The following is a 57,671-nucleotide window of genomic DNA, read 5'->3' as shown; positions in this document are numbered from 1 at the left end:
GATACGGTTTCATTTTCTGGTTATATAGACTGGGATCAGGATGGTGAAGCAGATGATCTTTATACAGGAACTCAAATTAAACACTAAATGAAAAAGGCGAAGTTATTTTTTCTATTGATACTGGCAGGAGGTCTTGTTTATGGCTTGAGTTACGTTTGGCAGGCGTTTCCTATCATCAGCGGCTATGGGGCCAAGAATTTATGTACCTGTGTTTTTGTAGCAGGTAGAACTCAAGAATCTGTGCTGGCAGATGAATTAGGCAGTATGCCATTAAGTCTTGGTACTTTCGAAGTCAATATGGCCGATAGTTCAGCTACGGGTAGTGTGTTTGGAACCGCAAGTAAGAAAGCTATATTTAGAAAAGGGCTGGGTTGTACGCTAATCTCTGAAATACCTGAAGAGGAGATCAGATCGCAAGAAATCAATCTGGCACCCATTGCAACTGCTCCGGACTCGCTTGTATGGCCATATGGCTTAACGGAATCAGATACCATTTTTGAGAATGTAGACTATGAGGCTTTAAATAGAGCCATTGACAATGCCTTTGCGGAAAACAAGCCTGATGTTAAAATCAATACACGTGCGGTAGTGGTATTATATAAAGGGTATCTTATTGGAGAAAAGTACGCTGAAGGTTTTGATCAAAATACTGCTCAAATAGGGTGGTCAATGACAAAAAGCATAACATCAACAATGATGGGTCTGATGGTCAAAGACGGTTTAATAAAAATAAGCGATAACAATCTAATTGAAGATTGGAAGAATGACCAACGTAGTGAGATTACGCTGGATCAATTACTCAGAATGTCGAGCGGACTGGAATGGGAAGAAAACTATGCTGGGCCCAGCTCAGCTACCAATATGCTTTTTAAAAGTGCTGATATGGGTGCTTTTGCTGCTCATCAGCCATTAGAACATCAGCCTGATGATTATTGGTACTATTCAAGCGGAACCACCAACATTATATCTCGAATTGCCAGAGAAAGGCTAGGAGAGAAATATCATAATTATTTGCGAGATCGCTTGTTCTCACCGCTTGGCATGACCACTACAGTATTGGAACCTGATGCATCAGGTACATATGTTGGCTCATCATATATGTATGCCTCTCCTAGAGATTGGGCTAAATTTGGTCAGTTTTATTTGAATGGAGGTTCATGGAATGGCGAGCAGTTGCTTCCTAAAAACTGGGCTAGCTATATTTCCACACCAACTGATAAGGCTCCATTAGGAGAGTATGGGGCTCATTTTTGGTTAAATGCCGGGCAACAGGATAACCCTGAGAATCGTCTGTATCCAGATGCTCCTGCTGACCTTTACAGTGCCAATGGCTTTGAAGGACAGCGCGTGTTTATAATACCTTCAAAGGATATGGTGATTGTGCGAATGGGGCAGACCAAAGTTCGTGGGTCTTTTGACTTTAATGAGTTCTTAAAATCAGTATTGGCTGCTGTTGATTAAACATTGCCGATGTCAATGGCATCGGCATAATACTTCACTGCAAAGTTGATAGATCGGGATTCTATAAAGTCAATGACATTCTCGTTTGCTAAATATGATATTTCGTAAAACTTGCCATTTAGGGAATAAAGAAGTTTTTTACATCCCAGGTAGTGCCTGTCACCTATAAATTCACCTTTTTGAAAAAGGTATTTCGCCTTTTCTGAAATGGTCATCTCTAATAATTTAATACTTTTCCATTGTTGGATCAATCTCATCGGCCCAGGCCAAAATGCCGCCTTTTAGATTATATAAATTATCAAGCCCCAACTTACCTTGCAGATAATTTACAGCCTGGCCACTTCTGGCACCGCTTCTGCAATGTATTACCACCTTCTTAGATTTTTCAATTTTATCTTCATTCTCAGGTATTTGTCCTAAAGGAATCAGCTCGCCATTAAGTGTACTTATTTCAGCTTCATTGGGTTCTCTAACATCAATAAGTTGAAAATCTTCCTTATTCTCCATCATTTGATGCAATTCCTTAACAGTTACTTCTTTGATCATTTTGTTTTTTATTTTACAGAATTCGTCATAATCAATTAATGATTTGACGGACGCTTTAGTGTTTTTTGATTTTAGCTTGATCTTTCTGGTATCAAGTGTTAATGAATCAAATATAAAAAGCTTTTCAATTAACGGCTCACCAATATTGGTTAATAATTTTATAGCTTCATTGGCCTGAATACTGCCAATAATGCCTGCAAGCGAACCAAGTACTCCACCTTCTTCACAATTAGGAACGGACTCAGGGTTTGGGGGCTCCGGAAAAAGATCTCTATAGTTAATGTCACTGTTTGCATTAAAAACGGAAACCTGACCTTCATATTGATGAATGGAGCCATAGACATATGGCTTATTAAGAAGAATGCAGGCATCATTAACCAGATATCTTGTTGGGAAGTTGTCGGTGCAATCTATAACAAGATCATAATCAGCCAATATTTCAAGAGCATTGTCACTGTTTAGAAAATAGGGGTGCGCATCTAAAATTACATTATGATTGAGCTGAGCAATATTGTCAACGGCTCTATCTAATTTCTTTGCATTGATATCCTGTTCCCTATAAAGGACTTGACGTTGTAGGTTGGTGATATTTATACTGTCAGCATCTACCAAACCAAGCCTCCCAATACCTGCTGCAGCTAAATAAAGGCTCACCGGACTGCCCAGGGCTCCGAGACCAACAATTAACACACTTGAGTTTTTTAATTTCTCCTGTGCTTCCTGGCCAAAATTGGGTAGCACAAAATGCCTTTGATATCTCTTTATTTCATCAGGTGATAACATTTAGAAATGTTTCATAATTAAATCCGACACATGATCACCAATGGATAGGGAAGAAGTAGCTGCCGGGGAAGGAGCGTTACAAACATTAATGGCAAATTCATTTTCCACAATTAAAAAGTCATCTATCAAACCTCCATTTCTGTCGCAGGCCTGAGCACGAACACCAGAACCACCAGGTGCAAGGTCTTTTTCTGTTACTTCAGGCAATAATTTTTGTAATGCTTTGGTAAATGCTGCCTTTGAAAAAGAGCGATACATCTCGCCAAAACCAGTCTTCCAATATTTCATGGCTACTTTTTGAAATCCTGGCCATAAAAGCGATTCTGATAACTCGGAAAGGTTAATATCTGATTTCTTATAGCCTTCTCTTTTAAAAGCCAATACGGCATTAGGCCCTGCTTCCACACCACCCTTGGCCATACGTGTAAAATGAACACCTAAAAATGGGAAGTTAGGATCGGGCACAGGGTATATCAGGTTCTTTACCAAACTCTCTTTTTCTTTTGTCAGCTTATAATACTCACCTCTAAAAGGAATTATTTTGACGTTAAGTTTCTGGTTGGTGAATTTGGCAACCTTATCAGAATATAGTCCAGCACAATTGACAATGAGCTTGGTGTCATAAGTTGACTTGTTTGTGACAACGGTGGAGGAGCCATTTCCTGTTTTAATGTCTAAAACCTTTTCTCCTAGCTGAAGGGTGCCACCACCAGCTTTTATCAATTCGGCATATTTTTTTGATACTAAGGTGTAATCCACAATTCCTGTTTGAGGTACAAAGAGCCCTTTTACACCTGCTACATGAGATTCATATTCTTTTAACTCTTCAGCCTCCAATGGTTTTAAGTTGTCAAGGCCATTTTGTTTTCCTCGTTCTGTTAGGTTATTCAGCAATGGGATTTCTTCCTTAGAAGTAGCGACTACAATTTTGCCACACAGCTCAAATGGGATGTCCTGCTTGGTACAGAATTCAATCATCTGATGATAGCCATTAATACAGTTGGTGGCTTTTAAACTGCCCGGTTTGTAATATAATCCAGAGTGAATAACACCACTGTTGTTCCCTGTCTGGTGTTTGGCAACATCATCTTCCTTATCAAGTATTAAGACTTTTAAATCAGGTCGTTTTTCTAACACTTTAAGAGCAGTAGCAAGTCCTACAATACCAGCTCCAATTATTATTATATCGTATTTCAAATCCCAGTCTTTTTAAAGCAGACAAATATAGTTAGAAAGGTCACATTATGCCTATTCATCACTCAATAGACGTTGGCTTTGAAGACTTGCATATCCTCCATAAAAAAAGCTGACCCTTTAGAAGCCAGCTTTCTTACTTAACAAACAAACTATTACTTTTCCTTTACGAAATCCATTGAAACGGAATTGATACAATATCTTAACCCTGTAGGTTCTGGGCCATCGTCAAACACATGTCCTAAATGGCCACCACATTTAGAGCAAACAACTTCTTGTCTTAATATTCCGAAAGTTGTATCACTTTCAATAAGAACATTTTCCTGGTTAATTGGTTCAAAAAAACTTGGCCATCCGCTTCCTGACTCAAATTTTGTTTTTGAACTAAATAACTTTTCCCCACAGGCAGCACAGGTATAAGTACCCTTTTCGTGATTGTCCCATAAGTCACCAGTAAAGGCCATTTCTGTACCTTTTTCTCTTAGCACGTGGTATTCTTCTGGCGTAAGCTGCGCTTTCCACTCTTCATCTGTCTTTTCGATCTTCGGTTCCATTTTCTTTACTATTGTCTTCTGGGTTTCCTGGCTTTTACTACAGGAAGAAAACATCAATAAAAGGACGAAAGATACTCCCGCTACTTTCTTATAATTCATATTTTTATCTTTGGGTACTTTAACTTAAGAAATCTTAAAAAGTTTAGATAATTTAATTGTTTGAGAGGTATTGTCAAAGGACGGACATTATCAAACATGCATTACTTGAAGGTTATTAGTATTTAAATTGTTATTTTGAACTTAATTTTTGAAATTAAATTAATTGCAGGTTAATTTACTGTTGGTATGAAAAGAGTTGGATTTTTAAAGGGGATAGTAGTTTTTATCATGTTGTTGTCGAGCTCAGTGGCTTTTGCACAAAATTACCAACTGCATACGGTGTATATCTATAGTTTTATCAGATATGTACAGTGGCCAACGATAGAAGGTGATTTTGTAATAGGAGTTGTTGGAGATTCTCCAATAATTGAACATTTAAAGAAAATGGCTTCAGCAAAAAAAGCAGGTTCAAGGGATATAATTATTAAAGAGTTTGCTAGTAGTGCCAATGTAACACCCACAGATATATTATTTGTTTCTAAGGGTGCTTCAGACAGTTTTGGAGATATAAAATCAAAGGTTAATACTACCAATACTTTATTAATTACAGAGACTGAGGGGCTAGGTATGGAAGGCAGTGCTATTAACTTTGTTGAAAGAAATAGTAAATTGGCCTTTGAATTAAATAGACATGCGGTAGAAGAAGCTGGTTTAAAAGTGTCTACAGAATTAACGAGATTAGCTATAATAATATAAATCTTTATTTAACGCTTATTAATTAGCAACTTATGCGAAAGATGAAATTGAAAATTGGAAACAAAATCTTTGGAGGTTTCCTAATCCTTATAGTATTGTTTGTTTTCAATGCTGCTGTAATATTTGTCACGAGCAATAGCATTGATACAGTAGTAAAGAAGTCTTCGGATATTATTAGGCCAAGTAAAGAAGCTATCAGTGATTTTAAATTGCTTGTTACGCAGTCTAAAATGCTAATTATTAACTGGGTATATGTTCAAAGTAATGTTGATGATAAAGATGCATTGAGGGTATTGCACGATCAGGACTATCCAGCATTGAAAGAAAGAATTCTTGACCTTGAAAGTTCTTGGGAGAATGACAGCCAGCGTTTCTTAATGGATACTGTTAGAACAGAGTTTGAGGCTTTGTTAGTAGTTGAGCAAGAGGTAATGAGCCAGTTAGTAACATTCGAAAACTATGAAGATCCTTTAACCAAACTTTTAGCTGAAGATGCTATAGAAAGCCAGGTTATTCCAATGACTGCTTCTATCATTAGAAAATTAGATGAAGTAGCCAGAATGCAACAGGAAACTACACAGGAGTCTGATGATGACCTGATTGCAGCAACTAACCAATTGATAAATATAACGCTCATACTCGGTGCTATTATTATATTGATTGGCTTATTAAGTGCTTATTTCATGGCCAAGTCTATCACTGTTCCTATTAATTATATTAAGGATATTGTAGTTAAACTTGGTAAAGGGGAACTGGTTGATGATCAGAGTAGGAAATTCAACAATGATGAGATTGGAGAAATGGCCAATGCCATGGACAACCTGATTAAAGGGTTAAGGTCCACCACCATTTTTGCAGAAAATATTGGTAACGGTAAGTACGATTCAGAGTATAAGCCATTAAGTGATCATGATGTTTTGGGTAATGCGCTTCTTGAAATGAGAAGCAACCTTTCAAGGGTTGCAGAAGAAGATCAGAAAAGAAACTGGTCAACTGAAGGCTTGGCTAAGTTTGGGGATATTTTAAGAAGAAATAATGATAACCTTGAGAAATTATCTGATGATATAATAAGAAGCCTTGTAACTTATATGGGCTGTAATCAGGGTGGTATTTATATTATTGACGATACCGAAGAAAGCGAGCCTTATATGTCTTTGTTGGCTTGTTATGCCTGGGACAAGAAGAAATACATTAATCAGAAAATACATAAAGGAGAGGGTCTCGCTGGTCAGGTGTGGCAAGAAATGGATACCATTTACCTCACTGAAGTTCCCGATAATTACATTAGAATAACTTCAGGTCTTGGGGATGCAAATCCTAAAAGTGTGTTAATTGTGCCTCTAAAGGTGAACGAAGAGATTTATGGAGTAGTGGAAATTGCTTCCTTCAAAGTGTTCGAAGATTACGAAGTAGAGTTTGTTCAGAAAATTGCTGAGAGTATTGCTTCAACAGTATCTTCTGTTAAGATCAATGCTAAAACCCAGAAATTGTTGGAAGAGTCTCAGGAAATGACCGAGCAGATGCGCTCTCAGGAAGAGGAGATGCGCCAGAATATGGAAGAGCTGCAAGCCACACAGGAAGAGATGCAAAGAGGGCAGGCGGAAGCAGAGAGCACAATGGAAGCTATCAATTCATCTGTTGCTATGATTGAGTTTGATGCCGATGGTTATGTGATCAATGCTAATCAAAACTTCCTTGATATTACTGGGTATTACAAAGATGAAGTACTAGGGGAAAGCCATAAGCTATTCGCAAGCAAGGATGATAAGACATCCGACACCTATAAGCAGTTTTGGAAAGATCTTGCGTTAGGCATTGCAAAATATGGTGAGTTCGAAAGAGTTGGAAAAGGAGGTAAGACCATCCAAATGGTTGAGAGTTATGCCCCAATAAAGAGCAGGGATGGGTCTGTAGGAAAAATTATGATGGTGGCAGTAGATGTATCAAAATACACTACCAAAGCCTGATCAGCTAGAAAACATCAACCTAAATAAATACTTACGAGTTAGAGAAATCTAACTCGTTTTTTGTTACTTTTTCTAATAAGCCTTCCAGTTCAATGGCCGAGTTTGCAATAAATGGAACCCCTATTTTAATAAGTTCATTTCTATGACTGGAAGTTATATGCTGGCCTCCACAAAAACCTATAACATTCATTCCTGCAGATAAAGCAGAAGTACAGCCACTCACGCTATCTTCAATGGCCAGACAGTTCGCAGGTGATTTACCAAGGGTTTCAGCTGCATGAAGGTAGATATCAGGACTTGGTTTTGGTTTAGATACCATTGAAGCACTAAACCTATGCTCAAAAACATCTAGCAATTTCGTTGCAGTCAAGGCCTTTTCAATCTGCCATATGTTGCTATTAGAAACTACGGCCTTAGGTAAATCTACTTTTCTGGCAAGATAACCCATGCCTTCAATAGCTCTTAAATCCTGATAAACACGCTCTTCCACATTCTTAATTAGCATATCAATATCAACACGAGGGTCAATGGTCATGTCTTCGAAAATTGCCCTAAATGTTTTGCCTGTATATTCAGAAAGGAAATATTTGATTTCTATTTTTTGGCCCAGGCTCTTAAGAAGTGCTACCATCACTTCTGCCGATACAATTTCAGTATCTACGAGCACACCATCGCAGTCGAATATTATTTGTTCAATGCGCATTTATAGTTCTAAATTGATTCTTACAATGATAATGTTTTCAACGCTGCTATTCTGCATATTTTGTCTAAATTGCATGTTTAGAGAAAGAAAAGAGCAAGTAAATAAGTGAAGTTTGTAGATTTCGGCCTTGATTCCAAATTATTGGAAGGTATACAGGCGATAGGATTTGAGGAAGCAACGCCCGTTCAGGAGCAAGCCATCCCGGTAATATTAGATAAAAAAGACATTATAGCCTCTGCACAAACAGGGACAGGTAAAACTGCAGCCTTTTTGTTGCCAGTAATCCATCATATATTGAATAATCCGCATGATGGCAGTATAAAGGCATTAGTGGTAGTGCCCACGCGCGAGCTCGCTGTTCAAATTGACCAGCAGATGGAAGGCTTATCTTATTTTACATCAGTAAGTTCACTGGCAGTGTATGGAGGGGGTGATGGGTCATCCTTTGCAAGGGAAAAGGTGGCACTATCAGAAGGAGCAGATATGATTATTGGTACACCGGGCAGGCTTATCGCCCATTTAAATATGGGGTATGTTAAGGTGGATAAACTTAAATATTTGGTCCTGGATGAAGCTGACAGGATGCTGGACATGGGCTTTAATGAGGATTTGATGAAGATTGTTTCTTATTTGCCCAAAGAGAGGCAGAACTTGATGTTTTCTGCAACTATGCCTCCTAAAATCAGGGAACTGGCAAAGACTATTTTAAAAGATCCCGAACAGATTAATATAGCCGTTTCTAAGCCTGCAGAAAGAATAGTTCAGGCTGCATTTATTGTTTATGACAGTCAGAAAATTGAACTGGCCAAATACATTCTTAGTGCTAAAAAACTTCAAAGTGTGATAGTGTTTTGTAGCACAAAGTCTGCAACAAAGCAGTTGAATAGGGAATTGAAAAAGATGAATTTCCTTTCAGAGGAAATACATTCTGATTTGGAACAGAAAGAAAGGGAGAAGGTTTTACAGGCTTTTAAGAATAAGAAACTGAACATTCTTGTGGCCACTGATATTCTATCCAGAGGTATAGATATTGAAGATATCGAGCTTGTTATCAATTATGACGTACCTAATGATGGCGAGGATTATATCCACAGAATAGGGCGTACAGCAAGAGCGGCATCCAAAGGCGCGGCTTTTACATTTGTTAATGAAAAAGAACAAAGAGATTTTCTTCAGATAGAAGAGCTATTAGGTGCGCCAGTGCCTAAGGCAAAAGTACCTGAATCATTAGGCGAGGCTCCTTCATATAATCCATCAAGGCCAAAATCGAAGGGAAAGAAAAGGTTTGTGAAAAGGAGGTAAATTAATACCTCCTATAAAAATCATTTACAGCTGGGACTAGCTGATCATATATCGGTCTGGTGAATTCTATAAATAATGTCTGAGGATCCGGGGGCAGTATCTCTTGCTGTTGGCATATCTTAAATTGATCCTCTGTTAGCGCTCTTTCATCACCATTGAAATTGCCCCATTGTGAAAACCATATAAATTCACCATTGAATTTCCGGTGTGTAAGTACTGCTTTTGTATCTGCATCGGTGACACGCATACTTAACAGACCACGTGAACGCACTTCTTTTCGGTTTATAACCAACGTGGCCGATACGGTACTGTATACATCTTTTTCCCCAGCCCTTGTGGATACCGTACCTGTTTTAACACTGTCCCTGCTTACTTTTTCAGTGCTTCTTTCAGTGTGGGTTTCCCCAACTACAAAATCATCAAATTGTAATCTCAGGTACTGATCAACAAAAGGCAGGTTGTTGGCCTTCACTTCTCTTGGGGTATAAAACTGGACAAATTCATTACTTCTAAACTGGGTATGAAGGTATTCTTCAATTTTATCCTGAAAGAAGTTACCGCTTAAATTGTATCTAGAGGGCACAGGTATTTGCTCAACCACCACTTTTAAAGTAGCCATAAACTTGGCTTCATCCATCTTATCACGAACGTCTTTATAGTTGGGAACAAATGAGTTAGCCTCTCTGAATAATAGGTAAGCACCTTTTGCATCTTCACGTGTGTCCCTTGCCAAAAGTATGAGCGCTTCTTCATAACTTTCTTCAGCGGCCTGCTGCTTTAATGTTGATACTTGTGCAAAATAATTTTTTGGATTACTAATCACGCTAAGGGCACCGGGGGAGGCACGTATTTCATTATACATAGTATTTATTTGCTGATAATGCCCCAGTGCGTTTTTGTATTTGAATTGAGCATTGCTCGATAATACGGTATTGGCATTTTGCTCAGCAGTTTGGAGGGCTAAAGGATAACTTCTTTTTAAAGCCTCCTTAGACTTTTTATGAGATGGGTTTTGTCGTAGCCGGTTTACTGCTTTTAGCACTGCACTGTAATAATCCCCTTTTTCATATGCTTTTTTACCGCTGGAGCAGTTAGATAAAACAATAGGAATGATTAGTGCAAAAACATAAATATATTGTCTCATTGATTTATAGATTGAATTCAACTGCATTCTACAGAATTAATGCCAAAATTAAAATGCAAGTAAATAATTTGAAGTTGAAAGGCCAACTATTGCTGGCTTTCAAACTTCTTTAAGGCTTTTAGAGCTTGTGAGCGAATTTTATTTTTCACCAATGGTGTAAAGCCAAGCAAGAATCCAGTTGTGCCCAATGCCATACGGCTCCATCGCCAAATGTCAAACGCATCTTTATGGTCAATGATTTTCCCATCTTTAATGGTCATATTGGCGGTAATAATATTGTGAACTTGTCGGCCAGTTTTGGAAAATTTGTAGTGTGCCTCCCAATTGGTAACAACCTTATCATTTTTAACAATAGGAGTAGTGTGCGTTATTTTTAAGCCTGCATCTCCTTGCTGAAGAAGCATGCGCCACATATTATGAGCCTTAGAACCTGTTAATTTTCCAAATGCAGGGTCTTCAAATGTTACATTGTCATGGTAACAGGAGAGCATGCCATCTATGTCTCGACTAGCGAAACTTTCATAAAATTTATCGGCAACAGCAATATCTGACAAAGTATCCATAGGGTTAAATTAATACAAAACCCTGAATTTAATGGTATGTTCTATACTTCTTAGTGCCTTTATCACATCCTTGTCGTATTCTTTGTCAATGTCGGTAATAACATACCCAATGACTTCATTGGTCTTCAAGTATTGACCTACAATATTGATCTGATGATCTGCTAATACCTGATTGATTTTAGCCAGAATGCCAGGCATGTTTAAGTGAATATGAATCAAACGGTGAGCATTCTGAAGCGTTGGCAACTGCAGGTTAGGGAAATTGACACTATTGGTGGTGCTACCAGTGTTTATATATTCCATAATCTTATTTGGGACAAAAGTGGCTATATTTTCCTGTGCTTCCAAGGTGCTTCCCCCAATATGCGGAGTTAAGAGTACATTGGGCAGGCCTCTTAAAGGAGAAACGAATTCATCATCATTACTTTTCGGCTCTTCTGGGAAAACGTCAATGCCAGCCCCTGCAATTTTACTGTTTAATATGTTGTTTTTCAGGGCGTCTATATCAACTACATGGCCTCGGCTTAAATTTAAAAAGATAACTCCATCTTTCATTTGTTTGAATTCTTTCTCACCAATGATGTTAGCATTTTCTTTTCGCCCATCAACATGAAGTGATATAATATCAGATTCGCCAAGCAGTTCTTCAAGGCTTTCACATTTAGTGGCATTACCTAATGCTAATTTTTCTTCTATATCAAAATATAAGACCTGAAGGCCGATGGATTCGGCCAGCACCGATAACTGAGCTCCTATATTGCCATAGCCTATAATTCCTAACTTTTTACCCCTGATTTCAAAACTTCCTTTGGCCGACTTATCCCAAATCCCTTCATGCATTTTAGCTGACCTGTCACTTAACTGACGAAGCAGCAATATAATCTCAGAAATGGCCATTTCTACGACTGATCGGGTATTGCTAAAAGGTGCATTGAAAACGGCAACACCTTTCTCAAGACAGGCTTCTAAATCAATTTGGTTTGTTCCAATACAAAAAGCACCTATTGAAATTAACCGGTTAGCATTGTCTAATACTCTTTTTGTGACCTGGGTTTTTGATCGGATACCAAGGATAGAGACATTCTTGATTTTCTTTACGAGCTCATCCTCATCCAGTCCGGCAGGGTAGACCTCTACATTGTATCCTTCCTTTTTTAAATTCTCAATGGCCTTGGAATGTACACTTTCTAAAAGAAGAACATTAATTCTATTCTTAGGATATGATATTGCGGTGTTCAATTTATTCAGGTATAAAAATTCATCAAAACTAGGAGTAATATGATCGGCATTTTCTGTTACGTTGGCCCTTTCCACATTTTCTGTGAAAGCGTAAAACTTATTGGCAAGACCAGCGGCTTTTATTTCATAGTCGGTGTACCCGTCACCAATCACATAAATATCGCCTTTTAATTCTAAAGATTTTAACTGCTCAACTTTTCCATTGTTAGATGAAAGCACATTTTCTTTATCAAACCCTACAATATTACCATCAGTGTCAAATTCGAATTCATTGGCACAAACATTTTCAGGTTTAATATAGTAGTCGCCAACAATAGGCACGATGAAGTCTTTAAAACCATTGGAAATGATATAAATCCTATCAGCATATTTCTCGAAGAAATCGGCATTCCTTTTAAAAGATGTCGATACCACTTTTTTCAATTCTTCTACAAGCTTTGGGAGATGATTTTTATGGGCGTTGAGAATGCTAATACGTTGTTCCAGAGACTCACGAAACGAAAATGAGCCATTCATTCCCTTATCTGTAATGTCTTTTATTTGCTGAAGTCTGCTAGCTCTTTCCGGTGAATCTTTTAAGGATATTTCACCTAAAATGTCCAGTGCTTCAACCTGCGTAAACGTACTGTCAAAATCAATAATGAAGTATTTCTTATTCCCTTTGCTCATTTTTCTGGTCTTATGAGGACGAAATAAGCAGATTAATTCATCTTAATAAAGTTTATTCCAGATTAAATTCTTGCTGTAATTTATGCAACCGATTGCTGACCTTTTTAAACTGGATTGTTATTAATAAAGGGGTGTGTTTGACAAAGGGTTATTTCAATATATTTATTTAGGGGGCGTATATTTAATAATCTAATTCAAGAGTCTAATAACAGATTAAAATGGAATTTGTAGGTGCTCAATCTAATTATGATCTATGGTTTAAGTTAAGAAGGGCTTTGTATCATGACCTTTCAGAAGAGTTTGATCATGAGGAGATGTTACAAATTGAAAAGAGTGACTGGCAAGAGTCCTTTTTGATAATTAATAATGGTGTATTTATAGGATTGGTTGAGTTAAGCTTAAGAAATATGGTTGATGGATGCCTGTCAAGCCCTGTTGCCTATATTGAAGGTATTTATATCATAGAAGGACAACGTGGAAAGGGTTTAGGTAAAGGTGTTATTGAATGGATAAAGGAATGGGCAAGAAGCAAAGGGTGTACTGAACTGGCAAGTGATGTGGAACTTACCAACATCGGCTCGCAACGCTTTCATGAGTCATTGGGTTTTCAGGAAACTTATAGGGTGGTAGAGTATAAAATGGATCTGTAAGTTGTGTTAGATAATAAGGCAATATTTTTTAAATACATAAGTCTCCCATTTTTAATGCTGGAGGCATTGAGAAAATCACGATTTAATATTATAAGTCATACAGATGGCTGTAGAAGGACAAATGGACTTGAATTCTTCAGTATCTAAAATTTCCTTAGGAACCATATTCCGGTCTATTTTTATAAAATTGTTTCTTAGGAAGAAAGGCGAGGCAGTTTCTGTGAGCAAGTAAAGTTGCTTAATTCCCATTCTGCCGGATGCAGCAAGAAGCGTGTTCAATACCTGATTGCCATACCCCTTATTTTGGTATTTCTGCTGGATGGCAAGAGAGCGCAATAGAGCAAAGTCCCCTTTAATTTCCAAAGCACCTATCCCAGTCATTTGGCCTTCATGAAACAGGCCCCAGAACTTCTGATGGGTTAAGTCAATATCTTTTACAGGTAAGCCGTGGTCATCCAAGAGCTTAAGTATTTCTGGTAAGTAGCTGAGGTCTAATTGTTTTATCATAAAAATTCAGGTTGTTATTTGGTAAAAATACTTAAAAACCAATTGCACTGGTACATGGTAGCACCAGTGCAAAAGTCTCAACAAACCTGGCTACAAAAGCTCGGTGTGTTGTTTTTGCATAGCCTTAAGAGCAGCAGGCTGCTTCTTCTGAATATTTTTCATCATTCTGCTCCACATCTTCAAGAAACTTGAAAACTTCCCATTTATAGCCATCAGGATCGGTCACCCAAAACTTATCTTGCTTGGCATAGCAGCACTTCACCTCTTTTTCTTCATCAACAGGAAGGTTCTGAGTTAATGCGTTACCAAGTTTAGATTTTAATAATTCCGGATTGTTGACTTCAATGCCGAAGTGAACATGCTGTGGGTTTACCTTCCCACCTTGAACAAAGCTAATGTTCAAAGAAGGCTCATCGAGCAGATATTTTGCATAACCCTGTTTGGTTTTAACAGGCTGGGTTTCAAAAAACTTGTTATAGAAGGCTACTGTCTTTTCTATGTTAGTTACGGAGTAGCTTACGTGCATTCTGGTTGTGAAATTTTCCATTGTTATAATTTTATAAAGTTTAACATTTTAAATCGTAATAATACGATAGATAAGGGCAAATTTTTTTAACAGCAGTTATTCACAGGGTATGAAGCAAACAAGTCTCCTAATTGCCCTTTCGCTTCTCCCCACACTTCAGCATTAATGCAATAGCAAACACTTGGCCCATCAATGGTACCTTTAATCAGGCCTGCATCTTTTAGCTCTTTTAAATGCTGAGAAACGGTGGATTGGGAAAGTGGCAGCTCGTTAACGATATCACCACATACGCATGACTGAGCTCTCGTCAGATACTCAATAATGGCAATGCGCGCAGGATGGCCTAAAGCCTTCGCCAGCACGGCCATCCTGTTCTGCTTTTCTGTGAATTTTTCTGTCTTTGATAAACCCATGCCTCCTTAATCGTTATTTTACGATAAAAGTTTCGTAAACCTTAAAATTTATTTTTATAAGCTTTGTATTCATTGATTAGGCCATTTGTAGAGCTGTCATGGCTTTCTACTTTACTATCACCGCTCAACTCTGGAAGAATCTTTTTGGCCAATTGTTTACCCAATTCAACTCCCCATTGGTCAAAACTAAAAATATTCCAAATCACACCTTGAACAAAAATCTTGTGCTCGTACATGGCTATAAGGCTGCCCAATGTTCTTGGAGTTAGTTTTTTAAACAATATAGAGTTTGTTGGCCTGTTACCTTCAAATACTTTGAAAGCCTTCAAATCCTCAATTTCTACATCAGACATTCCATCGGCTTTCAATTCTGCTACAACTTCACCTTCGGTTTTTCCATTCATCAGGGCTTCTGTTTGGGCAAAGAAATTGGCCATCAATTTGTCATGATGATCCCCAATAGGATTGTGGCTTAGGGCAGGGGCAAGAAAATCGCATGGAATAAGTTTAGTGCCTTGGTGTATCAATTGATAAAACGCATGCTGACCATTCGTGCCAGGTTCGCCCCAAATGATAGGCCCTGTTTGATGATGGACTTCGTCTCCATTTCTATCTACTGACTTACCATTACTCTCCATATCGCCTTGCTGAAAATATGCGGCAAAACGGTGCATGTATTGGTCATATGGTAATAGGGCTTGTGCTTCGGCATTAAAGAAGTTGTTATACCAAATGCCTAGCAGCGCAAGTATTACAGGGGCGTTTTTATCAAAAGATTCATTGGCGAAATGATTGTCCATCTCATGGGCACCTTCAAGCAGTTCTTTGAAGTTTTTAAAGCCTATTGTACAGGCTATTGACAAACCAATGGCTGACCATAAAGAATAGCGGCCACCAACCCAGTCCCAAAACTCAAACATATTGGCAGTATCAATACCAAATTCAGCAACAGCACTGGCATTGGTCGAAATGGCTACAAAGTGTTTTTTGATACCTTCTTCATTGCTACCATTTTCAAGAAACCAACTACGCGCAGAGTGAGCGTTGGTCATGGTCTCCTGAGTGGTAAAGGTTTTAGAGGCTATCATAAATAGCGTTGTTTCAGGGTCAACTTTTTTTAAGGTCTCTGCTATGTGTGTCCCGTCAACATTAGATACAAAATAGGTCTCAATGTTTTGCTCCTTGTAAGGTTTGAGTGCTTCAGTCACCATAACTGGTCCCAAGTCTGATCCGCCAATACCAATATTTACAATTGATGTAATGGCTTTCCCTGAATACCCTTTCCAGCCTCCAGATATAATCTGATTTGAAAACCCTTCAATTTGAGCCAAAACCCGATTCACATCTGGCATCACATCTTCACCATCCACTATAATAGGGGTGTTGGATGCATTGCGAAGTGCAGTGTGCAATACAGATCTGTTTTCTGTTCTATTGATCGCTTCACCACCAAACATGGCATCAATAGCCGCTTTTAGATTTGTTTGCTCGCAAAGCTCAAGTAGTGTTCCTATAGTCTCATCATTTATTCTATTTTTAGAATAATCAATAACGATATCATTAAACTTTAAATGAAACTTATTATATCTGTCTGCATCGGTTTTGAAAAGCTCTCGCATATGAGTTTTGCTCATATCGTAGTAATGCGTGGCTAACTTGTTCCATGCAGGAGTTGAAGTGGGATCGATATTTGGAAACATAGTCTATTTGAAAAAAATGAAATTCAAATTTAGACAAAGAAATTATTTGAGGGAGGATTTATTGATAAAAAGGCGAAGCGCCATTGATAGTGAAATATATTGGGAATAATCTCTTGCATAATTAAGGTTCCTATTTTTTGTGTTTGGTATGCTACAAAAAAGATTGGTAACCTATAACCTGATACCTGCCTTGGCGAATCGGCAAGACACTCATTTTTTCACAGCTACCCAGTGTTTAATAAGAAAGCCCCAAAGTGCCGAGGCTAGGAGTTTATTGATTTTTTAAATAGTTTAGGTCGTTATAGTTCAAAATCTTAAATGCTACAATAAGTGGAAACAAATCTTCTGACACAGCTCTTTTTACCTCTCGCTTTATTTATCATTATGTTGGGTATGGGTCTAACTTTAAAGCCTAACGATTTTAGAAATGTAATTTTGTTTCCTAAAGCAGTAGGGGTAGGGCTTGCACTAAAACTCCTTTTTATCCCTGTCCTTACTTTCGGCATGTTGTACATTTTCCCCTTGGATCCTGAGCTGGCTGTAGGTTTTGTATTACTAGCGGCCTGTCCTGGAGGTGCTACCACTAATTTAATTACCCATCTGGCCAAAGGCGATGTGGCACTTTCCATAACCCTAACTGCAATAGCCAGTATCATCACCGTGTTTACCATCCCATTGATGGTTGATTTTGGTATGCTGCAGTTTATGGGTGAAAGTCAGAAGATCGAACTTCCGTTGCTAAAAACTATTGGGCAGATATTGGCCATTACCGTTGTGCCTGTATTTGTTGGGATGGTCATTCATGGTAAATATCCCAAACTGTCACAAAAAGCGGAGCGACCAGTAAAGATACTTTCAGCAGTTTTTTTAGTGTTGATTATTGCAGCAGTGCTGATTAAAGAAAGAGCTAATCTCGGTGAATTTTTTGCAAAAGCCGGCCCTTTATCCTTATTCCTCAATCTTTCGGGTATGCTTTTTAGCTATTACATTACTATGGCAATCACTAAAAACAAAGCACAGGCATTGGCATTAGGAGTTGAAGTGGGTATTGTAAATGGTACGTTGGGCATAGCCATTGCTGCGGGTATTTTACAAAACTCAGTAATGACCATTCCATCAGCAATTTATAGCATTATCATGTTTCCCTCGGTAATGTTATTGGTTTATATGGGTAACAGAAAGCCTGTATTAAGCTAAACTAGAGGGCTGTTCAGTTTTAAGAACCTGACCCGTTTTGGAGTATCAAAACAAAAAAAAAGGCAGCTTTAGGGCTGCCTTGATTTCGTAGCGAGAGGGGGAATTGAACCCCCGTCCGCCAGCTGGCGGATAAGAATCCTGCCAGGCTAGTTCAGTTTACTGATTAACTCCCAAATAAATTTCCTTCCAGCTGCAGATTTAAGTTGTTTTTCTCTTTTAATGGCCATTGCTTTTGATGGATATTCTTCAGTGTAAACCAAAATCCAAGGCCTAAATTTAGAAGTATACCCTTTAGTCGAATAAATATTATGGCTATCAAGTCTATTCTTTATGTCAGAAGTGTAGCCGATATATATTTTGCTAAACTTAGAGCTGTACAAGGCATATACTGTGTAGATCATAACAAAAAAAGGCAGCTTTAGGGCTGCCTTGATTTCGTAGCGAGAGGGGGAATTGAACCCCCGACCTCAGGGTTATGAATCCTGCGCTCTAACCATCTGAGCTACCTCGCCAATTCATTTTATCCGTCTGAAACGGAGCGCAAACTTACAAAGTTTGAGATTTATATTCCAAAGGCTTTTTAATTTTTATTTATGTTGCCACTTTCACAAAATTAACATATCTTAAAATCAACTAAAGAGTGTGATATGAGTAAATTCCTATTTACTGGAGATTTTGAGATTAATGCATCTAAACAGATGCTCTATCAGTACTTAAATTCTGCTAGCGGTTTGTCTCAGTGGTTTGCTGATGATGTGACCATAGATGAAGATAAAGTCTATAATTTTATCTGGGATGAAGAAGACCATAAGGCTAAAATGGTCTCTCATCGGACAAATCACTATGTGAAATTTGAGTTTTTACCTGAGAATGGTGAGCATGATGATGACCCGGCATACTTTGAAATTAGGCTTGAGCTTAATGAGCTTACGCAGTCTGTGTTTATTAAAATAACAGACTATTCAGAAATGGAAGATGTGGACGAATTATACGATTTGTGGCAAGGTTTAATCGATAATTTAAAAGAAACAGTCGGGGGTTGAGCTTTCTATTGTTCTTTATTTAATTTTGGTCTCCTTTTTGCTGACAAGACCGTTGAATGAAGAAATTAGATAAGTTAATACTGTCCTCATTTCTGGGGCCATTTTTTCTGACCTTTTTAGTGGTGGTATTCATATTGCTTACCCAACATATGCTCAAATATTTTGATGACATAGTGGGTAAGGATTTGGGCTGGGATATCCTGGGGCAACTACTTTTTTATTTTGCCATCTTTATGACACCCATAGCTTTGCCTTTGGCTGTATTGCTATCCTCTCTAATGACATTCGGAAATCTGGGTGAGCACTTTGAGCTTACAGCTATCAAAAGTGCTGGAATATCACTTTTAAGAGCACTTTTACCCATTTTTGGATTTGTATTACTTCTTACCGTTTTTGCATTTTACTCTAATAACTATTTTGTGCCCAAAGCAGCTCTCGAGGCCTATAGCCTCCTTTGGGACATTAAACAAAAGAAGCCTGCTCTGGATTTAAAGCAAGGTGCTTTTTATAATGGTATTCCAGACTTTAACATTAAAGTCGATAAAAAACATGATGATGGAAAGACTATCGAAGATATAATCATTTATGATCATCGTGGACAGACTGGCAACAAGAAAATTACGCTTGCAGACTCAGGTGCAATGTATATGATCAATAATGAGAGGTATTTAAAACTCGAACTGTTTAATGGTAATTTCTACTTTGAGGATTACAGTGAGGCAGGAGGTAAGCCAAGGGCAGAGGAGACAATGTCTAGAAGTAGTTTTACAAGGAGTGAATATGTACTTGACCTTTCATCATTTGGTATGGACCGCACTAATCAAAGCCTATTTGAAGGTAACAGGATTATGCGAAACCTTAATCAGCTAAATGATGATGTTGACTCTGTAAACCGAAGAATAATGGATACTAAGCTTAACGTGTTTAACGACTCACATTATGCTTTTTATTACCACTTAAGGGAAGACAGCCTTCAAATGCCTGCCGATTTGGTGAGTTTTAAAGAAGAAAGAGACTCTCTTGATGCGGCCAGGGAATTGTTAAAGGAACAGCAAGAGGCTGAAAAACAGGACTCACTTCAGCAATTAAAAGTCAGTACTTCTGTCAATAAAATTAAAAAATCCGCAGTAAAGGAAAATAGGAAAAAGCAGGATGCGGAACCCAATCAGGCTCTAAAAAGGCGGCAGAAGTCAGTGGCGGCAAGAAATTTAGAAAGGGAAAATAGAAACCTTAAACTTCCAAAGCTTGATGATACAAAACCTAAAGTGGTGGCAAGAAGAACGAATAGTAAAATTTATATATATGATACCCTTTCACACTTGGAAATAGTTAGATATCTGGAAAACGATTCTTCAGGTCAGCTATTGAGTGTTATTCAAACCTCCTTAAATAATATTAGGCAAACAAAAAGTAAGGTGCAATCGCACAACCAGTCTTTGGAGCGCTATGTATACGAGAAGAACGTGTTTGACATTCAGTACCATAAGATTTTGGCCAACTCATTTGCTTGTATTGTTATGTTTTTAATAGGTGCCCCCCTTGGAGCCATTATTAAGCGAGGTGGGTTAGGTATGCCGGTTCTCATGTCCATTATATTCTTCATTATATACTATGTATTTACCATGACGGGCGAGAAATGGGCGAAACAGGATTATCTTGATCCAATGTGGGCCATTTGGTCGGCAAACATATTACTCCTCCCAATAGGCCTGTTTTTCTTGAGGCAAGCTAGGAATGATGCCAGATTGTTTGAGGCCGATTTCTATAGTGTAATGATTGAGAAGTTTAATAGGTGGCGTAAAAAGGGTAAACTATCCCTAGAAGAAAATTCTGATTAAGTGTTGTTAATTGTTATTCATATTGATACTTTTGCACCTTAATTTTTAACGAACAAATAACTTTTGCTAAGCATGTATTTACAGAAAGAAAAAAAGGAAGAGCTTTTTGAGAATCATGGTCGGTTAAAGTCTAAGAAAGATACAGGATCTGCTGAATCTCAAATAGCACTTTTTACCCACCGTATTCTTCACCTTACAGAGCACATGAAGAAAAACAAAAAAGACTACTCAACACAACAAGGTCTTTTGAAACTTGTGGGTAAGAGAAGAAAATTATTGAATTATCTTCACAAGACGGATATCGAGAGATATCGTGCAATTCTTGCAGAATTGAAATTAAGAAAGTAATTAAAAAGGGAACCTCAAAGGTTCCCTTTTTTCTGTTTATTACTATTTTAGTTCGGCAAGCCAACAGAAAATTTTTACAACAATAAATTATATATGCAAATTATTAACAAAACCATTAACCTACCTGATGGGAGAACCATCACCATTGAAACTGGCAAGTTAGCGAAACAAGCTCATGGATCAGTGGTTGTGAGAATGGGTAACACCATGCTTCTCACTACAGTGGTGGCCAACAAAGAGGCCAAAGAAGGTGTAGATTTTTTACCATTATCAGTTGATTATCAAGAGAAGTTCGCTTCTACTGGTAAAATACCTGGTGGATTCCTTAAAAGGGAAAGCAGGCTTTCTGATTATGAAATATTGATCAGTCGATTGGTTGACAGAGCTATCAGGCCGATGTTCCCAGACGATTATCACGCTGATATTCAAGTAGCTATTTCTTTAATTTCTGGTGACGAAGAGTCATTACCAGATGCTTTGGCTGCTTTGTCAGCTTCAGCGGCACTGGCGGTTTCTGATATCCCATTTAACGGACCAATATCTGAAGCTAGAGTATCAAGAGTTGAAGGTGCCTGGATAGTTAACCCTACTAAGTCTCAAAAAGAGCTAGCTGATCTAGACCTTATAGTTGCTGCCAGTTATGATAACATCTTAATGGTAGAAGGTGAGATGAAGGAATGTTCTGAAGAAGATATGCTTGAAGCAATTAAAATTGCTCATGAGGCTATTAAAGAACAGTGTAAAGTTCAAATGGAACTTGAGAAGGAAGCAGGTAAGACAGAAAAGAGAGAATACTCTCATGAGATTAATGATGAAGAGTTAAAGGCGGATATGAAAGCTAAGCTTTATGATAAGGCTTATGCTATTGCTGCAAAGCAGTCTGCTGATAAAAACGAAAGATCAGAAGCATTTAGTGCACTTAAAAATGAGTATATAGAAAGCCTTCCTGAAGATCACGAACATGATGCTGCCTTAATTAGCCGTTACTATAAATCAATACAGAAAGAAGCTTGCAGAAACCTTGTTTTAGAAGAAAATAAGCGTCTTGATGGTAGAAAATTAAATGAAATAAGACCTATCTGGTCAGAAGTTGATTATTTGCCAAATGCACACGGTTCCTCTGTATTTACCAGAGGGGAGACTCAGTCATTAAGCACTGTTACGTTAGGTACAAAGCTTGATGAACAGATGATAGACGGAGCCATGTATTCTGGTTTCAACAAATTCATGCTTCATTATAATTTCCCTGGATTTTCTACTGGTGAAGTTAGACCAAACAGAGGACCAGGTAGAAGGGAAGTAGGACACGGAAACTTGGCATGGAGAGCACTTAAAGTAGTTCTTCCTGAGGAAAATCCATATACAATAAGAGTTGTTTCTGACATTCTGGAATCTAACGGTTCATCTTCAATGGCTACCGTTTGCGCAGGGTCTTTAGCTTTAATGGATGCGGGTATTCAAATTAAGAAGCCTGTTTCTGGTATAGCCATGGGTATGATCTCTGATAGCAAAACCGGAAAATTTGCTATTCTCAGCGATATTTTGGGTGATGAAGATCACCTTGGAGATATGGACTTTAAAGTAACTGGTACAGAAGACGGTATTACAGCTACTCAAATGGATATTAAGGTTGACGGCTTATCTTATGATGTGCTTAAGAAAGCATTGGATCAGGCAAGAGAAGGCAGACTTCATATTTTGAATGAAATGAAGAAGACACTTGCTGAGCCTAAAGATGATCTTAAACCAACAGCACCAAGATCTGTAGTCTTGAAAATTGATAAAGAGCTTATAGGTGCAGTAATAGGGCCCGGTGGTAAAGTTATTCAGCAGATTCAGAAGGATACTGGAGCTACTGTAGTTATCGAAGAAGTTGATAACCACGGTGTTGTAAGTATTTTCGCTGTTAACAAGGATGCTATGGATGGTGCTCTTGCTAAGGTTAGGGCTATTGTGGCTATGCCAGAAGTAGGAGAAACTTATGACGGAGTGGTTAAGTCTATTATGCCATTTGGTGCTTTTGTTGAATTTATGCCAGGAAAAGATGGTCTACTACACATCTCAGAGATCAAGTGGGAAAGAGTAGAAAAGATGGATGGCGTAATGGAAGTAGGAGAGAAAGTTAAGGTTAAGCTTGTTGAAGTAGATAAGAAGACTGGAAAATACAGACTTTCAAGAAAAGTGCTTCTTCCTAAACCTGAGAAAAAAGAAGAAGGCGCTAATTAAATTTTCTACAAATCTTGCCATTTGGCTGTTAATTCTTTAAAATCGTTGTTGGTCAGTAGGAACTAACAATAACATTGAATGAGGCAGCTTAAGATCAGTAAGCAGATTACCAATAGGGAGAGCCAGTCTCTCGATAAGTATCTGCAGGAAATTGGTAAGGTGGATTTGTTGACACCCGATGAAGAGGTGGAACTGGCACAACGAATTAGAGAAGGAGATCAGCTAGCACTTGAAAAACTGACCAAAGCAAATCTTAGATTTGTAGTTTCAGTTGCAAAGCAATATCAAAACCAAGGTTTGTCACTCGGAGATTTAATCAATGAGGGAAACCTTGGTTTAATAAAAGCCGCTCAGCGTTTTGATGAGACCAGGGGCTTCAAATTCATTTCTTATGCCGTATGGTGGATTCGTCAGTCAATCCTGCAAGCCTTGGCAGAGCAATCAAGAATAGTGAGATTACCTTTGAACCGTGTAGGTTCATTAAATAAAATTTCTAAGACCTTTTCTGAACTTGAACAAAAGTTTGAGCGGGAACCATCACCTGATGAGTTAGCAGAAGTTTTGGAAGTTACAACAGCGGAGGTTGTAGATACCATGAAGATATCGGGTCGCCATGTATCAATGGATGCCCCTTTTATTCAGGGTGAAGAAAATAGCTTATTGGACGTTCTGGAAAATGACTTAGAGGAAAAACCCGATTCGGAGTTAATGAATGACTCATTGAGGCGTGAGGTGCAAAGAGCCTTATCGACTTTAACGCAGAGAGAGTCAGATGTAATTGCTTTGTATTTCGGATTAAATGGTGAGCACTCCATGACATTGGAAGAAATAGGTGAGAAATTCAGTTTAACGCGTGAAAGAGTACGCCAGATCAAAGAAAAGGCCATTAGAAGGCTAAGGCATACATCAAGAAGTAAAGCCTTAAAACCTTATTTAGGATAGCTATTAAATGATAGAGTAATATGATAAGGTCTCATTGAAAAATGAGACCTTATTTTTTTAATTTTGCCGTACCAAATAAAAGAAAGAATAATTGTATCTGAGGACAACTATTTTGAAATGTTTGGGGTTAATTGATTTAAATTATACTTACTGAAAATGACTGAAGAAAAAGTAAAAGTGTTGATTATTGGTTCTGGGCCTGCTGGATATACTGCAGCAATTTATGCATCAAGGGCTGGATTGAATCCAGTACTAATAACCGGAGGTGAGCCCGGAGGGCAATTGACCACTACTAATGATGTTGAGAATTTTCCAGGTTATCCAGATGGAATCAATGGCCCACAAATGATGATGGATCTTCAAAAACAAGCAGAAAGATTCGGGACGGATGTTAGATATGGAATGGTAACGTCAGTGGATTTTTCCGGATATCCTCACAAAGCAATAGTGGACGAGAAACATGAAATTACTGCAGAGGCGGTAATTATCTCTACTGGAGCCAGTGCTAAATATCTGGGACTTGATTCAGAAAAGGAATATTACAATAAAGGAGTTTCTGCATGTGCAGTTTGTGATGGTTTCTTTTATAGAGGAAAAGACGTGGCTTTAGTAGGTGGTGGTGACACTGCAGCTGAAGAAGCTACCTATCTGGCTAATCTTTGCCCAAAGGTTTATATGATTGTAAGAAGGGATGAATTACGCGCATCCAAAATAATGCAACAGCGGGTTTTGAATACTCCAAACATTGAAGTGTTATGGAATACGGAAACAGAAGAAATTTTAGGTGATGGAGATTCTGTAACTGGCGCCAGGGTTGTTAATAACCAGACAGGGGAGAAAAGGGAAATTGATGTATCAGGTTTCTTCGTAGCTATCGGACATTCTCCTAATACAGCTATTTTTAAAGATTATTTGGATATGGATGAGACTGGTTATCTGAAGGTTATTCCAGGCACATCTAAGACTAACGTAGAGGGCGTTTTTGTTACAGGCGATGCGGCAGATAAGGTATATCGTCAGGCAGTAACAGCCGCAGGAACAGGGTGTATGGGAGCACTGGATACGGAACGGTTTTTGCAATCAAGAGAGCTTGAAACTGTATAAAAATAAAACCATGAAAAAGACTTTCCTTAATATTATGATGGCAGTGCCAATGGCAATGATTTTAGCTTGTTCATCTTCACAAACTGTTACAAGAGTTGATGCCGATTCCCAAATTGATTTGAGTGGGAGATGGAACGACACCGATTCCAGACTAGTAGCTGAAGAGATGGTGAAAGATGGATTAAGCAGACCGTGGGTGGCTGATTTTATGGATGAAAATGGTAAGAAACCAACGATAATCGTGGGTATTATTAGAAATAAAAGCAGTGAGCATATCAACGCAGAGACTTTTACCACTGATATAGAGCGGGAGTTTATCAATGCTGGACGAGTAAGGGTTGTGCAAGGTGGTGAGGAGCGGGAAGAACTTAGAAGGGAAAGGGCCGATCAGCAGGAATTTGCATCAGCTGAGACCACAAAAAAATGGGGTATGGAGCGCGGTGCTGATTTTATTCTTCAAGGTACCATTAACTCAATAACTGATTCTAACAGCAAAGAAAAATTGGTTTATTATCAAACTGATCTGGAACTTACTCATCTGGAAACAAATGAGAAGGTTTGGATTGGAAGTAAGAAAATTAAGAAAGTCATCAATTAAACCTTTTGGTTGATGTTTAAAATTAAAAGTGCCGCTTTGCGGCACTCCTTTTTTCTACCCCTGATATTCTTGTTGGGGTGCGCTACTTTTTATCAAAAGAATATCATATTCCAGGATTATTTTGCCCAAGGTAAAATGGATGAGGCCAATAATTACCTGGATAAAAATAAGAAACTTTCCCAAGGCAATAATAAATTGCTCTACAACCTACAAAAAGGAGTTGTGCTGCAAATGATGGGTGAGTACCAAGAAAGTAATGATTATTTCGAGCAGGCTTACTATTTAACTGAAGATTATCGAAAGAACTACTCACTAGAGGCACTCAGCTACCTTACCAACTCCTCAGTAAAGCCCTATGTGGGTGAAGATCATGAGAAGGTGCTTATGCATTATTTTAAGGCCATTAATTATCTTAGGCTCAATCAACTTGATGAGGCATTAGTGGAATGCCGCAGAATTAACATTAAACTTAATGAGCTAAATGATACGTATGGTAATCGAAAGAATCGATATGATATTGATCCTTTTGCCCACAATTTAATGGGTATTGTATATGAAGCGTCAGGAGAGGTGAATGATGCTTTTATTGCCTACAGAAATGCATTTGAAGCATATCAAAAGACATCATCTTTTTTTAATGTTTCTGCTCCTGAACAGTTGAAAAGGGATTTGTTAAGGACTGCTTATTTAAATGGCTTTAATTCTGAATTGAGCAAATTTGAAGAGGAGTTTGCGATGAAATATGAGCACAAACCTTCTGAAAAAGGAGAAATGGTTTTCTTTTGGCACAATGGCTTAGGGCCTGTAAAGAGCGAATGGTCGATCAATTTTTTTGTGGTTAAAGGGCAGGGAGGTATAGTGAATTTTGAAAATAAGGAATATGGAATGACCTTTCCATTTCCAGCACCCACAGATTCAGATGGTAAGAGCCAGTTGGGAGATTTGAAGATTGTAAGGGTAGCATTTCCTAAATATGCAGATCGATTGCCTTACTTTCATTCTGCTAAAATTGAATTGGATGGCAATCAATATGATCTTGAAAAAGTTCAGGACATTTCTTCCATTGCTTTTGTAACACTTGAGGATAGGATGGTTAGGGAATTGTCCAATTCCCTAATAAGGTTGGCCGTAAAACAAGCAGCTGAATATGCCGCCAGGCAGGAAAATGAAAACATGGGGGCGTTACTTTCTATTGTGAATGCGTTTACTGAAAAAGCAGATACCAGAAACTGGCAGACGCTGCCACACGATATATCGTATGGCAGAGTGCCTTTAGACGAAGGAGCGAATAAATTTAAATTGGTTACTCAAAGTCATTCAAAAGACAATGCTACATATGATTTTATAGTAGATGGAAATGCCGGGCAGACGGTCTTTCAAGTATTTAGTAGTTTGGAGTCTTCACCACCAAGTAGTTTGTATTAAAGAATCAATTATGAAATTAGATATACTGGCTTTTGCGGCACATCCTGATGATACAGAACTAGCCTGCGCAGGAATTCTGGCCACACATATTAAAAAAGGATATAAAGTAGGTGTAGTTGACCTTACAAGGGGAGAGCTAGGCACCAGAGGTACAGCTGAAATTAGGGATAAGGAGGCCAGAAAGTCAGCTGAATTACTTGGGCTTACTGTAAGGGAAAACCTTGGGTTAGAAGATGGGTTTTTTCGAAATAGTAAAGAAAACCAACTTGTTTTGGTTCAGGCCATTCGCAAATATCAGCCTGACATAGTTTTGTTAAACGCCCCCACAGATCGTCATCCAGACCATGGCAGGGCTGCACAACTCGAACTGGACGCATGTTTTGTTTCAGGGCTTACTAAAGTAGAAGTGTCTGATAATGAAGGACAGTTTTTACAGCCTTGGAGGCCGAAATACGCCTATCATTACATTCAGAGTAATTTACTGATGCCTGATATTGTTATTGATGTGAGTGACTCCTGGGAGTTGAAAATGGATGCTATCAGATGCTTTGCATCACAATTTTATGATCCAAATAGTAATGAGCCTGAAACATTTATCTCTTCTCCGGAATTTATGAAGCTCATTGAGGCCAGAGGCAAAGAGTTTGGCCACGCTATTGGTGCTGAATATGGTGAAGGCCTGATTAAAACCAAAATGCTTGGCGCATCAGACCTTTTTGATTTGAAGTAACTTATTGAACCGCTTTAACTGTATAGCCTTGGTTTCTTAGTTTGGCTATCACACCATGTTCGTCAGCTAAATGCGAAACGCCCAGCAAATAAAATGTTGGAGCTTGTTTGCTATAACTCTCAATTTTAGGAATCCATGCTGCATTTCTTTCATTAATGAAGTGCTTAACGAATTTTTCATCATTTTCAATTGGGTGCAATGTGTATTCCAATGATTGATGTAGATTTCCATCTTTATAAAAGTCTACCAGTTTTTTATAGTCGGCAACCTGCTCATCAAAGTTGTCAATACTATGTTTCAATGCATTTGTCTGTGATTCCAAAGTCATTTTTTCAAGCATGGTTATTTCCTTTTCAATACTCTCTAAAGAAACAGTCACAAGCCCCATTGAATGTGCTTTAGATGTTAGCTCGAGTTCATAAAATTTAATATTTTCACCTAATGCCAACCTTGTCATTGTTGTTGAAAGCATAACAGGTTTAAACTTGCTGTAAACCATATTAAATTTAAAATCTGATACATTGAGTTTAGTGGTAAATATGGATTTTAAACTTTTGTAGTAGTCTTCACCAATAAACTCATCTATAGACTGATGATGCTCTAAATGCGCAGCTTTGTTCATTTCGTGCCTTGAATGATGGTCTAGCCCTGTTTCTGTAGCTACAACTTTACATTTTTTCAATGCAGCTTCTGCATTCTCTGGAAAGTAGTATTTATCAGCCGGTATAAATTTTAGAATCCCAAAAAGGTAAGAAGGTTCTTCAAGCCCATTTCCTGATATTTCCCAAAGCAATGCATTGGTATCTGTCTGCGCTTTGATGGTTAATGCTGAAAGTAAAAGTGCTGCCGTGGTTAATATTTTTGCGATTTTCATAGTTGATATAACTTTTAACTTTGTCAATTTAGAACACGAATTTAGATAAAAATTGCAATGGACATAAATTTAACAACACCAGCCTTACTTTTTCCTGCTATTTCTCTTTTATTGTTGGCTTACACCAACCGTTTTTTGGCCATAGCTACGTTAATCAGGAGCCTGCATCAGAAGCATTTGAATAGTCCTGATCACCCAACGCCAATTATTGGACAGATTGAAAACCTTAAAGCACGCTTGTCTTTGATTAAGCTGATGCAGATTTTTGGTGTATTCAGCTTTTTTCTTTGTGTACTTAGCATGTTGATGTTATTTCAGAATGCCACACAGGCCGGTAATTACATATTTGGCACCAGCATGGTGTTCCTGCTCATCTCCTTGGCCATATCGCTAAGAGAACTACAAATTAGCACTAAAGCATTGAACCTTGAATTGAGTGATATGGAACTAAAACGTAAGCTTTAAACCTGCTATTCAGTCTTTAAGGAATCAATTTCAGCGTCTGCCGGCATTTCAAACAGCGATGGATCTGGCTTATCTTCTGACAATACTACATTGGTAAAGGCAGATTGGTAGCGCACATCGCCAATGACTCCATCCGTGTACTTGTAGCCAGTAAAGCCAGATGGAACCCAAAGACCATTGACTTCTCGCCAGTCATATTTTAGTGCATTGTAGTTTTCGTGCTTTTCTCCAGAGAAGTAAGTTACTGTATAAAGCAACCATTCCATTTTATAGGTCTCTGGATTAAAATGGGCAATGTAGAAGTCATCATCTGCATCACCAACACCCTCGTTATAGCTTACTTTTAATGCTCTGTAGGAAGTGCTGTCCAGTGTTACGGTTCCTAAATCTTCATATTGTATTCCAGGGTCTGCCAGTACATATGGTATTGAGAAGAAATAAAATATCAAATTATGATAAAACCTGGGGGGCATAGTGCCGAAAGCTTCTTTATTTGGCGATACCCATACCTGCTCACCATCCATGCCTAATTTAAAGCTATCGCCTTTAATCAGGACTTTTCTGGATTTTAAATCAATCAGTTGGGTTTCTACCTTCTTTTCTCCCAAAGTGGTTTCAAGTTGGTATTGCAAGCTATTATACGTGTTCCACTTGTCTAAGCCGCCATGGGCATCTAAAGCTTTCTGGAGCAGTTCCGGGTATTCAATTTTCGAAGTTTCCGCTTTGTCAACGCCCGTTATGGTATTTTCTTCTTTAGAAGTTGGTTGACAACCTATAAATACCAAAACTAATAGAATAAGGATGATTTTTTTCATGGTCAAATCTATGTTGTTTATCCCAAACCTTATTGTCACGGAGTAGACAAAAGCAAAAAAAGCGATGATCTCTCATCGCTTTTTATATGAACTCATCATTTTTTATTCTTCAATAAATGCCTCGTATGACTTGAATACGATTGGTTCTATTTTGGCCTCTTCAATAAACTTGTTCATTTTGTTCATCTTTCCTTGTACTTTTTCAAAATTGGTAAGCGCGTCTTTGAACTGTTCTTCCAATAGCGTCATATTTTCAATTTCAGAAGAAGATGGAGGCTCAAAGCCTGAAGCTATCTTGCTGTATAAATTTGACAGTTTTTCCCTAAGCTGAGGTTCAGCGGAACCAACATAGTTGTCACCAGTAGTAATTACCAGTTTCTCTTTTAATGTATTTAGCTCTTTTGAAATTGGCTCTGCTACTTTTTTGCCATTGGCATTTACACTCATGACCTGCTCAGATTTGGCTATGGATTCATCTATTTTATAAACCAGATAGGCCAGTTGCTCTGACATATTATAAAGCTTCATTGTGGTTTCATGAAGTGCAACCCTATCCTGATCTGTAAGCAACGAATTAGGGTCATTAATTAGCTCCAGTTCGGTATCATATGTGTCTTTACCCTTACGCATTACTACTTTGTATTTACCAGCAGCCACCCTTGGTGAGGTGAAACCTCCAAAACTTAACGTTTTTCCTTTTGCCATTTTTGGTTGTTTGATAAGGTAGTTCCAGGTTACTACATTGATGCCTTTAGATTTACCGGGTGTCAGCTCGATGAGTTTGGTGCCATTTTCATCTAAAATATCAATGGCCATTTTACCAAATGTATGACGCTTTTTAAGGTAGTAGATGATCTTGGCATCCCTGTTTGGATTAGGTCCAACAAACTCCAGTTCTGTGCTGGTACCACCGAAATTGCTCTCTTCACTAATGACCGTTGGCTTACTATCAAAAAAGTGAACGTCTTGTTGTAACACGTCCTGACTGATTTGTCTTAATGGACTGATGTCATCTATGATTATTACACCACGGCCATGAGTTCCCAGTATTAGATCATTGGTTTTTTCACTTAACTCAATATAATGAACTGCCACAGCTGGCATATTATTGGTGAACTTATTCCAATTCTTACCTCCATCTATAGTAATATAAAGTCCAAATTCAGTACCTAAATAAAGCAAGTCTGGCTGCACAAAATCTTCCTGAATGTTTCTGGCAAAACCGTAGATATCATCTGTTACTATCGATTTCCATGTTGCCCCATAATCGGTAGTCTTGTAGGCATAAGTCTTCATATCGCCTGTTGTATGGCCTTCAAATACAGCGTAAGCCGTTCCTTTGTTATGGACGCTGGCCTCAATATGATAACACCATGTGTTGGCAGGTAGGCCTGGGATATTCTTAACTGTATTAGTCCAGCTCTTTCCTCCATCTTTGGTTACTTGAACGTTTCCGTCATCTGTTCCTACCCAAATCACATTCTCATCTAAGGGTGATTCTGCAATGGTAAAAATTGTTGTATGGTTTTCTGCACCAGAGTTGTCAACAGATAAACCACCAGATTTAGACTGATCTTGTTTTTTAGGATCATTGGTGGTTAGATCAGGGGAAATTTTAACCCATGTGTCACCCATATCTTCTGACTTATGAAGAAACTGGCTGCCCATATAAAACCTGTCAGGCTGGTGCTTGCTAATGGCCATTGGTGCGTTCCAGTTAAACCTTAGTTTAGGGTCTCCCTTTACAGGTAAAGGTTGAACGGTTTTTGTTCTTTTCTTCATAATATCATAGCGCCATACATTTTCTGCACCCTGCATTTCAGAATACACAAAATCTTTTGTTGGATGCTTCAAAACCCTAAAACCATCACCAAAACCGAGTACATTCCAATCCCTGGCCTCTATGCCTCCAGGAGAAGCTGATGGCCCATACCATGAACCATTATCCTGAAGACCACCATAGATGTTATATGGCTCTTTATCATCAATACTTATGTGATAAAATTGTGAAACCGGGATATTAGATACTATTTCGAAAGTAGTACCGCCATTCCATGAACGATAGACACCTCCATCTGTTCCAGAATAGATTCTATCAGAATCTTTGATATCGAATAATATGTCATGAATGTCTGGATGCATTTGACCAAGACTTTTGAAGGTTTTGCCGCCATCCCGGCTTAAGGAGCCAAACAAACCGGCTTTAACAACTACTTCAGGATATCTTGGATCAACCACAATCCTTGAGAAGTAGAAAGGTCTTACAACAAGACCAAAGTCGCTGTTAAGATGAGTCCAGCTTTTACCAGCATCATCCGATCTATAAAGGCCTTTATCTTCATTTTTCTCAGACTCAACTACAGAGTAAAGAATATTACTGTTTGAAGGGGCTACTGCTATTGCAAACCTGCCTAATTTGCCTTTAGGAAATCCATTGTGAATCTTGTTCCATGTTTTACCTGCATCTGTTGATTTGTATAAGGCACTGTTGTCACCACCAGAACTGAATGACCATCCTGTTCTTCTGAACTCCCACATGGCAGCATATAGTATGTTAGGATCTTTTGGATCCATTATAAGATCGCTGCAGCCTGTTTTGCCATCAGAGTAAAGGATTTTATTCCATGTAGCGCCACCATCTGTGGTTTTATATACGCCACGTTCTTCGCTGTCTTTATATAACCCACCAAGCACCCCAACATATATTTCGTTGGAATTGTTAGGGTTAATTTCTATGCTGCTGATTCTTTCCGAGTTGGCAAAGCCAACTTTTTTCCAGTTGGTGCCACCGTCTATAGATTTATAAAGACCGTCACCAACAGAGGTGCTGTTACGCGTCCATGTTTCACCAGTGCCCACCCATATTACCTTGTCAGGATCATTAGGATCAACAGCCACAACGCCAATGGACTGGGCATGTTCATCAAAAATAGGGTTGAAAGTAGCTCCACCATCGTTGGATTTCCAAACACCACCACCAGCAGTACCTGCATAAATTATTCTATTATTGGTAGGGTGGGCTTCAAGATCAGTGATTCTACCGCTCATCAATGCTGGTCCTATTTGTCTTGCTTTCAGATCCCCAAAGAGTTCTTTACCATTCAAGACTATTTCCTCCTGGGCATAGGCAGATAACGATGCTCCGAGAAAAAGAGCTATTAATATTTTTTTCATGTTGTTTTAGTTGATTTTGACTTATTTGATCGGAAACAAAAACGAAGGTGATTCAAAAGTATTACAATCTCGTCTTTGCGAGGAATCGAAGCAATCTCATGATTGTTCGCAAGTCCTTAGAAGAGATTGCTTCACTGCGTTCGCAATGACGCTTAACTTTTGAAACACCTTCGTTTAAATGTTTTAATTATTCTCCGTCTGGAAATGCAAACACTTTAGCATCTACTGTTGGATTAGCTTCAATGGTCTCAAACTTGATAGGCTGAGTTTGTCCACCTTTCATACCCTGGGACATAGAAAATGGGAAATAAAGACCGCTTACTTCATCATAATCACTGAAAGTTACTATTCCCATCATTCCTTTGGCTGGACCTGCAGGTATTTCCTGTTCTTCAGCTAACAGAACAAAGTTTTCCTTGTCAAAATAGTAGAAAGTAACATTATCCTGCTCAGCTCCATCAACAGTAATAGGCTCTTTGGTAAGCTTTAATTTGAAAGTTTCTGTGCCTTCTATAGTCTCTTCACCCATTAACTCTAGAGTGTAGCCTTTATCCTTATAGTCATAAAGGTCACTTGGGAAGTCATTGGCTTCTAGTTTTTGGTTGGCAGTTGTTTCAGCATCAGCTTTTTCAGCTGATAAAGATTGAAAGTTAGTATTCCAAACTACTTCTCCATCAAAAACACCTTGCATATATTCATTGCCCTGAAGGGAAATTTTTGTGTATTGCTTACCATCTTTCAATACTACAATTTCAAGAGGTATTTCCATTCCACCTTGATTTACCTTAGCAGTCATTTTGAGGCCTTCCAACTTACCCCAGGCGTCATATCCGCCTGTGTTTTCAAAGTAATTGGTTACTATTTCATCTGCACTTTGAGCGCTAGCAAAGCCAAACGCAAAAATAGCTAGTGCAAGTAGGGTTGATTTTTTTCTCATTATATATTATTTGGTTTTGTATATTCAATATTAGTAAATGTTTGTCAAAAACGTGTTATCAAAGGAATGAACGGTTAATATTCCAGACAATGTGTATATTTTGCTTCCAGAAATTATAACAAAGGAGTTGCTTATTGGTTATTGAAACATGGCGAATATTTTAATAGTAGGTGGAAGCAAAGGCATTGGATTTCAACTAGTCCAAAACCTTAGCGGCAATAATATAACTTCAGTTTCTAGATCACGATCCGGGGATTTGAACCAATCCGTAAACCAGGTTGAGTCTGATGTAACATCTGATGCTTATGAATATGAGGGAGAGGTGTTGGATAGTCTGGTTTATTGCCCGGGGAGCATCAATTTAAGACCTTTTAATAGGCTAAGTGAAAAGGATTTTATTGATGACTTTAATTTAAATGTACTTGGAGCGGTTAAATCAATTCAAGCCAACCTGGCTAAGCTGAAAAAGTCTTCAAATGGAAGCATTGTTCTTTTCAGCACTGTAGCAGTTGGTCAGGGTATGCCTTTTCATTCTTCAGTAGCAGCTTCAAAGGGAGCTATAGAAGGCCTGGTCAGGTCACTGGCTGCAGAGTTAGCGCCAGCAGTACGAGTAAATGCCGTGGCTCCTTCAGTCACCAATACACCCTTGGCCTCTAAGTTGTTGTCATCTGACGAGAAGATTGAAAAATCCGGAGAAAGGCACCCCATGAAAAGGGTTGGCCAGCCAGAAGATATTGCTTCTATTGTTGAGTTTTTAATCTCTGATAAATCTTCATGGATCACAGGTCAGGTTATTGGAGTTGATGGAGGTATGTCAACGGTAAGAAGTTTTTAAATTAGATTTTATAAGTTTAGGGTATGATCAGAAAATCATATCTGTTTTATATTTTACTGCTTATCAGTGGTTTGATATATAGCTGTAAAGAACAGCCAAATCATCTATTGGATCCGGGTATTTCCAAAGAACTGGCAGAGTTCAGAAAAGCTAACATTGAAAATGTTGTTTATAAACTGGAGTTTAACATTCCTGAAGATGACAAGCAGCAGATTAATGCCAGCCTTGAGCTTAATTTTGCCTATAAGGCAGAGGTAGTTGACCTCATCCTTGATTTTAATGCACCTTCTGACCTAATAAAGAAGGTTAGTGCTAACGGAAAAGTAGTAGAAGCACAAATCGATAAGGAGCATATTGTAATTAATGCCCAAGATCTTAACAAATCAAACACCATCAATATTGACTTTGTGGCCGGAGAGCAGTCGCTCAACAGACATGAAGAATATCTTTATACACTGTTTGTGCCAGAACGGGCTTCTACGTGCTTTCCATTATTTGATCAGCCTGATATAAAGGCGACTTATGAATTGAGCCTGGTGGTGCCTAAAGGTTGGGAGGCTGTAACTAATGGCCCACAGCAAAGTGTTGATGAAAAACAAAATAGGAAACACTATAAATTCAAAGCATCACAGAATATCAGCAGTTATTTGTTCGCTTTTGCCGCTGGCAGATTTGATAAAATTGAACGGGAGGTAGATGGACGGATGATGACTATGTTTCATCGCGAAACTGATTCAGTAAAGCTGGCAAATAATATTGAAGCAATATTTCAATGGCATGCAGAGTCATTAAACTGGCTTGAGGAGTATACGGGAATTAAATATCCTTTCGAAAAATTCGACTTTGTGTTACTGCCTTCATTTCAGTATGGCGGTATGGAGCATCCCGGCTCTATATTTTATAAAGCCTCATCATTACTTTTAGGTAAAACAAGCACTATAAATCAGCAAATAGGTAGGGGGAGGCTCATTGCCCATGAAACAGCGCACATGTGGTTTGGTGATTTGGTAACGATGCCCTGGTTTAATGATGTATGGCTGAAAGAGGTATTTGCCAACTTTATGGCTGCTAAAATTGTGAGGCCAAAATTCAACGGGATTAATCATGAATTACAATTTTTAATGGCTCATTACCCCTCGGCCTATGAGGTTGACAGGACCGATGGCACCCACCCAATTTCCCAGAATTTAGATAACCTAAAAAATGCAGGCTCATTGTATGGAAGCATTATTTATCAGAAAGCACCAATTGTAATGCAAATGCTTGAGCGAAATATTGGTGAAGAAGCCTTTCAAAAAGGTATTAGGGAGTACTTGTCAAAGTATCAATTTGATAATGCGAGTTGGGACGATTTGATTGCCATTATGGGGCAAAATACAGATAAGAACCTGAAAGATTGGAATGATAAGTGGGTTAAATCAGCTCGGATGCCTGAAATAAGGTACAGGATGGATGTGGAAAAGAAGAACCTGTTAAGGGTTAAACTGTTCACCAATAACACCAATAACAATAAATATTACCCACAATCATTAGTGATGGGGTTGGGAAAAGGAGATACACTTTTGCAGGTGCCTTATCAGGTCGCCAGCGCATTTGTGGAGTTAAAAATTGATTCACTAATTGACCCTGATTATCTCTTTACAAATTATTCTGGAATGGGTTATGGGTATTTTTCAATGGGGCCTTCCAGTATTGATTATTATCTAAGTAATATCAACGGTATTGAATCTTCTGTGTTAAGAGGTGCCCTTTGGATTAATATGTATGAATTGGTACTTGGGTCGGCCATTGCTCCAACAAAATATCTGGAGTCGCTATTAAAGTCGCTTGCTAAAGAAACGGAACCATTAATTATTGAGTACCTGAATAGCAGGCTTAAGGAAATTTTCTGGAATCTGCTTACCGAAGATCAAAGGGCTGCGTATGCAGCGAAAATTGAAGGGGTACTCTTTAATATGACCGTGAATGCTAAAAATGACAATCTTAAGAACAGTTTTTTTAAAACTTACTATGCTGTTGTCTCTACCCAAGCGGGTACTGGTCTGCTCTACAATCTATGGGGTGATAACTCGGAAAATGAGATTGATTTATCAGAGGATGATTTTATCAATATCACCTATGAGTTGGCACTTAGACTACCAGATAGCGCGCAGACTTTTATAGATCATCAATTATCCAGAATGAGCAATAAAGACAGAATAGATAAATTGAAGTTCGTGGCCCCATCGGTAAGTAATGATGAGAAAAAGAGGGATACCTTTTTCGAATCGTTGAAGGAACCGAAGAACAGGGAAAATGAAGATTGGGTTTTAACTGCTGTTCATAATCTGCATCATCCTTTAAGGCAAAAATCAGCCCTTAAATATATTAAGCCAAGCCTTGAATTATTAGAAGAAATAAAGATTACAGGTGACATATTTTTCCCTAAAAGATGGCTTGATGCTACATTTTGGGGACATCAGAGCGAAGATGCCAGTGATATGGTCAGGCAGTTCTTATATAGGCACCATGACTACCCTGATGACCTGAAAAATAAGATATTGCAATCCACTCATATACTGCTGAGAATTGCTGAAATTCAGGAGGAGTCTCAAGGGCAGGTTGTTATAAATTAATTTTACTTCTATTTTTATCGGATATTCGTTGTTTGGGTCAGTAACCTTTTATTATTTAAAGTGGTCTTTGTAAAACAGTTTGAAAAGAGATGAGTGAAGAGTTACTGAAAGCTATTATTCAGCTATTTGCTATTGTAGCCAGAGAACGTGTTACCGAAGATGAACGAGCCAATATAAAAGAGTTTCTGGCCGTTCATCTAAATCAGGAATCTTCAGGGTATTACCTCAAGCTGTTTGATAATCATTGCACAGAGTATAAGGTAGAAGAGAAGAAAGATGAGCTTGATGTAGATGACGAGACTTTGCAGTTCGTAGAGGACTGGTCACGTATTATGGCCATTGTAAAGAAGGTAAACCTTGCCCTTACAGCTCAGCAAAAGATCGTTCTGATCGTAAAGATTATTGAATTGGTATATGCCGATCATATGATCTCTGAGCGTCAGGATAATCTGATTTTTTATATCGGTGAAGCACTTAAGATTTCTAGAAAGGACATTTCGTCTTTAAAAACCTTTGTAATGGGAGAAGACCTTGATGAACTGTCTTCCAAGGATATTCTGATTGTTGATGAGGGTTCTGGAGAAATAAAGACCAAAGGCCCCAGAATAATTGCCAAAAACCTTACGGGTCTCATTGCTATTTTTAGACTGGCAGAAATTGAAACCTACTTTATTAAGTATTTGGGAATCAGTACATTGTATGTAAATGGTATTGCACTCAAAAGCCGTAAGATCGATATTTTTCCAACAGGCAGTACAATAAGAGGGGACAAGATTGAGACGGTATATTATAGTGATGTAGTTTCCAGGTTCCTGACTTCGCGAAGCCGGACAAACATCACCTTTTCTGCCGAGCACCTTTTTTATCATTTTAAGTCTGGAAAGGCGGGTATACAGAACGTGGACTTCTCAGTTAACGGAGGTAAACTTATTGGTATAATGGGCGCCAGTGGTTCAGGAAAATCAACACTCCTGAGTGTAATTAATGGTATTGAAAAACCATCAGGGGGTAGAGTTATTGTTAACAGTATCAACATTCATGAGAACCCTGAGTTAGTTGAAGGAGTCATTGGCTATATTCCACAGGACGACCTGTTAATGGAAGAATTGAGTGTTTTTGACAATCTCTATTATGCTGCGCGCTTATGTTTCAGTCAGTATTCCAAGGAAGAGACAGAGGCTTTGGTTGAAAAGGTCTTGTTGAATCTTGGTTTGAGTGAAATTCAAAATTTGAAAGTTGGAAGCCCATTGGATAAAACCATAAGTGGTGGACAGAGAAAAAGGGTAAATATAGGTCTTGAGTTGTTAAGGGAGCCCAGCATTCTCTTTGTAGATGAGCCTACTTCCGGGTTGTCTTCGCAAGACTCAGAGAATATCATGGATTTACTCAAAGAATTATCTTTGAGAGGTAAGATGATTTTTGTAGTCATTCATCAACCCTCTTCTGACATATTCAAAATGTTTGATGATTTGCTGATTTTGGATGTTGGCGGATATCAAATCTATTATGGAAATCCAGTTGAGGCCATCACTTACTTTAAAGAGATAGTTGATGCTGCCAATAAAAACCAAAGCTCTTGCCCTGAGTGTGGAAACATTAATCCGGAGCAAATATTTAGCATTATAGAAACCAAAATTGTTAACGAGTTTGGGCGACTGACCAAAACAAGAAAAGTTTCACCTAGTCAGTGGTATCAGTATTATAGAAAATACAATAAAGGTCTCAAGATCAATCATACAAAGGAGACCATAAGGGTAACGCAGAAAATACCGAATTTCTTAAAGCAGCTCAAAGTCTTTATAAAAAGGGATGTGCTATCTAAAATTTCCGATAAGCAATATATGTTTATCAACCTGCTGCAAGCGCCCTTGCTAGCACTTTTTATGACCTTCTTGGTGCGGTATTATGCCACTATTGAAGTTGATAACCCGGTATATACATTCTTTCAGAATGATAATATACCAGTCTATTTCTTCATGAGTATTATTGTTGCACTGTTTATGGGGCTGACTGTCAGTGCGGAGGAAATATTTAGAGATAGGAAAATCCGGAAAAGAGAGAGTTTCTTAAACCTGAGCAAGGGTAGCTATCTGCTGTCAAAGATTTTAATTCTGTTTGGTATATCGGCCATTCAAACGGCTTCATTCGTATTGGTAGGCAATACGGTGCTGGGTCTGCATGATATGGGCATTAGCTTTTGGTTAATTCTGTTCAGCTGTTCTTGTTTCTCAAACATGCTCGGGCTCAATATTTCGGCTACTTTTAATTCTGCTGTAACTATCTATATTCTTATCCCTATTTTACTGATCCCTCAACTTTTGTTGAGTGGTGTAGTTATCAACTTTGATAAATTTAATCCAATGGTGACCACTATGGATGGTGTGCCAGCGGTAGGAGAGGTTATGGCTTCAAGGTGGGCATTTGAAGCTGCATTGGTTACTCAGTATAAGGATAATCCTTATGAGAGACAATTTTATGATTTGGATAAAAGAATGGCTGATGCTGAGTACAAGAAGCTCTATTATTTGCCACGCCTGGAGTCTGAGCTTTCTTTTGTGTTTAACAACCTTCGTTTTAAACTCAATCCGCAAATGGCAGAGGAAATGCGAAATTCGTTATCTCTATTAAGAAATGAGCTTTCCAATGAACTGGAGATTGTAGGTCAGGATAAGTTTAATCGGTTTGACAGACTTATTATTGAGAGGTTTGATTCTGCCACTTTTAAGGAAACAGACCGCTTTATAGGTACCTTGAAACAATTTTATGTTAACAGGTTTGTGAAGGCCGAACATGAATTGGAGGCATTAATTAATGAACTGACAAACACCCCAGAAGATAAGAAGGCACTTGATTCTACAAGATTGGTTTATCAGAATGAGGCAATAATATCGGCCTTAAGAAACAATACCACAGAATTTAGGGTGATTAATATTGATAATAGGTTGGTTAGGAAAATTGATCCCATCTATTTTACAGATCATAAGCCATCTAATTTCTTTGACTTCAGGGCCAACTTTTATGTGCCTGTAAAACATTTTATGGGGCAGCATTTTGACACACTTTACTTTAACATTAGTATTATATGGGCCATGTGTTTATTCCTCTTTATAACTTTGTATTTTGATGCACTTAAAAGGGTAGTAAAAGCACTTACTGAAAGAAGAAGAAAGTCCACACCACAGTTCTAAAATCTTTGAAAATAGGCTTTTGAGTATGTATTTATTCATTTAAATACTATATTGTCAGCCGTTGATGGCAACTTATCCTGGTTTTTGAATTCCAAAGCACCTGATAAGTTATAAACCATAATTTTTTCAACTATGAAGAAGTCTATGTCTGACCTTCTGCTTAAAGCTCACTTCAATGACTTGAAAGAAGAGCTTAATAGGGCTATAAGAAGCACTAAAAATGAAGAGGATGATGAGGTGGTAAAAGTGCTTAAGAAGACATTTAATTACCTTAAGAAAAAGGCAGAGGATTCATCCCTTGATGATCGCGGAGTGGTGCTTTACAATGACATTGCCTGCGTACTTGATGATATTGCTTCAGGTAAGTATCAGCGCAATAAGGACAGTGAAGATTAAGCCATTGTCATTGTATTGATAGAATCATACAAGGTTAGGGTAAAAGTTGTTCCTTCCCCTAAATGCGAGGTAACGGAAATATGTCCACCCAGCTTGCCTACAGTATCTTTTACAATATACAAGCCCAGTCCGGAACCTTCGGCCTTGTCATTAGAAGCTCTAAAGAACATATCAAATATTTTGTCGAGATGCTGTTGATCGATACCCATACCATTGTCGGCTACTTCTATAGAAGTGGTGCATTTTTCTAAATCCTGATTTACCAATATTTTAACAATAGGCTCTGACTGCTCATAGTTATGATATTTGATGCAATTTGTGATAAGGTTGCTTAGTACTATTTTCAATCTTTTTTCATCTGATTTAATCACCAGATCTGTAGGGTATTTCTTAATAAGCTCAACCCTGTGGGCATTGTCATAGTATTTCAAATCATCGCAGACACTGGAAATGACAGCATCAAAAGCAACATCTTCGGAAGATACTTCCCTTTTTGCGTTGATAGAATACTCCATAATGCTTTTTATAAAATCTTCAAGTTTAGCAACACTGGTATTCATCATGCTCAGGTATTGCTTCTGGTTTTCACCAGGGTTTTCCAACTGCGCCAGGTTTATCAGCCCTTTTAGGGACTTTAATGGGGCTACCAAATCGTGAGAAGACCTGTAAACGAAATTGTCAAGTTCTGTATTGGCAACTATCAGATCTTCATTGGCTTCTTTCAGCTGCTCCCTTTGAAGAATAAGTTCTTTTGTTCTGTTATGAATAATGGTCTCAAGCCTTCTGTTCAAGCGCTTTAGCCTGCCTGTTCTGTACCTGTAGAAACCAGCAATTGTTAAGCCCATTATTACAATACCAATGGCATAGTAGTACTTGTTTTTATACCATGGGGTAGGAATAGTAAAAGCATGGCTGGCCACAGCCGTTTCGGTTCCATCAGGTAGTAAGGCTTTTACTTCAAAGCTATACTCACCACCATCAAGATTGGTATATTCTTTCTTAATGTCACTTTTCCATTCACTAAAGGTAGGATCATAACCTTTTAAATAGTAGGCGTACTGTAGGTCAGACTTGTCGTAGCCAGGAGTGGCAAAGTGAAATTCTAAAGATGTTAAGGTATTATCAATATCATACTTTGAGGTCACCTCAGTTATTGATGTTGAAGGCTTGTAGCCCTTTTCCGGGTATGCTTTCGGCCATTGAAGGTAGCTCACACCCAAAATACTACCAATCCATACATTGCCTCTTTTGTCGATGATAAAATCGCGTAATTCATTGGTTTGCAGCCCTTTGGACTTATTAATGGTCTTCACTACATCACCTTCCGCATTCATCAATTTAAGCCCACTGTACCATGTTGAAATAGCATAAAGGCTGTCTCTGAATATTTGCGCATCATATATGCCACTTTTTTTCCATATTTTATGTGTTGATTCTGCAAATGGAATTATTGTATTTGATTTAGGAAAATATTCATAAATGCCATTTTGAGAAGTGAACATTAAATAGGTGGAGTCGTTGTCAATTTTAGGAAGTGCCACATAGACATTATCCTCTTTCCAGGTGTACTGATCGTTGAGAAGAACAGCAGTGTCACTTTCTATGCTATAAATACCTCCATCAAACTTGCTGGCAAGCAGATTACCATCAACTGTAAGAATCCCTGCATTTTTAATATCAATATGGGTTCCACTCTCACCGTCATACCTTACCAGGCCTTGGTATGAAGAGAAAAACACATTATTGTCAATAGTTTCTACCTGCCAAAATGTACCAAATTCAGTCTCCTCAGATACCGTACCTCTTAAGGAAGTGTATTTATAGTGGTTTAAAGAATCCTTTTCCAAATAGCCAAACTCATCATACCCTCCAATATAAAATCTTCCATCCGTGCCTATGTGTATGGAATACGTTGCTGAGAAGTTGACTATGGGAATAATTTCCCATTCGCTGCCATCGTATTTTAAGATGCCGTTTTCATTGGCAAAGTATAAATCACCATTAGAATCCATCACCCCGCTATAGTTAATAGCTGCCGCTTTATAGTCACCAGTACTAAAATTTCTGACGGTTACACTGTCTGCTTTTTGAGCCAACAATAGTGGGCTTGCAAGTAGTGAGATTATGGTGAGTAAATATCTTAGCATCTATATGCTTTAAACGGAATAATTTAACGAGGTATTTTGTGTAATCCAAGTAACGGCTTCGTTTACAAACACTTGAAAAACAGATAGATTATTAATAATTGATTTTTTTGGAATATTAAATGAGTGGTCAGCATTTTCTATAACATGCAGTTTTGCCAGAGGCAATTTAGCGGCAACATCTTTCATCAAATCTAGCTGAGCCAGCTTATCCCTGCTGCCCTGAAGAAAAAGTATGGGCTTTGAAATTTCCTTGAGATGATCTGCCCGATCAATTGATGGTTTGCCCATGGCATGCAAGGGAAACCCAAAAAAGATCAAACCAAAAATGTCAGTGTTGTTTAAGGCTGTAAACTGTGAACTCATTCTTCCGCCATAAGATTTGCCAGAGAGGATTATTGGTAGATCAGGTAAATTTTTTAGGGCAAACTCGTATACCTTTTCAATTACGTGATGGGCTTTTGTAGGAGAATCAGGGAGCTTCTTGCCATTTTGCATGTAAGCGAAATTGAACCTTACTACTGTGAAAATGGATTCGCTAAAAGCTTCAGCCACTTGTTCCATAAAAGGATGGGTCATACCAGCACCGGCACCATGGGCCAAAAGCAGAATATATTCTGCCTTGCTGCTGCTGTTGATTATCAAATCAACAGCACCATAATCGGTTGAAACAAAGGTGAAATTGGCCAAGCACATCAATTTAAAAATTGATCAATGTGCAAAGGTGCAAATTTTGCGCAAACAAACCAGAATGTTAATTATACAAAAGTGAAACTAATACATTATATTCACGTTTGTATAACAAATAAAATTTTATGAAAGGCGAATACATCGGTGAATTGGAAGAGCTGGTTTTATTAACCGTTGGGGCTTTATATCAGGAGGCATATGGTGTGGCAGTTATGGAAGAAATAGAGCGGCAGACAGGAAGAAACCTTAATATAAGTGCAATTCATTCTGTACTAAAAAGACTGGAGGCCAAGAACCTGGTCAAATCTGAAATGGGTGGGGCTACCAAAGAAAGGGGAGGCCGAAGAAAAAGAATCTTCAACCTTACTAATCTGGGAAAGAAAGCATTGGATGAATCTATGCAAGTAAGGAGTCAGCTCTACAACCAGATACCACAAATCTCATTTAATTTTTCTTAAGATGCATCAGCCACCTAAATGGGCGGACCGATTTTTAAGCTGGTATTGCAACCCGGACCTGTTGGAAGAAATTCAAGGCGATGCCTATGAGCTTTTTGACAGTAGGGTGTCTAAAGAAGGTATATCAGTGGCAAGGAGAAAATTTATCTGGGATGTCATCAGGTTTTGCAGGTGGTCAAATATTAAAAGAACAACAACTCAAAATAAAACACTTAACAACACAGCTATGATTGGAAATTATTTTAAAACCGGAATGCGCAACCTTGTCAAAGATAAGGTTACTTCAACCATCAGCGTTTTGGGCCTTGCCCTTGCCGTAGGCACCGCTATAACATCTTACATTTTTGTCAATTTCTTTCTTGATATGGATAATTTCCATTCAAAAAGAGACCGTATTTATCAGGTTATCAATACTGTAAATGCCCAGGGGCAAAACCAGCAGTGGAGCGATGTGCCCATAACCATGGAGGCATCGTTGAAAGACATAACCGGGGTGGAAGCACTGACAAGGATAGAGTATGGATCAGGAAATATGAGATTTAATGACCTGGTCTTTAATGAGTTCATCTATTTTTCAGATCCTGAATTCCTTAAAATTTTTGATTTTCCTATCGAAATTGGCAGCAGGGAGGTGTTAAATGATAAATCACAAATTTTTCTTAGTAAGCGTGTAGCAGTCAAGTATTTTGGGGATGAAGACCCTATTGGTAAACAGGTTTCCATTAAATATGATGATGGCACCATTTACAACTACTTTATTGGCGGGGTCTTTGAGAAATTTCCTAACGGTGCCAGTTTTGCGCCACCGGTGCTCATATCTATTGAAAGTTACTTTGACCAGAATCCAGATATAAGAAATGACTGGTCTCACCTAACGGATGGGCTATTCTTAACGTTAGCTGCAAATGCTAACATCACTGATGTTGAATCCCAATTTCCGCCAATGGTAAAACTTCAAAATGACTCCAAGGCCGAAATGCAGTCAAAGTCTTTTGAGCTGATGAGCATGAATGATGTTTCTTTGAACAATCACAAAATTATAGGCAGTGTAATAGGAGGCGGGCATCCTGCAGGCCGTATATTATTGTCCGTCATAGCTGTTTTACTGCTGATTTTAGCTTGTGCCAATTACGTTAATATCTCCGTGAGTTCATCTGCCAAACGCCTTAAAGAGATTGCAATGCGAAAAGTATTGGGTGGAACAAGAAACATGGTAATCAAACAGTTCTTAATTGAAAATGTCATCATTTGTTTGATAGCCATCGGAGTAGGGGTGCTGATTAGTTACTTCCTTTTCTTGCCCGGTTTTAATAGCCTGCTTCCTATTGTCATACCGTTCTCATTTTCTTCAGTGTTGAACATGGGTCTCTTTTTTGGCGTATTGCTGGTTTTTGTGGGCTTGGCTTCAGGGCTATATCCGGCTTTTTATATCTCTAAATTCCAGGCCATCACCATTTTTAGAGGCAATCAGAAGTTTGGCCAGAAGTCGCTTTTTAGCCGGATATTATTGACACTACAATTTGTCATTGCTTTTTTTACCATTGTCACAAGCTTTGTTTTTACAGATGTGAGCATGCAATTGGTCAATGCCGATTGGGGTTATGAAGCAGAGGATGTGATAACCGTGCCAATCAATAACAATCAGGTCTATACTGCCTTGCATGATAAGCTTTTAGAAAACCCTAAGGTTAAAGCTGTTAGTGGTTCTTTTGGACACATTGGCCCTTATAATAGAATATCAGTGGTTAAACATGCTGAAACCGAACTACAGTCGAATATCTACATGACTGACGAAAACTATTTGGATGTACTGGATTTGAAATTGCTGGAAGGGCGTTATTTCAGCTCAAAGGGCGATGTCAATAATGCTGTGGTTTCTCAAAGGCTTGTCAGAAAAATGAAATGGACTGAGCCGCTTAAAAGCCATTTTTATTATGATAGTGTGCGGTATGAGGTTATAGGTGTGGTTGAAGATTTTGCAACGGACAATTATTACCACGAAGCATTTCCGGTGGCTTTTATTCCCAAATTTGAGACGGGGTTTAATTACCTGACCATGAAAACAACAGAAGGCGACAAGACAGCAGCCATGGAAGATGTTAAAGCAACCTGGAAAGAAATTGCTCCTGATGACCCTTTTGAAGGTATTTATCAAACCAAAGTGATGGACGATTTCTATGATGAAAACCGATCAAATGTTATTCTTATCAGCAGCATAGCAGGCATCACTTTGTTTCTCGCCTGCCTGGGACTTTATGGCCTTGTCACCTTTAACATCAACAGGCGAATGAAGGAATTTAGTGTGCGCAAAGTACTGGGCGCCAACCTCTCGGCCATTGTGGGGCTCATCAATAGGGATTATGTATGGATATTAACGATAGCTTTTGTCATAGGCGCCCCTCTAGGCGTAATCAATATGGGTAGCATGGTTAAATCTATTTACCCTGATGCACCGGGTGTTACGGCTTACCCCATTGTGATAGCCATATTGCTGATGGTCATAGCTTTTGCAATAACCGTGGGTGGCCAGATTTACAGGGTATCAAAAAAGAACCCTGCCGATAATTTACGAACTGAATGAAAAGGCTAGAACCTTGAGTTCGATTAATAAAATCGACCGTCATACCGGAAAATAAAGGTTTACATTTTAAAAAACCTTTATTTATCCGGCCTGCCTGCCGGCAAAGGCAGGTATCTCTTGACTATTAGGTAGGGATCACTTTACGATAATTTTCGGGACGAGATGATGTTTTAAGGGAAGTCTTATTTGAATGATTTATCGGGTTCAGGCTAGAAGGACAGTGTGAATCTTGTGCCTTGTCCTTCGGCTGATGCCACATGAATGGCACCCTTGTGTGCCTGCATAATTTGTTTAGAAAGGCTCAGGCCAATGCCTGAGCCTTCTTTTTTGGTGGTGTAAAAAGGAATAAAAATATTCTCTAATTTCTCTTTTTCTATGCCACTGCCATTGTCTTCTACAATTACCTGAAACCTGTCATTGAGTTTAATCGACTCTATTTTGATGGTGCCCTCAGGTGTATTGGCCAAAGCTTCCCTGGCGTTTTTAATGAGGTTAATCAGTACTTGCTCTATCAACTCAGCATCTATGATGAGTTTGTGCTTTTTAACATTGACCTTCAGATCGATATTGGCTTTTTTAAGGTCTGTAATTAGCAGGTTTACTACCGAATCAATTACTTCTTTAATATCGGTTTCCTTAAAATCAGGCTGAGGAAGTTTGGATAACTCCCCATAAGCGTTAACAAAGTTCACAAGGCCTTTGCTCCTTTTTTCTACCGTCTTTAAGCCTATGTGCAGGTCATCAAGCTCATCTTGTTTTAGTGACGAAAGGTCTTTAAGCTGGCCGGAGTTATCTATAATCATGGAATTGACAACCTCTGTGAGCGTAGAAATAGGAATGGCCGAATTCTTTATTTCATGGGTCAGCACCCTGATCAGCTTTTGCCAGGACTCCAACTCATTGGCTTCCAACTCACGATTGATGTTCTGAAATGACACCAGCTTGTACAAATGGTCTTCCATTTTAATCTCCTTCACCATCACAGACAGGTTGAGCAACTCATTGCCAATAAACACCTTTATCAATTCCTTTTCACCACTATTAAGTTTAAGGATCAAATGATACAGGTCTGCATCAATTGATTTTACAGCACTTATGGTTTTGAAGAAGGGTTTATTGAAAAGTGATTTGGCAGCATCGTTAATCAAAGTGACGCGCTCATCATCTTCATAATACCCGATCATTGGTACTATTGAGTGTTCCACTATAGTTTGCAGGAAATGATAATTCGACTCCTTTTCATGCTTTAGCTGCCTGAATTTACCAATTATGGCATTATAGGCCATGTGGAGCTCGTTGCTCTTTTCTCCTGTTTTGGTATTGGAGTAGGAGTTGGTAAAGTCATTTTGCTGAATACCCAAAAGAAAATTTTTCAGCTCTTTTTGATGCCTTTCCAACAGGCGAATTAAACTTGCGGAAATAAGTATAACTCCAAGAATTAGCCAGATGCACAAAAGCCAAAAGCCCGTTTCCATGAGCACATAGAAAGTAGTAAGGCTTAACAGCACTATAAAAATGAGATGCAGCACTATTTTCAATCTGTAGCTTCTCACACCTCTAAGTCCTTATCTAAGATTTCACTTATTTCTGTTAGCACGGTGTCCAACTCTTTGGCATTGTCAGTTATTTCAGTAAAGTAATAGCTCCGTTTTTCTTCATCATTCAGATCTTCAAACTTGGTAAGGTTAACCAGTCCCAGAATCCTTGCTAATGGACTTCGTGCCCGATGTGAGTTAAGGTAGGCATATTTGCTAATACCCAGGTTCTGTACTTCCAACTTTTTAGATTTATCTTCCAGAAGCACTTCCAGTTGCGTTTTGGTGGTTGCCAGCGTTTCCTTCTGGTGCTTGATTTTTTTATTTTTTTCATTCAGCACCTTTTCATATTTCAGGTGCTCAGATTTAAACAGGTCAAAGCAAAAGTAGATCAGCAGTGTACTGAGTACAATATTGAGATAGTAGGGGACGAGTGCCTTTTCAAAAGGTATAAGGGGTTCAATATGAGCATATAATATCTTGACGACCATAAAAGTTGAAATACTTAAAATAAACAGGGACAGATAGTGAACCCGTTTCTCAAAAAACAACACCGGACAGAAGGCGGTGGTCAAGAACAGAAAATCATAGCCGCCATTCTCGCCATGGTATAAGCTGCCCACCACCTGCATGAGAATGGCAAAACTGAAAAAGATATACCTTGAAATAATAAAATGTCCTTTTACATGCGCAACCATCAGGGAAATGAAGATGACAAGCTCGCCCATACAAATCCAGAAGGGGGTGATGGCTCCTATGCTTAGTAAAAACACGGTTATAATGAGAAGGACAATGATTGTCAGAACGGACATGATATTAAAAATCCTATAAACACGGTTGTCTTTATAAGAAAGTGAGGGGCGGTTAAAAAGTAGGTCAGGCTTCATCCGATGTCTTTAAATGTCTCTGGATAACTTTCATAAAATTAACATTGTATTATATTTCGGGTATCTCAAAACTGTTTGAACAAACATTATTAAATTTAGGTTAGCAACCTTGTACACATGAAAAATAAACAAAGAATTATGATCAACCTTACAAAACAGAAATTTATCTTATTTCTAAGTGCGCTGGCATTCGCTGCTTGTTCGCAGCAATCAAAGGAAACAGAAAACACTATGGAAGAGCCAGTGGAGACTGTAGCTCCCGAATATGTAGGTGAAGAAGTATCTTATTCTACCGATTCAGTGACCATGAATGGTTACATTGCTTATGACAAAGCAAGTACTGAAAAGCGTCCTGGTATATTGGTAGTGCACGAGTGGTGGGGACATAATGCCTATTCAAGACAGCGGGCAGATATGCTTGCTGAGCTGGGCTATGTAGCACTTGCAGTAGATATGTATGGCGATGGCAAAGAAGCTGCTCACCCACAGGACGCCATGAAATTTAGCTCTAGCGTGATGTCTAACATTGACGAAGCGCAGGCACGATTCACAAAAGCGCTAGAGAAGCTTAAAGCAAACCCGATGGTAGATGCTGAGCAGATAGCCGCTATCGGATATTGCTTTGGTGGCAGCGTGGTGCTTACCATGGCCAATATGGGTATGGATTTAGAAGCTGTTGTAGCATTCCATAGTGGCGTTCAACTTCCTGTAATGCCTGAAGCAGGCAAGCTTACTGCCAAAGTGTTGGTTTGCAATGGTGCTGACGACCCTTTTGTGTCTCCTGAAAGTGTAACAGCTTTTAAAGCCGCTATGGACGAAGCGGGTGCTCAATACAAATATGTAGATTATCAAGGTGCTGTTCATGCTTTTACAAGCAAAGGTGCAGACTCTTTGGGTGTTAAATTTGAGTTGCCATTGAAATACAATGAAGCAGCAGATAAAGCCTCATGGGATGAAATGAAAATGATGTTTGCTTCTGTTTTTGAGTAAAAGAAAATACAAACAATGATAAAAAACCCCAGGGCAGTGCCTTGGGGTTTTTTATTGGTGGTCAATGAATAGCCATTATTTTCAGGCATTAATAAGCCATATTTCAAATAAAACTAAATAAATTTATATGGATGTAGCCACCGGTCCTTTTAAACCAATTAAGAATCCGTTAGATTACACATAAACTATAAAAGAAATAGGGGACATTATGTCCCTTAGCCAATTGTTATGCATAATTACTTCAGAATTTGAGAATACTGCTGACTGTCCTTTTTTTAGGCATATTAACTGCGTGTTCAAAACAACCGTTGAACAAGACTTGGTATGTGATTAGTGATGAAGGTTATGCAGAACAAGTTAGTTACAGGTCAATTTATTCATTTACTACTGACTCAATATCTATTGATTTTTTTGGCGCAAAACGTATTTCAACTAAGATTCAAGCTATAACGGATTCAACTATTAAATCGGACAGTCTTCCTTTAATAAATTATCGATTAAAAAACGACACTCTGCAATTACGTTATGCTCGTTCTGCGTATGACACAATTGACTTGAGACTTTTACCTTTCATTCCAAAAGAGACCAAGACATCAATTAAGCAAGTTGAATCTACTCTTCTTTCACATAACTGGCTATATCAATATGAAGGAATTAAGTTTGACGCTACTTTTTTGAATATAAACTTCAGCCCTGGAATTAGATACTCACAAATGCAGGTTTATTATGGTGATAAACTTGATAGGACATTACAAATGCCACTATGGAAAGTTGAATCGTATAAAAAGCAATTGATATTAATAATTGAAAACCCTGTGGATAACTTTTATGCCAATGTCTTCTTTATAAATGAGTTGACGACAGAAGGTGAATTAAAAACTTCAACATGGCAATATGGGAATAAGTACGAGATTAAATTTGAAAAACAAACCTTAATTGACTCACTTGAACTTCTTAAAAAACGCACCAACCTTTTAGGGACTTGGTCGCTTCAATCAGCGAGTGAACGGAAGGAGCCTGAGATTGACCCAAATGATACAACATATATTTATTTGGGTCATATTCCAATTTGGGGAACAATAAATATGAACACCGTAATTGAAGAATCTGATTTAAATGAAGGCAAAATTACCTATAACTTTTACCCTGACAGTAGCTATCAACTTTTAAAAGTAAACTCCATTGTTTGTCAAGGCAAGTGGGAGCTTCAAAGAAATGGACGCGTTGTAAAACTAACAACAGAATCAAATTGGAGCGATGAGTATCAAAGTGATTGTAATGACTTCCTAATTAACCAGTTGACAGATGAGGTTTTAAGCCTTGAGCATTCAATTCCCATTTATAAAAATGATTCTACTGTTCCCAACAGGTATTTCGAACTGAAAATGATAAAAAAAATGCATAACAAGACCTATGAATGAATGGGGTTTATATGTAAAGATGTTTTGGTGGGGATAGGAAAGTCCGCCACAATTAATAAATTTAAAATAAGGCGTGGCTATGTGCGAAACGAGAGATTAGTGCTTTCTAATCCCCACTCATCATAGCCAGTCGTTGTAGGCCATAATCTCCACATGAAAAACAAATTCATCACATTAACTATTTCGGCAATTCTCGGAACGACTGCGATTTGTGGGATAATGGAATTGGAATCATTTATTCATCGAGTGAATAACCCTGAATACGCGGAAATGATTAACGAACTAGCTGAATTTGCAATTTCAGATTTGGGTCTTATACTTTTTTTCCTAGTATATCCATATCAGTTTGTCGTCCTAACTCTTCAACAACAATTTGAACGTAGAGGATTTACAGCAACTCGAACCGCCTTTACAATTTGGGTAATCTCAACCTTCATTTATTCGATCGGGTTTACCGTAGTTTTCAGGAGCCCGTATCTGGGAACATCAGACACTATTCAAACATTCTTAAGAGGATCACTATTATTTGCAGCTTACTTCCTGATTAACCTTTCAACTCACCATTTTCTATCGAACATGAGAAGGACAAAACTGGATAAGGTTTAACCTCCGTTCCCGCCATGCTTTGCATGGTGGAAAGGCACATGTCACCATGCACTCCGTTCCCGCCATGCTGTGCATGGTGGTCGAGTATCGGTTAATGTAACCATCCAAACCTGGCTCCACATGCTAAGAACACCAAAATAAATGCAATATCAGACAATTAAACCACATAAAGACTTAGAGACCATAGTAAAATGCTATTGGACTTTGGAAGTTCCGGCACAACAGAAAACCGAACGACAACTTATTTTGCCAGACGGTTGTGTTGATTTGTGTTTTAATTTTGGAGACGGCATAAAAAGGTACACCTCTGACACTGATTTTGTAATACAGCCCAGGGAAATGTTACTTGGACAAATAACCGAGCAGTTTTACATTGAGCCAACAGGTGTGGTAAACAGCTTTGCAGTTCGGTTTTATCCTTATGGTTTCGCCAACTTCATAGACTTGCCTCTTAGTGCACTTTGCGATAAGGAAACCCCTTTAAATATATTGTTCGGAGACGAAAAAGCAGAGCATTTAAGTAAGAAAATAATTGAAGCTAACTCCACCGAAGCTAGAATTCAAATAATTGAAAAATTCCTGTTTGAAATGTTTAATGACAAAACTACAATTGACAACATTGTTAAATCAACAATAGACACCATGTTGTTATCAAAGGGAAGCAAACCGTTGAACGTAATTCTGAAAGACGAAAAATCAAAGCGCAGACAGCTTGAAAGAAATTTCAACAAACAAATTGGCTTAAGCCCAAAGCAATTAAGTAAAGTAATTCGATTGCAGGCTACATTACAAATGCTTTTAAACGATACAACAAGAACACTAACGGATATAGCCTATGAAAGTGAATATTATGACCAAGCCCATTTTATTAAGGACTTCAAAGAGTTTACCGGACTTACGCCTAAAGAGTTTTTGACAGACGAAAAGATGACTCTTTCATCTGTTCTTTACAAGGGAAATTGATAGTGTCGCATTTATACAATTCTGACCTAAACCAACGAACTATAATTGCGCATATTAACAAATTAAAAACCAACCAATATGAAAAGTTATATTTCAATTTTCGAAATTCCAGCAACGAAAATTTCCAGGGCAATTGACTTTTATCAAGCAATTTTAGACGTAAAAATTGAGAAGATAGAAATGCCAGGAATGCAAATGGGGATATTGCCATATGAAGACCAGGTGGTGACAGCGGTTATAACCCAAGCTGAAGGATATAACCCTTCAGGAGATGGCGTAACAATATATTTAAATGGCGGAGACAACCTCCAGGTAATTCTTGACAAGGTGGAAAAAAATGGTGGAAAAACGCTTATCCCTAAAACACCTCACGCAGACGATAGTGGATACTTTGCTATATTTTTTGACACAGAAGGAAATAGAATTGGACTTCATTCAATGCATTAAAAATCGGCACTGTATTTTATGAAGTGACAGCTCTGGCCAAGTTTGAGAAACAAGTAATAATGATGAAACATAAACACAACGAAACAGACAAATTACATCTTAAATCGGGAGAAGGTAGAATTTACAGTTGCGGAACCATGACTGCCATTTTCAAAGCAGACGAAAATGAAACAGCAGAAAAATATAGCATTTCCGAGTGGTGGCTTGATCCAAACTCAGGAGGACCTGGCCCACATCAATATGAGGACAATGACGAAGTGTTTTACGGAATAGAAGGGACTACCTCAATACTTGTTGGCGACAATTGGATTGATGTTGGGAAAGGGGATTTTTTAAGAATTCCTGCAAAAACCATTCATGACTTTGCAAACAGGACAGATAGGAAATCAGGCATTCTAAACTTTTTTATTCCTGGCGGCTTTGAGAGAAATATGCCATCTATTGTAAAGTGGTTTGAAGAAAACAAATAGTTGTACGTTTTTCAATTGTACTGATGTTACCTTGCAATAAGTTATGATGATAAAAGAATAAAAAATATGGTGAGATCCCACTATCATATACCTCCGTTCTCTGGATGCTTTGCATGGTGGAAAGGCACATGTCACCATGCAAGGCATGGCGACAATGCGGGTAGAATATTCCAGTTAAGGAATTATAGAGGTGTGGATTAGGTTGAATTGATCAGGAACCCTTTGTAGAAGCAAACCTCTGTCTATAATCTGTTAGGCTAAATATAATACTGGTGAAATAACAAAGGTTCTGTTATCCTGATATTGAACCCACTGAAGGGAATAATTATGGGAAAACCAATTACAACAACTGAAGCGACCAAATTTTTTAAGACTGCTTTTGGCTTGGCAATTTTTACCATATTGTACAACATAGTCGAAGGGGTAATCTCTACATATTTGGGATTTGAAGATGAAAGCCTGGCCTTATTCGGATTTGGTTCTGATAGTTTTATTGAAGTGATCTCCGGGGTAGGTATTGGGCACATGATTTTAAGAATTCAGCGCAACCCAAATAGCAGAAGAGACGATTTTGAACGAACCGCATTGAAAATAACAGGAACAGCCTTTTACATTCTTGTTGTCGGACTTGTTTTAACGAGCATTTACAACATATACATTGGACACAAACCTCAGACAACTTTCTGGGGAGTAATCATCTCTTTTATTTCGATTGTTGTGATGTGGGTACTTGTGGTTTGGAAAAGGAGTGTAGGAACACGTTTGAACTCAGCACCAATTTTAGCAGATGCCAACTGTACATTGGTCTGCGTTTATATGTCTGTAATCCTGCTGGTAAGCAGTGGCATTTACGAACTTTTCGGTATTCCTTATATTGACAGCATTGGTACCCTCGGACTATCGTATTTTGCCTTTAATGAAGGAAAAGAATGTTTTGAAAAGGCAAAAAGTGATGACCTTTCCTGCTGCGACTGAATAAGAAGGCAGCATAATAGCTTGTTCTTACTATGCTTTGTTCGATGGAAAGCATGGTATTAATGTTACCATACAAGGCGTGGAGAAAAGGGAGGGAATTTATACGCACGGCCACTTGTGCTTTTAAAACAATTGGGAATCCGTTAGATTACACATAACTATAAAGGATATAGTGACAATTTTTGTGTCACTATCCAATTGTTGTGATGCATCTTACAAACTTCAAACTTCAATGATAAAAAGAAGGGTACTTTTAATAATTGACATGCAAAAAGGTTCATTCACCAAAAAGACTCCTCGATTTGATACGGACGGAGTTGTTGCACGCATTAATAAGATTGCAAACACCTTTAGAGCATCAAAGGATGCTGTCATCTATATTCAACATGACGGCACCGAATATGGAGAATTCTTGAAGAATACGGAGGAGTGGGAACTGTTGGATGAACTGCAAATTGATGTTACAGACAAAGTAATTGATAAATATGCAAATGATGCCTTCTACAAATCTATGTTGCATTCAACGCTTCAAAATTTAGGTGTTGATCAAATATTTATAACAGGGTGCGCAACTGACTTCTGTGTAGAATCAACAATACAAGCTGCCCTAACAAGAGACTACTGTATCACCGTAGTTGCCGATGCACATACGACTGGCGAGCGACCTAATTTAACGGCTAAACAAGTTATTGAGCACTATAACTGGGTCTGGCAGAATATGATACCAACAAGAGGTAAAATTGAAGTCAAGAACTGTGAAGAAATAATAACTACATCACAACATTGACTATGAATCAATGGGTTTTCTGGTCAGAATATTTTGAGAGGGATTTGAAAGTCCGTGACAAAATGTAAATTTATTGGTCATTGTCCCGTTATTCGACATTACAAATGTAGAATGCCCATATAGGATTTCCAATCCGCAATACTAAACCTGAGATGTAAAAAGATTCCGGCCTGCCTGCCGCAGGCAAGCTCAGGGCTGGAAAGACATAACGTTTAGGTTTTAAAGGCGAAACAACTCAATAAGGCGTCCCACTTTCCCTTTGCCTTTTCAAAGCCTTGGCATACCACTCCAGCTCATCTAAAAACTTATTGGTTGACTTAATATAGTATTCTTCAATGGCACTTCCATCCGCATCCAGCACTTTTTGAATTTTAGGGTACGAAGCAATCACCGGGATACTTGGTGTGCCAAGTTCTGCCAATATGGCCCTAACATGAACTGCGGCACGCATGCCTCCAAACTGTCCTGCCGAATAGGCCGCTATACCGCTGGGCTTAAAGAAATACTCCTTTTGAAAGTGGTCCAGCATGTTTTTCAATGCCGGAGGAATGCTGTGGTTGTACTCACCAGTTACTACAACAAAGGCATCTGATCCATTAAGTGCATTTGCAATGGTCTTCATGTTTACAGGAGCATCAGCTTCATCAAACTCCTTGTACATCTTGTCGAGAAAGGGCAGGGGCAGCTCCTTGGCATCTAAAACTATGGCCTTGTGCCCTCTGGATTCTAGCAGTGATTTTATAAATTTCACTGCTCTTATGCCAAGGCGTTTTTCTCTTACCGATCCATATAAAATGCTAAATGTCAATGTCATAACTTACTTTTTTGAATTTAACATAGATTCGCCACATTGGTAGCAGTACCTGGCCTCATCATTATGGGCAATGGCACCACAACGTGCACAGCCTTTTTCTTGTTCCTTCATCCTTTTGCTGTGAGAGGTTATTTCGGCAGAAACAATTCCCGTTGGTACTGCTATTATTCCATAACCGAGGATCATGATGGCGGTGGCCACAATTTGTCCTAAAGTGGTGGCTGGGGCAATATCACCATATCCAACAGTGGTAAGGGTAACAACTGCCCAATAGATGCTCCTGGGAATGCTGGTAAAACCGTTTTCACCGCCTTCAATCAGGTACATGATCGTGCCTAATATTACTGTAAGGCAAAACACCCCACCAATAAACACTATTATTTTGGCCCTGCTGGAGCGCAAAGCTCCCATAAGGGATGATGCCTCACCAAGAAAGC

53 protein-coding genes and 1 tRNA gene (2 of these 54 running past the window's edge) are annotated in these 57,671 nt (G+C 38.4%); 30 read left to right on the top strand and 24 right to left on the bottom strand.

What is annotated here, in order from left to right:
• Nucleotides 1-87, top strand: partial view of a hypothetical protein gene (locus RIB54_RS03185; protein WP_350099237.1) — the final stretch only. It extends 390 nt beyond the left edge of the window; the window shows 87 of its 477 coding nt (coding positions 391-477); its start codon lies beyond the left edge, outside the window; the stop codon is at nt 85-87.
• Nucleotides 88-1,461 carry a serine hydrolase domain-containing protein gene (locus RIB54_RS03180; RefSeq protein WP_350099236.1) on the top strand — a complete coding sequence of 458 codons (1,374 nt, stop codon included), beginning with the start codon at nt 88-90 and terminating at the stop codon, nt 1,459-1,461.
• Here RIB54_RS03180 and RIB54_RS03175 read toward each other — a convergent pair.
• The 4 genes from RIB54_RS03175 to msrB form a co-directional block, all read right to left on the bottom strand.
• Nucleotides 1,458-1,676 (bottom strand): hypothetical protein, encoded by a 219-nt coding sequence (locus RIB54_RS03175; protein WP_350064100.1) that lies wholly within the window; start codon nt 1,674-1,676, stop codon nt 1,458-1,460. The two genes, RIB54_RS03180 and RIB54_RS03175, sit on opposite strands and share 4 nt — an antisense overlap.
• Nucleotides 1,677-1,686: 10 nt before the next feature.
• Nucleotides 1,687-2,790, bottom strand: a complete 1,104-nt coding sequence (gene moeB / locus RIB54_RS03170; protein WP_350099235.1) for a molybdopterin-synthase adenylyltransferase MoeB — start codon at nt 2,788-2,790, stop codon at nt 1,687-1,689.
• Nucleotides 2,791-3,987, bottom strand: a complete 1,197-nt coding sequence (gene lhgD / locus RIB54_RS03165) for an L-2-hydroxyglutarate dehydrogenase (protein ID WP_350099234.1) — start codon at nt 3,985-3,987, stop codon at nt 2,791-2,793.
• A gap of 152 nt (nt 3,988-4,139) precedes the next feature.
• Nucleotides 4,140-4,637, bottom strand: coding sequence for a peptide-methionine (R)-S-oxide reductase MsrB (msrB, locus tag RIB54_RS03160; protein ID WP_350069910.1), 498 nt, complete (start codon nt 4,635-4,637; stop codon nt 4,140-4,142).
• A 186-nt stretch (nt 4,638-4,823) separates the two neighbouring features.
• On the opposite strand from msrB, the gene RIB54_RS03155 reads away from it, so the two are divergent.
• Both RIB54_RS03155 and RIB54_RS03150 read left to right on the top strand, forming a co-directional pair.
• Nucleotides 4,824-5,333 carry a YfiR family protein gene (locus RIB54_RS03155; protein WP_350069913.1) on the top strand — a complete coding sequence of 170 codons (510 nt, stop codon included), beginning with the start codon at nt 4,824-4,826 and terminating at the stop codon, nt 5,331-5,333.
• A gap of 32 nt (nt 5,334-5,365) precedes the next feature.
• Nucleotides 5,366-7,300, top strand: coding sequence for a GAF domain-containing protein (locus RIB54_RS03150; RefSeq protein WP_350099233.1), 1,935 nt, complete (start codon nt 5,366-5,368; stop codon nt 7,298-7,300).
• Between the two features lie 31 nt (nt 7,301-7,331).
• Here RIB54_RS03150 and RIB54_RS03145 read toward each other — a convergent pair whose 3' ends face one another.
• On the bottom strand, nt 7,332-8,003 hold the full coding sequence (locus RIB54_RS03145; RefSeq protein WP_350069918.1) for an HAD family hydrolase: 672 nt from the start codon (nt 8,001-8,003) through the stop codon (nt 7,332-7,334).
• Nucleotides 8,004-8,108: 105 nt separating this feature from the next.
• Here RIB54_RS03145 and RIB54_RS03140 point away from each other — a divergent pair, with 105 nt between their 5' ends.
• On the top strand, nt 8,109-9,305 hold the full coding sequence (locus tag RIB54_RS03140; RefSeq protein WP_350069921.1) for a DEAD/DEAH box helicase: 1,197 nt from the start codon (nt 8,109-8,111) through the stop codon (nt 9,303-9,305).
• A gap of 1 nt (nt 9,306) precedes the next feature.
• Here the strand turns inward: RIB54_RS03140 and RIB54_RS03135 are convergent, their stop codons facing one another.
• From RIB54_RS03135 to serA, 3 genes are all read right to left on the bottom strand, one after another.
• Entirely contained in the window at nt 9,307-10,449 is a 1,143-nt protein-coding gene (locus RIB54_RS03135; RefSeq protein WP_350099232.1) for a hypothetical protein, read from the bottom strand.
• Between the two features lie 86 nt (nt 10,450-10,535).
• Nucleotides 10,536-11,003, bottom strand: a complete 468-nt coding sequence (locus RIB54_RS03130; protein WP_350099231.1) for a nuclear transport factor 2 family protein — start codon at nt 11,001-11,003, stop codon at nt 10,536-10,538.
• An 18-nt stretch (nt 11,004-11,021) separates the two neighbouring features.
• Nucleotides 11,022-12,920: a phosphoglycerate dehydrogenase gene (gene serA, locus RIB54_RS03125; RefSeq protein ID WP_350099230.1), complete on the bottom strand. Its 1,899-nt coding sequence runs from the start codon at nt 12,918-12,920 to the stop codon at nt 11,022-11,024.
• A 218-nt stretch (nt 12,921-13,138) separates the two neighbouring features.
• Between serA and RIB54_RS03120 the strand changes: the two genes are divergently transcribed.
• A complete protein-coding gene (locus RIB54_RS03120; protein ID WP_350099229.1) occupies nt 13,139-13,570 on the top strand; it encodes a GNAT family N-acetyltransferase in 432 nt (143 codons plus the stop codon).
• Nucleotides 13,571-13,645: 75 nt separating this feature from the next.
• Here the strand turns inward: RIB54_RS03120 and arsN2 are convergent, their stop codons facing one another.
• From arsN2 to pgi, 4 genes are all read right to left on the bottom strand, one after another.
• Nucleotides 13,646-14,077 carry an arsenic resistance N-acetyltransferase ArsN2 gene (gene arsN2, locus RIB54_RS03115; protein ID WP_350099228.1) on the bottom strand — a complete coding sequence of 144 codons (432 nt, stop codon included), beginning with the start codon at nt 14,075-14,077 and terminating at the stop codon, nt 13,646-13,648.
• A gap of 124 nt (nt 14,078-14,201) precedes the next feature.
• On the bottom strand, nt 14,202-14,624 hold the full coding sequence (locus tag RIB54_RS03110) for an ArsI/CadI family heavy metal resistance metalloenzyme (RefSeq protein WP_350099227.1): 423 nt from the start codon (nt 14,622-14,624) through the stop codon (nt 14,202-14,204).
• Between the two features lie 65 nt (nt 14,625-14,689).
• The gene (locus RIB54_RS03105) at nt 14,690-15,016 is read right to left on the bottom strand and encodes an ArsR/SmtB family transcription factor (RefSeq protein WP_350069950.1); all 327 of its coding nucleotides are present in this window, start codon (nt 15,014-15,016) and stop codon (nt 14,690-14,692) included.
• 41 nt (nt 15,017-15,057) lie between these two features.
• A complete protein-coding gene (gene pgi, locus RIB54_RS03100) occupies nt 15,058-16,716 on the bottom strand; it encodes a glucose-6-phosphate isomerase (protein WP_350099226.1) in 1,659 nt (552 codons plus the stop codon).
• Nucleotides 16,717-17,046: 330 nt separating this feature from the next.
• Here pgi and RIB54_RS03095 point away from each other — a divergent pair, with 330 nt between their 5' ends.
• Nucleotides 17,047-17,913, top strand: a complete 867-nt coding sequence (locus tag RIB54_RS03095) for a bile acid:sodium symporter family protein (protein ID WP_350099225.1) — start codon at nt 17,047-17,049, stop codon at nt 17,911-17,913.
• A gap of 146 nt (nt 17,914-18,059) precedes the next feature.
• Here the strand turns inward: RIB54_RS03095 and RIB54_RS03090 are convergent, their stop codons facing one another.
• Together RIB54_RS03090 and RIB54_RS03085 are read right to left on the bottom strand one after the other, a co-directional pair.
• On the bottom strand, nt 18,060-18,314 hold the full coding sequence (locus RIB54_RS03090; protein WP_350099224.1) for a GIY-YIG nuclease family protein: 255 nt from the start codon (nt 18,312-18,314) through the stop codon (nt 18,060-18,062).
• A gap of 37 nt (nt 18,315-18,351) precedes the next feature.
• Nucleotides 18,352-18,425, bottom strand: a tRNA-Met gene (locus RIB54_RS03085).
• A gap of 135 nt (nt 18,426-18,560) precedes the next feature.
• Between RIB54_RS03085 and RIB54_RS03080 the strand changes: the two genes are divergently transcribed.
• The 9 genes from RIB54_RS03080 (at nt 18,561) to bshB1 (ending at nt 28,167) form a co-directional block, all read left to right on the top strand.
• Entirely contained in the window at nt 18,561-18,956 is a 396-nt protein-coding gene (locus RIB54_RS03080; protein ID WP_350069962.1) for an START-like domain-containing protein, read from the top strand.
• A 56-nt stretch (nt 18,957-19,012) separates the two neighbouring features.
• A complete protein-coding gene (locus tag RIB54_RS03075) occupies nt 19,013-20,794 on the top strand; it encodes an LptF/LptG family permease (RefSeq protein WP_350069965.1) in 1,782 nt (593 codons plus the stop codon).
• Between the two features lie 72 nt (nt 20,795-20,866).
• Nucleotides 20,867-21,142, top strand: coding sequence for a 30S ribosomal protein S15 (rpsO, locus tag RIB54_RS03070; RefSeq protein WP_155185488.1), 276 nt, complete (start codon nt 20,867-20,869; stop codon nt 21,140-21,142).
• 93 nt (nt 21,143-21,235) lie between these two features.
• Entirely contained in the window at nt 21,236-23,368 is a 2,133-nt protein-coding gene (gene pnp / locus RIB54_RS03065) for a polyribonucleotide nucleotidyltransferase (RefSeq protein ID WP_350069968.1), read from the top strand.
• Nucleotides 23,369-23,446: 78 nt separating this feature from the next.
• On the top strand, nt 23,447-24,310 hold the full coding sequence (locus RIB54_RS03060) for a sigma-70 family RNA polymerase sigma factor (protein ID WP_350069971.1): 864 nt from the start codon (nt 23,447-23,449) through the stop codon (nt 24,308-24,310).
• A 156-nt stretch (nt 24,311-24,466) separates the two neighbouring features.
• Nucleotides 24,467-25,414, top strand: a complete 948-nt coding sequence (gene trxB, locus RIB54_RS03055) for a thioredoxin-disulfide reductase (protein ID WP_350099223.1) — start codon at nt 24,467-24,469, stop codon at nt 25,412-25,414.
• A 10-nt stretch (nt 25,415-25,424) separates the two neighbouring features.
• A complete protein-coding gene (locus RIB54_RS03050) occupies nt 25,425-26,012 on the top strand; it encodes a penicillin-binding protein activator LpoB (RefSeq protein ID WP_350099222.1) in 588 nt (195 codons plus the stop codon).
• Nucleotides 26,013-26,024: 12 nt separating this feature from the next.
• Nucleotides 26,025-27,437 carry a COG3014 family protein gene (locus RIB54_RS03045; protein ID WP_350099221.1) on the top strand — a complete coding sequence of 471 codons (1,413 nt, stop codon included), beginning with the start codon at nt 26,025-26,027 and terminating at the stop codon, nt 27,435-27,437.
• A 10-nt stretch (nt 27,438-27,447) separates the two neighbouring features.
• On the top strand, nt 27,448-28,167 hold the full coding sequence (gene bshB1 / locus RIB54_RS03040) for a bacillithiol biosynthesis deacetylase BshB1 (RefSeq protein WP_350099220.1): 720 nt from the start codon (nt 27,448-27,450) through the stop codon (nt 28,165-28,167).
• A 1-nt stretch (nt 28,168) separates the two neighbouring features.
• On the opposite strand, the gene RIB54_RS03035 is transcribed toward bshB1, so the two are convergent.
• Nucleotides 28,169-29,041 (bottom strand): TraB/GumN family protein, encoded by an 873-nt coding sequence (locus RIB54_RS03035; RefSeq protein WP_350099219.1) that lies wholly within the window; start codon nt 29,039-29,041, stop codon nt 28,169-28,171.
• A 57-nt stretch (nt 29,042-29,098) separates the two neighbouring features.
• Between RIB54_RS03035 and RIB54_RS03030 the strand changes: the two genes are divergently transcribed.
• The gene (locus RIB54_RS03030; RefSeq protein ID WP_350099218.1) at nt 29,099-29,506 is read left to right on the top strand and encodes a DUF2721 domain-containing protein; all 408 of its coding nucleotides are present in this window, start codon (nt 29,099-29,101) and stop codon (nt 29,504-29,506) included.
• Nucleotides 29,507-29,511: 5 nt separating this feature from the next.
• On the opposite strand, the gene RIB54_RS03025 is transcribed toward RIB54_RS03030, so the two are convergent.
• The 3 genes from RIB54_RS03025 to RIB54_RS03015 all read right to left on the bottom strand — a co-directional run bounded on the left by RIB54_RS03025 (nt 29,512) and on the right by RIB54_RS03015 (nt 34,432).
• Nucleotides 29,512-30,321: a DUF6503 family protein gene (locus RIB54_RS03025; RefSeq protein ID WP_350069993.1), complete on the bottom strand. Its 810-nt coding sequence runs from the start codon at nt 30,319-30,321 to the stop codon at nt 29,512-29,514.
• A 102-nt stretch (nt 30,322-30,423) separates the two neighbouring features.
• Nucleotides 30,424-33,495 (bottom strand): WD40/YVTN/BNR-like repeat-containing protein, encoded by a 3,072-nt coding sequence (locus RIB54_RS03020; protein ID WP_350099217.1) that lies wholly within the window; start codon nt 33,493-33,495, stop codon nt 30,424-30,426.
• A gap of 187 nt (nt 33,496-33,682) precedes the next feature.
• Nucleotides 33,683-34,432, bottom strand: coding sequence for an outer membrane lipoprotein-sorting protein (locus RIB54_RS03015; protein ID WP_350099216.1), 750 nt, complete (start codon nt 34,430-34,432; stop codon nt 33,683-33,685).
• Between the two features lie 148 nt (nt 34,433-34,580).
• Between RIB54_RS03015 and RIB54_RS03010 the strand changes: the two genes are divergently transcribed.
• From RIB54_RS03010 to RIB54_RS02995, 4 genes are all read left to right on the top strand, one after another.
• A complete protein-coding gene (locus RIB54_RS03010; protein WP_350070002.1) occupies nt 34,581-35,267 on the top strand; it encodes an SDR family NAD(P)-dependent oxidoreductase in 687 nt (228 codons plus the stop codon).
• 23 nt (nt 35,268-35,290) lie between these two features.
• A complete protein-coding gene (locus RIB54_RS03005; RefSeq protein ID WP_350099215.1) occupies nt 35,291-37,882 on the top strand; it encodes a M1 family metallopeptidase in 2,592 nt (863 codons plus the stop codon).
• An 89-nt stretch (nt 37,883-37,971) separates the two neighbouring features.
• Nucleotides 37,972-41,070 carry an ATP-binding cassette domain-containing protein gene (locus RIB54_RS03000; protein ID WP_350099214.1) on the top strand — a complete coding sequence of 1,033 codons (3,099 nt, stop codon included), beginning with the start codon at nt 37,972-37,974 and terminating at the stop codon, nt 41,068-41,070.
• A gap of 132 nt (nt 41,071-41,202) precedes the next feature.
• Complete coding sequence (locus RIB54_RS02995; RefSeq protein WP_350070010.1) at nt 41,203-41,466, top strand: hypothetical protein; 264 nt, start codon at nt 41,203-41,205, stop codon at nt 41,464-41,466.
• Here the strand turns inward: RIB54_RS02995 and RIB54_RS02990 are convergent.
• Complete coding sequence (locus tag RIB54_RS02990; RefSeq protein ID WP_350099213.1) at nt 41,463-43,613, bottom strand: ATP-binding protein; 2,151 nt, start codon at nt 43,611-43,613, stop codon at nt 41,463-41,465. The two genes, RIB54_RS02995 and RIB54_RS02990, sit on opposite strands and share 4 nt — an antisense overlap.
• 9 nt (nt 43,614-43,622) lie before the next feature.
• Nucleotides 43,623-44,300: an alpha/beta hydrolase family protein gene (locus RIB54_RS02985; protein ID WP_350099212.1), complete on the bottom strand. Its 678-nt coding sequence runs from the start codon at nt 44,298-44,300 to the stop codon at nt 43,623-43,625.
• Nucleotides 44,301-44,425: 125 nt separating this feature from the next.
• Here RIB54_RS02985 and RIB54_RS02980 point away from each other — a divergent pair, with 125 nt between their 5' ends.
• Both RIB54_RS02980 and RIB54_RS02975 read left to right on the top strand, forming a co-directional pair.
• Nucleotides 44,426-44,758: a PadR family transcriptional regulator gene (locus RIB54_RS02980; RefSeq protein WP_350099211.1), complete on the top strand. Its 333-nt coding sequence runs from the start codon at nt 44,426-44,428 to the stop codon at nt 44,756-44,758.
• 1 nt (nt 44,759) lies between these two features.
• Nucleotides 44,760-47,339, top strand: a complete 2,580-nt coding sequence (locus RIB54_RS02975; RefSeq protein ID WP_350099210.1) for an ABC transporter permease — start codon at nt 44,760-44,762, stop codon at nt 47,337-47,339.
• A gap of 209 nt (nt 47,340-47,548) precedes the next feature.
• On the opposite strand, the gene RIB54_RS02970 is transcribed toward RIB54_RS02975, so the two are convergent.
• Both RIB54_RS02970 and RIB54_RS02965 read right to left on the bottom strand, forming a co-directional pair.
• Nucleotides 47,549-48,892, bottom strand: coding sequence for a sensor histidine kinase (locus tag RIB54_RS02970; RefSeq protein ID WP_350099209.1), 1,344 nt, complete (start codon nt 48,890-48,892; stop codon nt 47,549-47,551).
• Nucleotides 48,889-49,761 (bottom strand): hypothetical protein, encoded by an 873-nt coding sequence (locus tag RIB54_RS02965; protein WP_350099208.1) that lies wholly within the window; start codon nt 49,759-49,761, stop codon nt 48,889-48,891. Before RIB54_RS02965 ends, RIB54_RS02970 begins: the two co-directional genes overlap by 4 nt.
• Before the next feature lie 117 nt (nt 49,762-49,878).
• On the opposite strand from RIB54_RS02965, the gene RIB54_RS02960 reads away from it, so the two are divergent.
• The 7 genes from RIB54_RS02960 to RIB54_RS02930 all read left to right on the top strand — a co-directional run bounded on the left by RIB54_RS02960 (nt 49,879) and on the right by RIB54_RS02930 (nt 56,420).
• Nucleotides 49,879-50,751, top strand: a complete 873-nt coding sequence (locus tag RIB54_RS02960) for a dienelactone hydrolase family protein (protein WP_350099207.1) — start codon at nt 49,879-49,881, stop codon at nt 50,749-50,751.
• Nucleotides 50,752-51,059: 308 nt separating this feature from the next.
• The gene (locus tag RIB54_RS02955; protein WP_350099206.1) at nt 51,060-52,172 is read left to right on the top strand and encodes a hypothetical protein; all 1,113 of its coding nucleotides are present in this window, start codon (nt 51,060-51,062) and stop codon (nt 52,170-52,172) included.
• A gap of 747 nt (nt 52,173-52,919) precedes the next feature.
• A complete protein-coding gene (locus RIB54_RS02950; protein ID WP_350099205.1) occupies nt 52,920-53,741 on the top strand; it encodes an AraC family transcriptional regulator in 822 nt (273 codons plus the stop codon).
• Nucleotides 53,742-53,819: 78 nt separating this feature from the next.
• Nucleotides 53,820-54,188 carry a VOC family protein gene (locus tag RIB54_RS02945; protein ID WP_350099204.1) on the top strand — a complete coding sequence of 123 codons (369 nt, stop codon included), beginning with the start codon at nt 53,820-53,822 and terminating at the stop codon, nt 54,186-54,188.
• 59 nt (nt 54,189-54,247) lie between these two features.
• Complete coding sequence (locus RIB54_RS02940; RefSeq protein ID WP_350099202.1) at nt 54,248-54,658, top strand: cupin domain-containing protein; 411 nt, start codon at nt 54,248-54,250, stop codon at nt 54,656-54,658.
• Between the two features lie 327 nt (nt 54,659-54,985).
• Nucleotides 54,986-55,633 carry a cation efflux transmembrane domain-containing protein gene (locus RIB54_RS02935; RefSeq protein WP_350099201.1) on the top strand — a complete coding sequence of 216 codons (648 nt, stop codon included), beginning with the start codon at nt 54,986-54,988 and terminating at the stop codon, nt 55,631-55,633.
• Between the two features lie 232 nt (nt 55,634-55,865).
• Nucleotides 55,866-56,420, top strand: a complete 555-nt coding sequence (locus tag RIB54_RS02930) for an isochorismatase family protein (protein WP_350099200.1) — start codon at nt 55,866-55,868, stop codon at nt 56,418-56,420.
• 235 nt (nt 56,421-56,655) lie between these two features.
• On the opposite strand, the gene RIB54_RS02925 is transcribed toward RIB54_RS02930, so the two are convergent.
• Both RIB54_RS02925 and RIB54_RS02920 read right to left on the bottom strand, forming a co-directional pair.
• The gene (locus RIB54_RS02925) at nt 56,656-57,234 is read right to left on the bottom strand and encodes an NADPH-dependent FMN reductase (protein ID WP_350099199.1); all 579 of its coding nucleotides are present in this window, start codon (nt 57,232-57,234) and stop codon (nt 56,656-56,658) included.
• A gap of 3 nt (nt 57,235-57,237) precedes the next feature.
• Nucleotides 57,238-57,671, bottom strand: partial view of an ion transporter gene (locus RIB54_RS02920; protein ID WP_350099198.1) — the 3' portion only. The gene runs 394 nt beyond the window's last position; 434 of the gene's 828 nt are visible here — the last part of the coding sequence; its start codon lies off the right edge, out of view; the stop codon is at nt 57,238-57,240.

The sequence above is a fragment of the Fulvivirga sp. genome (genome assembly GCF_040218215.1).
In the GTDB taxonomy this organism is placed as follows: domain Bacteria; phylum Bacteroidota; class Bacteroidia; order Cytophagales; family Cyclobacteriaceae; genus Fulvivirga.
The sequence above is the reverse complement of the archived record's forward strand: the minus strand, read 5'-3'. Positions and strand labels throughout refer to the sequence as shown.

Excerpts from the sequence above, each read along its gene's own strand:
- RIB54_RS03180 (WP_350099236.1), top strand. The coding sequence starts at position 88 with ATGAAAAAGGCGAAGTTATTTTTTCTATTGATACTGGCAGGAGGTCTT.
- RIB54_RS03175 (WP_350064100.1), bottom strand. The coding sequence starts at position 1,676 with ATGACCATTTCAGAAAAGGCGAAATACCTTTTTCAAAAAGGTGAATTT.
- moeB (WP_350099235.1), bottom strand. The coding sequence starts at position 2,790 with ATGTTATCACCTGATGAAATAAAGAGATATCAAAGGCATTTTGTGCTA.
- msrB (WP_350069910.1), bottom strand. The coding sequence starts at position 4,637 with ATGAATTATAAGAAAGTAGCGGGAGTATCTTTCGTCCTTTTATTGATG.
- RIB54_RS03155 (WP_350069913.1), top strand. The coding sequence starts at position 4,824 with ATGAAAAGAGTTGGATTTTTAAAGGGGATAGTAGTTTTTATCATGTTG.
- RIB54_RS03150 (WP_350099233.1), top strand. The coding sequence starts at position 5,366 with ATGCGAAAGATGAAATTGAAAATTGGAAACAAAATCTTTGGAGGTTTC.
- RIB54_RS03145 (WP_350069918.1), bottom strand. The coding sequence starts at position 8,003 with ATGCGCATTGAACAAATAATATTCGACTGCGATGGTGTGCTCGTAGAT.
- RIB54_RS03135 (WP_350099232.1), bottom strand. The coding sequence starts at position 10,449 with ATGAGACAATATATTTATGTTTTTGCACTAATCATTCCTATTGTTTTA.
- serA (WP_350099230.1), bottom strand. The coding sequence starts at position 12,920 with ATGAGCAAAGGGAATAAGAAATACTTCATTATTGATTTTGACAGTACG.
- RIB54_RS03120 (WP_350099229.1), top strand. The coding sequence starts at position 13,139 with ATGGAATTTGTAGGTGCTCAATCTAATTATGATCTATGGTTTAAGTTA.
- arsN2 (WP_350099228.1), bottom strand. The coding sequence starts at position 14,077 with ATGATAAAACAATTAGACCTCAGCTACTTACCAGAAATACTTAAGCTC.
- RIB54_RS03110 (WP_350099227.1), bottom strand. The coding sequence starts at position 14,624 with ATGGAAAATTTCACAACCAGAATGCACGTAAGCTACTCCGTAACTAAC.
- RIB54_RS03105 (WP_350069950.1), bottom strand. The coding sequence starts at position 15,016 with ATGGGTTTATCAAAGACAGAAAAATTCACAGAAAAGCAGAACAGGATG.
- pgi (WP_350099226.1), bottom strand. The coding sequence starts at position 16,716 with ATGTTTCCAAATATCGATCCCACTTCAACTCCTGCATGGAACAAGTTA.
- RIB54_RS03090 (WP_350099224.1), bottom strand. The coding sequence starts at position 18,314 with ATGATCTACACAGTATATGCCTTGTACAGCTCTAAGTTTAGCAAAATA.
- RIB54_RS03080 (WP_350069962.1), top strand. The coding sequence starts at position 18,561 with ATGAGTAAATTCCTATTTACTGGAGATTTTGAGATTAATGCATCTAAA.
- RIB54_RS03075 (WP_350069965.1), top strand. The coding sequence starts at position 19,013 with ATGAAGAAATTAGATAAGTTAATACTGTCCTCATTTCTGGGGCCATTT.
- rpsO (WP_155185488.1), top strand. The coding sequence starts at position 20,867 with ATGTATTTACAGAAAGAAAAAAAGGAAGAGCTTTTTGAGAATCATGGT.
- pnp (WP_350069968.1), top strand. The coding sequence starts at position 21,236 with ATGCAAATTATTAACAAAACCATTAACCTACCTGATGGGAGAACCATC.
- RIB54_RS03060 (WP_350069971.1), top strand. The coding sequence starts at position 23,447 with ATGAGGCAGCTTAAGATCAGTAAGCAGATTACCAATAGGGAGAGCCAG.
- trxB (WP_350099223.1), top strand. The coding sequence starts at position 24,467 with ATGACTGAAGAAAAAGTAAAAGTGTTGATTATTGGTTCTGGGCCTGCT.
- RIB54_RS03050 (WP_350099222.1), top strand. The coding sequence starts at position 25,425 with ATGAAAAAGACTTTCCTTAATATTATGATGGCAGTGCCAATGGCAATG.
- RIB54_RS03045 (WP_350099221.1), top strand. The coding sequence starts at position 26,025 with ATGTTTAAAATTAAAAGTGCCGCTTTGCGGCACTCCTTTTTTCTACCC.
- bshB1 (WP_350099220.1), top strand. The coding sequence starts at position 27,448 with ATGAAATTAGATATACTGGCTTTTGCGGCACATCCTGATGATACAGAA.
- RIB54_RS03035 (WP_350099219.1), bottom strand. The coding sequence starts at position 29,041 with ATGAAAATCGCAAAAATATTAACCACGGCAGCACTTTTACTTTCAGCA.
- RIB54_RS03030 (WP_350099218.1), top strand. The coding sequence starts at position 29,099 with ATGGACATAAATTTAACAACACCAGCCTTACTTTTTCCTGCTATTTCT.
- RIB54_RS03025 (WP_350069993.1), bottom strand. The coding sequence starts at position 30,321 with ATGAAAAAAATCATCCTTATTCTATTAGTTTTGGTATTTATAGGTTGT.
- RIB54_RS03020 (WP_350099217.1), bottom strand. The coding sequence starts at position 33,495 with ATGAAAAAAATATTAATAGCTCTTTTTCTCGGAGCATCGTTATCTGCC.
- RIB54_RS03015 (WP_350099216.1), bottom strand. The coding sequence starts at position 34,432 with ATGAGAAAAAAATCAACCCTACTTGCACTAGCTATTTTTGCGTTTGGC.
- RIB54_RS03010 (WP_350070002.1), top strand. The coding sequence starts at position 34,581 with ATGGCGAATATTTTAATAGTAGGTGGAAGCAAAGGCATTGGATTTCAA.
- RIB54_RS03005 (WP_350099215.1), top strand. The coding sequence starts at position 35,291 with ATGATCAGAAAATCATATCTGTTTTATATTTTACTGCTTATCAGTGGT.
- RIB54_RS03000 (WP_350099214.1), top strand. The coding sequence starts at position 37,972 with ATGAGTGAAGAGTTACTGAAAGCTATTATTCAGCTATTTGCTATTGTA.
- RIB54_RS02995 (WP_350070010.1), top strand. The coding sequence starts at position 41,203 with ATGAAGAAGTCTATGTCTGACCTTCTGCTTAAAGCTCACTTCAATGAC.
- RIB54_RS02990 (WP_350099213.1), bottom strand. The coding sequence starts at position 43,613 with ATGCTAAGATATTTACTCACCATAATCTCACTACTTGCAAGCCCACTA.
- RIB54_RS02980 (WP_350099211.1), top strand. The coding sequence starts at position 44,426 with ATGAAAGGCGAATACATCGGTGAATTGGAAGAGCTGGTTTTATTAACC.
- RIB54_RS02975 (WP_350099210.1), top strand. The coding sequence starts at position 44,760 with ATGCATCAGCCACCTAAATGGGCGGACCGATTTTTAAGCTGGTATTGC.
- RIB54_RS02965 (WP_350099208.1), bottom strand. The coding sequence starts at position 49,761 with ATGAAGCCTGACCTACTTTTTAACCGCCCCTCACTTTCTTATAAAGAC.
- RIB54_RS02960 (WP_350099207.1), top strand. The coding sequence starts at position 49,879 with ATGAAAAATAAACAAAGAATTATGATCAACCTTACAAAACAGAAATTT.
- RIB54_RS02950 (WP_350099205.1), top strand. The coding sequence starts at position 52,920 with ATGCAATATCAGACAATTAAACCACATAAAGACTTAGAGACCATAGTA.
- RIB54_RS02945 (WP_350099204.1), top strand. The coding sequence starts at position 53,820 with ATGAAAAGTTATATTTCAATTTTCGAAATTCCAGCAACGAAAATTTCC.
- RIB54_RS02940 (WP_350099202.1), top strand. The coding sequence starts at position 54,248 with ATGATGAAACATAAACACAACGAAACAGACAAATTACATCTTAAATCG.
- RIB54_RS02935 (WP_350099201.1), top strand. The coding sequence starts at position 54,986 with ATGGGAAAACCAATTACAACAACTGAAGCGACCAAATTTTTTAAGACT.
- RIB54_RS02930 (WP_350099200.1), top strand. The coding sequence starts at position 55,866 with ATGATAAAAAGAAGGGTACTTTTAATAATTGACATGCAAAAAGGTTCA.
- RIB54_RS02925 (WP_350099199.1), bottom strand. The coding sequence starts at position 57,234 with ATGACATTGACATTTAGCATTTTATATGGATCGGTAAGAGAAAAACGC.